Consider the following 57,671-nt stretch of genomic DNA (forward strand, 5'->3'; position numbering starts at 1 on the left):
CCGGGCCGCGCCGCCGGGGCGCGCCGTCGGGCCACGCCGTCGGGGCGCGCTGTCAGGCCGCGCCGTCGCGTGCGTGCAGGGCCGCCGCGACGACCGTGCGGGACTGGTGCTCGACCTGGTGCTCCAGGGGCACCCAGCGGGCCCGGAAGCGGTCGGCGAAGGCGTCGCTCCAGGTCTCCACGAGCTGCTCGAGGTGCGGGGCCGCGTGGTCGTCGCTCTCCTGCAGCACCCGCCACAGCATCGCCGCCGCCCGCAGCGGCAGCCGACGGGCGAAGGCGTCGACGCTGCCGACGTACGCCATCGTCGTGTCGGCCGGGGGAGTGTGGGTCCAGTCCGCGGCGAGTCCCGGCACCAGCTCCAGCGCCCACTTGGCGGCCCGCAGCAGCGGCCCGTCCACGCCCTCCAGTCGTGGCAGCGCGTCGGCGAGGACGCGCTCCACCTCCGTCGCGTCGCGCAGCAGCCGCCGCGCGAGCCGCCGGATCGCCGCGGCCGGCGCCGGGTGCGGTGCGGGGTCGTCCACCATGTCGCTCGCCCACATCGGCACCTCCACCACGGCCGTCAGGCCGCCGTACCGGTGCGCGTGGTACCAGGTGCTGTGTCGTGCGTCGTCCGGCATGCTCGGGTAGGCCGCCTCCGCCCCCGCGGCCGGCATCACGTGCACGCCGGGCCCGGACGCGGGCCAGCCCGCGGCGTCGGAGGCGCCCGTCTCCACCGGGATGTGCAACTGCGCCGCCGACTTGGCGAACGGCTCGGCCAGACCCGGGATGTCCTTCGTCAGCTGCACCCAGCTGCCGCCCAGGTCGGTGCCGTGCAGGGTGACCTGGAGGTAGGGCCGCAACTCGTCGATGACCCGGGTCAGCGCGCGCGTCTCGGGCGGCAGCCGGTCCGGCGGCAGCACGGCCGGCGACCACTCCGGCTGCTCGGGACCGGCGGGCCGGAAGAAACCGAGGTGGTACTCCAGCAGGCTGCGCGGCGCCGGGGTCACGTGCAGGCTCGCGCCGTCGGGGTCCGCGCAGAGCAGGAAGTGCCAGGATGTGCCGTCCCGCAACTCCCGCTCGTACAGCACCCGTTCGGCGAGCGCGAGCAGCGTGCACCCCCCGGTCGGCTCGTTCGCGTGGGCGCCGGCGACGACCAGCACGGCCCGCCTGGCATGCCCCACGGACAGCAGATGCAGGGGCCGGCCCGCCCGCGAGACCCCCACCTGCCGCAGCCGGCACACACCGCGTTGCTGCATGGCCAACGCCCTTGCAGAAGTGGTCAGTTCGGTCACCGTGGGGTAGCGCAGCTCCGGCAGGAGACTCACCCCCGTATTCGTCCGCCCGGCCTTCGCCCCCGCAGTACCCCACGGCCGCTGGGAACTGTCAAGAACGCCCGTGGGAGGCTCCGGGGGGCGCTCGGACGCGCGCGCCGCCCGCGCCGGAGGGCTCCCGCTCCGTCGTACGGCGTGGCGCGCGGACGCAGGGGTCCCTCGCGCAGCGGGCGCCCGCCCGGTCCCCTCCGGCGCCGAAGCTCACCTCCCTCTTCTCGCACGCCGACGCGGGCTCACTCCACCCGTTCCAGCAGCGCCACAGGCAGTCGGCCGAACAGTTCCGCCACGCGCGCGTGCCCGGTGAACTCCCGCGCGGCGCCGTCCTGCTCGGCCAACGCGTCGACCCACCGGCCCGGGGGCAGCGCCAACCGCTCCTCGCGCCAGCCGCCCGCCTGCGCCAGCCGCAGCGACAGCCGCGTCACGGCCGTGACGACCCGGCCGGAGCGCGCGAACGCCAGACAGTGGTCCGCGGCCGGCCCTTCGGCGGTCAGCGGCTCGTACGAGGCCGACTCCCCGAAGACCTCCGGCCGCCGCCGGCGCAACCGCAGCGCGGCCGCGGTCACCGCGCCCTTGACGCCCGGATCCTCGGGCGGGAACGTCACCGGACGGCGGTTGTCCGGGTCCACCAGCGCCCAGTACTCGCTCTCCGTGCCCTGGTAGACGTCCGGCACGCCCGGCATCGTCAGCTGCACCAGGGCCGTGCCCAGCACGTTCGCCCGGATGTGCGGCTCCAGCGCGTCGCGCAGCGCGGCCACCCGCTCGCCCGGAGCCCCGCACGGCCCCGCGGCCACGAACGCCGCCAGCGCCTCCTCGTACGACGGCTCCTGCTCCGTCCAGGTCGTGTGGAGCCCCGCCTCGCGCGCGTGCTTGAGCAGCGCCTCCTGGACGCGCTCCGGGGCCGCCGGCCCGAGCCCGAAGACCGTCTGCCAGGCCGCCCACGCCACCTGACGGTCGGGAACGTCCTCCGGTGCGCCCGCGACCTGCTCCAGGAGGTCCGCCCAGCGCTGCGGGCACTCGGTGAGCACGGCGAGCGCGGCCCGCACGTCGGCGCTGCGCTTGGTGTCGTGCGTCGACACGACCGTCCCCGTGGCCGGCCAGTCGCGCTGCACGCGCGCGCAGTACCCGTGGAAGCCGGTCGGCGACACCCCCGGGTCGCCCGGGTCGCCGCCCACCTCGTTGGCCGCCAGCAGCGGCACATAGCGGTAGAACGCCGTGTCCTCCACCGACTTGGCGCGCAGCGCGGACGACGTCTGGGCGAACCGGGCCCGCAGCTCCGCCCCCTTCGGCCCCTCCCCGCCCAGCACCAGAGCACGCACCGCGTCGACCGCGTCCGCCTCCTGCGGCACGGCGAACGCGCGGCGGGCCTGCGCCGCCGCCTCCTCGGTCACGACCGCCGCCGGGTCGCCCGAGGTGTAGGGCCGGTAGACCTCCATCCGCACCAGCAGCTCCGTCAGCGCCGTGCGCAGCGCCCAGGGCACCCGGTCGCGCAGCGCCGGATCGTCCGGGTCGGCGCACGCCCGGGACGCCGTGCGGGTCAGCCGGTCCGTCTCGGCCGCCAGCTCGTGGCCGATCACCGAGTACGCCGCGCGCCGCACGGTGGCCGCCCAGTCGCCCCCGCCGTCCGCCTGCGGGGCGGCGAAGCGCCGGTAGTGCTCCAGGAGCTCCCGGGCCCCCTCGGGGTCCGTGAAGAGGCCGTCGACGCGGCGCAGGGCGTCGTAGCCGGTGGTGCCGGCCACGGGCCAGGAGTCGGGCAGCCGCTCCCCGTCGGCCAGGATCTTCTCGACGACCGTCCAACGGCCGCCGGCGGCCGTGTGCAGCCGCTCCAGATAGGCGTCGGGGTCGGCGAGGCCGTCGGGGTGGTCGACGCGCAGCCCGTCGATCACCCCCTCGTGCACCAGACGCAGAATCGTGCCGTGGGTGGCCTCGAACACCTCGGGGTCCTCCACCCGCACGCCGATGAGCTCCGAGACGCTGAAGAAGCGCCGGTAGTTCAGCTCGGTGCGGGCCAGCCGCCACCACGCCGGGCGGTACCACTGCGCGTCCAGCAGTTGCGGCAACGGCAGCTTCTCGGTGCCCTCGCGGAGCGGGAACACATGGTCGTGGTAGCGCAGGACGTCGCCGTCGACGCGCAGGTGCTCCAGCTCCGCGCCGACCGGCCCGCCGAGCACCGGGACCAGCATGCGGCCGCCCTGCGCCTCCCAGTCGACGTCGAACCAGCGCGCGTACGGCGACTCCGGGCCCTCGCGCAGCACCTCCCACAGGGCGCGGTTGTGACGCGGAGCCATCGCCATGTGGTTCGGGACGATGTCCACGACCAGTCCGAGGCCGTGCTCGCGTGCGGTGCGCGCCAGCGCCCGCAGGCCGTCCTCCCCGCCCAGCTCCTCGCGCACGCGCGTGGGGTCCACGACGTCGTAGCCGTGCAGGGAGCCGGGCACCGCCTCCAGGACCGGGGACAGGTGCAGGTGCGAGACCCCCAGCGAGGCCAGGTACGGCACGGCCGCCGCCGCGGCCCCGAACGGGAACGCGGGCTGCAGCTGCAGCCGGTAGGTGGCCGTGGGCGTCACGGGAGGGAGGGCGTCATGTGGCTCAGGGGTCATGACCACCTACGTACCCGCCTTGTCGCGTTTCGTGTCACACCCCCGCCGTGCGGGTCGGCCCCGTCGCCCGCCCGCGCGCGGTGCTGTCCGCGCCGGAGGGGAGGCCCCGGCCCCCGTGACGGGCCGGGACCTCCCCCCTGAGGACGAGGCCGGCGATGCCTAGGTCGGCCGCTGCAGCACCGTCATGCTGCGGTCCACCAGCGTCAGCCGGGCGCCGGCCTGCAGCTTCGGGCCCGCGTCCGGCGCGAGGGCCTGCGGGTTCGCCGTGTCGACGACCACCTGCCACTGCCGTCCCAGGTCGAGCGGGACCACGAACTCCAGAGGGCGGGCGGAGGCGTTGAACATCAGCAGGAAGGAGTCGTCGGTGATCCGTTCGCCGCGCGCGCCCGGTTCGGAGATCGCGTTGCCGTTGAGGAACACCGACAGCGCGGACGCCTGCGCCCGGTCCCAGTCCCGGGACGCCATCTCCTTGCCCTCGGGCGTGAACCAGGCGATGTCCGACAGCTCGCCGTGGGCTCCCTCCACCGGACGGCCGTGGAAGAAGCGGCGCCGCCGGAAGACGGGATGCTCCTTGCGCAGCCCCACCAGCGCGCGGGTGAAGTCCAGCAGCTCGGCGCCCGGCCCCTCCGCGTCGGGCCACTCGACCCAGGCGAGCTCGCTGTCCTGGCAGTAGGCGTTGTTGTTGCCCTGCTGGGTGCGTCCGAACTCGTCCCCGTGGCTGATCATGGGCACGCCCTGGGACAGCATCAGCGTGGCGATGAAGTTGCGCATCTGCCGGGCCCGCAGCCCCAGCACCTCGGGGTCGTCGGTCTCGCCCTCGACGCCGCAGTTCCAGGACCGGTTGTGGCTCTCGCCGTCCCGGTTGTCCTCCCCGTTGGCCTCGTTGTGCTTGTCGTCGTAGGAGACCAGGTCGCGCAGGGTGAAGCCGTCGTGGCAGGTGACGAAGTTGATGGAGGCCAGCGGCCGCCGCCCGTCGTCCTGGTAGAGGTCGGAGGAACCGGTCAGCCGGGAGGCGAACTCGCCGACCGCGCGCGCCTCCCCCCGCCACACGTCCCGCACCGTGTCGCGGTACTTGCCGTTCCACTCGGTCCACAGGGGAGGGAAGTTCCCCACCTGGTAGCCGCCCTCGCCCACGTCCCAGGGCTCCGCGATCAGCTTCACCTGGGACACCACCGGATCCTGCTGGACCAGGTCGAAGAACGACGACAGCCGGTCCACCTCGTGGAACTGGCGGGCCAGGGTCGCCGCGAGATCGAAGCGGAACCCGTCGACATGCATCTCCAGGACCCAGTACCGCAGCGAGTCCATGATCATCTGCAGTACGTGCGGGGACCGCATGAGCAGCGAGTTCCCGGTCCCCGTGGTGTCCATGTAGTAGCGCGGGTCGTCCGTCAGCCGGTAGTACGACGGGTTGTCGATCCCCTTGAAGGACAGCGTGGGGCCCAGGTGGTTGCCCTCGGCGGTGTGGTTGTAGACCACGTCGAGGATCACCTCGATGCCCGCCTCGTGCAGCGCCCGCACCGCCGACTTGAACTCCAGGACCTGCTGGCCCCGGTCGCCCCAGGAGGCGTACGCGTTGTGCGGGGCGAAGAAGCCGATCGTGTTGTAGCCCCAGTAGTTGTTCAGGCCCATGTCGACCAGCCGGTGGTCGTTGACGAACTGGTGGACCGGCATCATCTCCAGGGCCGTCACCCCCAGCTCCGTCAGGTGTTCGATGACCGCCGGGTGGGCGAGGGCCGCATAGGTTCCCCGCAGCTCCTCGGGGAGCCCCGGATGGCGCATCGTCAGGCCCTTGACGTGCGCCTCGTAGATCACCGTGTGGTGGTACTCCGTGCGCGGCCTGCGGTCGTCGCCCCAGTCGAAGTAGGGGTTGACCACGACCGACGTCATCGTGTGGGGCGCGGAGTCGAGATCGTTGCGCCGTTCGGGGTCGTCGAAGTGGTAGCCGTACACCTCCTCGCCCCAGCGGATCGACCCGCTGATCGCCTTCGCGTACGGGTCGAGCAGCAGCTTCGCCGAGTTGCAGCGCAGCCCGCGACCGGGGTCGTACGGGCCGTGCACACGAAAGCCGTAGCGCTGCCCCGGCATGATGCCGGGCACGTACGCGTGCCGGACGAACGCGTCGCTCTCGCGCAGTTCCACCGCCGTCTCCGAGCCGTCGTCGTGCAACAGACACAGCTCTACTCGGTCCGCCGCCTCCGTGAAGACCGCGAAGTTCGTGCCGGCGCCGTCGTACGTGGCACCGAGTGGATACGCCTCTCCAGGCCAGACCTGCATGGACACGACTCTTTCAGGTGTCGAGCCCCGGTGGGGGCGCCTCGGCTTCGAGTCTCCAGGAAAGTGATGGAACCACCTGTGACTTACGCCCCTCTTACCAAATGACCGGTGCATACGCCGACATATGGCGTGTGCCGAGCCAGTGGGGCAGACGTACTCCCGCGCATCAGGGGGAGTAGGGGGAGATTGTGCGCACTACGGTGCGCCGCCACCTGGGCAAGGTGGTGGCGGGGACGGCCATTGCGGTGGCCGCGACAGCCGTGATGGTGGGGATCACCCTGCCGGGCACGGCGGGGGCGGACGACACGGGAGGCGGCAGGGGAGGGCCGGGCGCCGGACGGAGCGTCGGGCAGGCGGCCGGACAGCGGGCCGACGCGGCGGGGGCCGTGGCGCCCGGCGTCGTCGAAGGGGCGCCCGCCGAGGGCGACAGGGGTCACGGCCGCGACCCGCTGACGGACGACGAGACCGCGCGCGTGGAGCGGATCGCGCTCAGCCGGCAGCAGTTCAACGCCGCCCAGGACGTGGACGGCGACCGCGGCCCCCAGCGTCTCGGCGTGGACCTCGCCGAGCCCCGGGCCGACGAGGTGGACGAACCGGACGCCCCGCGGCGTGCGGAGGTGTCGTTCTACGACTACCGCAACGACACCCTGCTCACCAGGACCGTCAACCTCGACACCGGCAAGGTCGAGGCCACCGGCGTCCAGCACGGCGTCCAGCCGCCGCTCGGCCCCGCCGAGCAGACCGAGGCCGCCGAGCTGCTCATCGCCGACCCGCTCGGCGCGGGCCTCAAGGCGGACTACAAGGACGCCACCGGCAAGGAGCTCACCTCCCCGGACCAGCTGCAGCTCGCCAGCATGGTCTACCGGGCGGTGCCGGGCGCCGAACCCGCCGTCCTCGACACGTGCGGGGTGCACCGCTGCGCGCGCCTGCTGACGAAGGTCAAGAACGGTCCATGGATCGACACCCGGTCCCTGGTCGTCGACCTCAGCACCCGCAAGGTGGCCCGGCTCGCCGGCTGAACCGACCCGCAGTCCCACCTCCCAGATCCGTTTTCCGACGTGTCTCCCGCGCGGGGAGGCAAAGGAGTCGTGTCCTCATGCGCGTTCCCGATCCGATCGGCGGCCTCCGGCCGCGGGGCGTCAGCCGTGTCCGCAAGGGAGCCGTCGTCGGCCTCTCGGTGGCCGCCCTCGCCGCCGGCGCGGCAGCCGGCGCCGGTCCGGCCGCCGCCCGGCCGAAGGCGGCCCCCGCGGCGGCAGCCGACTGCAGCGCCGCCTACCGCATCGAGCAGAAGCTCTCCACCGGCACCACCTGGCGCATGTGCTGGCGCTTCGAGGCCAAGTCCGGCCTGGTCCTGGAGAAGATCTCCTACCAGCCGCCCGGCGAGACCAAGCCGATCAGAGTCCTCAACAGCGCCAAGGTCGCCCAGATCCACGTGCCGTACGACGACGGCAAGAACGAGTACAACGACATCACCGACTACAACTTCGGCTCCGGCCTGGTGAACATGACCCCCGCCGAGTGTCCCGGCGGCACCATCAAGACGGTCAAGGTTCCCGAGTCGTTCTCCGACAACCCCAACGTCAAGGGCCTGTGCACCACCACGCGCGCGCGGGGCCACGCCTACCGCATGGAGGCCGACACGGGCAACAAGGTCTTCCAGGCCCAGGGCAAGGACCTGCTCGTGTACACCGTCAACAAGGTCGGCTGGTACGAGTACATCACCGAGTGGCGCTTCTCCGACGACGGCGCGATCAACATGAACGTCGGCGCCACCGGCAGCCTCTCGCCCGTCGACTACGACGCCGGCGACGGCCGCGGCTGGCCCCTGGGGAAGGGCGCCAAGGCCTACGCCACCAGCCACAGCCACAACGTCTTCTGGCGGCTCGACTTCGGCCTGGACGGCAACTCGGCCGCCAAGGTGGAGCAGTACGACTCGGTGGTCAGCCCGCCCGCCGGCGGACAGCAGGGCCCGACCGCCAGGACCACGCGCACCGTCGTCGCCAAGGAACTCGCGGGCGACGCCAAGAACATGCGCTGGTGGCGCGTGGTCAGCGCCACCGGCAAGAACAAGGACGGCCACGCCCGCTCCTACGAGTTCGTCCCCGGCGCCACCACCAAGTACTCCGGACGCGCCTTCACCCGGCACGACGTCTACTTCACCCAGTACAACCAGTGCGAGCAGTACGCCAGCAACAACGTGCGCAACTGCGGCTCCCCGCTGCACGGTTACTCCGTCGACAAGTGGGTGGACGGACAGACCCTCACCCATCCCGTGGCCTGGGTGAACGTCGGCTTCCACCACATCGCCCGCGACGAGGACCAGCAGCCCATGCCGGTCCACTGGCAGGGCTTCTCCCTGGTCCCCAGGGACGTCACCGCCATGAACCCGCTCACACCGGCCGCACTCGCCGGGCAGAACGGTGAGCCCGACAACGGTAGTTGAGAAACGACCTGTCCATCCGGCTGCACCGCCCGCCGCTCCCGGAGTACCCTTCCTTGATCGTTGGCACGGGGAGAGCTCGGGGGAGCGGAAGGCGGTGCGCGGGTGGGCTCGGGAGGGCTGGAGCTGCCCCCTGGTGACGAGGGTCACGAGGGGAGCTCCGCAGAGGTCCCGACCGGGACGGTGTCCCTGGCCCGGCCGATGGAGACGAACGCCATCGGACCGGAGCTGGACTGGGACACCGACGCCTGGCGCGAGGTCCGCACCCGCGCCCAGCGGGCCGGCCGGGCCTACATCTGGCTGAACCTCGTCGAACAGCGCCTGCGCGCCGTGGTGGCCGCCGTGCTGCGGCCCATCTACGAACCCGTCCACGGCGACGAGTGGGTGGTCGCCGCCGCCGGCCCCGCCGGACAGGAATGGGTCCAGCGCGCGGTCGCCGTGCGCGAGGTCAGCCGCCGCAAGGGCTACCTGCTCGACCCGGCCGACGACAACGTCATCTCCTTCCTCACCCTGCCCCAGCTGCGCGAGCTGATGGTGCAGCACTGGCCCTGCTTCGAGCCGTACTTCGACGACCGCCGGGACGTCGAACTCGCCCTGGACGAGCTGGAAGTGACCCGCAACGTCGTCTCCCGTAACCGGGCCCTGTCCGAGGCGGTGCTGAGCCAGGCCGAACGGGCCTCCGCACGGCTGCTGGAGATGCTCGGCACCAGCGGTGACGTGCCCTCCGCGCGCAGACTGCCCGTGGACGCCGTGGAGGACCTGGTCGGCGACCGGTACGCGGACGTGGTCGCCGTCCACACCGACCGGGTGCGGCTGCTGCGCCAGTTCCCCGCCGAGGACATCTTCGACGGCTCCCGCCGCATCGACGCCATCGGCATCGGCCTCAACCTGCTCGTGCAGAACTTCTCCGGCCGCAGGCTGGTCCGCCTCGCCGAGGGCGGCGCCCGCGTCCGGCTGCTCTTCCTCAACCCCGCCTCCAGCGCCGTCAAACGCCGCGAGCGCGAACTCGGCATGAAGCGGGGCGAGCTGAGCCGGGCCGTGGAGATGAACATCCTGCACATGCGCCGGGTCCGCGCCCGGCTGCGCGACCCGGGGGCCTTCCAGATCCAGGTGTACGACGAGACGCCCCGCTTCACCGCCTACCTCGTCGACGGCGACGGCACCGACGGCATCGCCGTGATCCAGTCCTATCTGCGGCGGATGCGCGGCATGGAGGCGCCGGTGCTGGTGCTGCGGGGCGGCAACCGGGTGGTCAAGTCGGGCGAGGTGGGTGAAGGCGGACTTTTCGCCGCCTATCGCGAGGAGTTCGAACTCGCCTGGGCGGATTCGCGGCCGGTGTCCTGAATCGACCCGGCCCGTCCCCGGGGCCGGACGCGGGCCGTGACCGCACCAGCGGAGCGCGATCCTCGGATTGTCAGTGGCGCATGCGAGGGTGGAGACCACTGGGGGAAGCACCACCGAGAAGGGGGGCCATGATGGCCTGGTACCAGGAGCTGCTGATCGGCTTCGACCTGGAGACGACCGGGACGGACCCGCGCGAGGCGCGCATCGTCACGGGAGCCGTGATCGAGGTCAGGGACGGGCAGGTCCTGGGCCACCGTGAGTGGCTCGCGGATCCGGGCGTCGAGATCCCGGCCGACGCGGTCGCGGTGCACGGCATCAGCAACGAGCGCGCCGCCGCCGAGGGCGCCCCCGCCGACCGGGTGGCGGACGCGATCGCGAACGTCCTCACCGCCTACTGGCGCACCGGCGTCCCGGTCGTGGCCTACAACGCCGCCTTCGACCTCACGCTTCTCTCCGCCGAGCTGCGCCGCCACGGCCTGCCCTCCCTGAGCGACCGCCTGGGCGGAATCGACCCGGCCCCGGTCGTCGACCCGTACACGATCGACCGCTCGGTCGACCGCTACCGGCGCGGCAAGCGCAACCTCGAAGCGGTCTGCGCCGAGTACGGCGTCCCCCTGGAGTCGGCCCACGACGCCTCCGCCGACGCCCTGGCCGCGGCCCGCCTGGCCTGCGCCATAGCCGTCCGCCACCCCAAGGTCGCCTCCCTCGGCCCGGCGGAGCTGCACCGCCGCCAGATCGAGTGGTACGCGGAATGGGCGGCGGACTTCCAGAGTTTCCTGCGCCGCAAGGGCGACGCGGACGCGGTGGTGGACAGCGCCTGGCCGATGCGCGAGCCGGCCGCGAAGCCCGCCTGAGGCCGACCTCCGCCCACGCGCCGGGATCGCGAACAGCGCCCGGCGGACGGAGGACTCTCCCCTGGTACGGCTTCGACGCCGGTGCGCCGGGCTGCCGCTCGGAACGCCGGGAACGACCCACCAACGACCCACAAGACCCACAACGACCCACCAACGGCCGCGTACGGCCCGCGAACGGCTCGGCGCCGAACCGCCGACGAACGGCGAACGGCTCCGGCTCAGGTCCCGCGGCGGTTCACCGGCCGCAAGCCTCGCCGCATCGCGCCGGTCCACGAGCAGCTGACGGGTGCTGCCGCCCGGCCCACGAGCCGCTGACCGTCTTCACGGTCGTCAGCCCGCGCGTCGCGAGCTGCCATGCCCCTGGGCGAGCGGCGAAGGGCGAAGGGTGAGGCGTGAAGGGCGTCGGGGCATGGGCCGCCCTGGGCCCCGCTGCCGCCTGCGGCGGGTCGAGTGCGGGTCGAGTGCGCGGCGCGGGTCGCCCGGCGGGTGACGAGCGGCGAGGCCGGCCGTCGGCCGCAGGTTCCGCCGTCATCACCTTCCGGCGGATGCGCGGGGGCTGTCATGCCCGGGACGAGTGGCCGCCGTGGGAGCCGGCTCGTTCTGCCAGGGCCGGGCGGCGGATGCGCCGGAGGCGCTTCGCCCGGGCCGAGCGGTGGTGCGCCACTCCCGCAGTACGCGGATCAGAACGGATACCACCGCACCCCCTCGTCGCCGTCCCGCAGCGACGCCACCCGGCGTCGGAACTCCGCGAGCGCCTTGGGGTTCGTGGGCGCGTGCTGGGCCACCCAGGCGCAGCTCGCGGTCTCGCGGGCGCCCCGCAGGACGTTGCAGCCCGCCCACTCCCGCACGTCCCAGCCGTACGCCTCGGTGAAGGAGTCGTATTCCGGGGCGGGCAGGCCGTACCGGTCGCGGGAGAGCGCCATCACCACCAGGTCGTGCTCGCGCAGATCGGCGGAGACGGTCTCCAGGTCGACCAGGACGGGGCCGTCGGGCCCGATGTGCACATTGCGGGGCAGCGCGTCGCCGTGGATCGGACCCGGCGGCAGCCGCGGGGTGAGCGCGGCTGAGGCCGACGCGAACCCGTCACGACGCTCCCGCAGGTACGCCGCGTCCGCCGGATCGACGGCGTCACCCGCGAGCCGCAGCCAGCGCTCGACCCCGGACAGCAGGTCGCGCGGCGGCAGGCCGAAGGACGGGACGGGCAACGAGTGCACCAGGCGCAGCAGTTCGGCCAGATCCCGCGGCTCGGCCGGCCGGACCGGGTCGGGCAGCCGGTGCCACACGGTCACCGGGAGCCCCTCGGCCATCAGCGGCTCCGGCGCGGCCGCCCGCACCGCCGGGACACCCGCGGCGGCGAGCCAGGCCGCGATGTCCAGCTCGCGCCGCGCTCGGCCGAGGAGTTCGGCGTCGCGCCCCACCTTCACCACCAGATCACCGGCGGCGAACACCGCGTTCTCCCCCAGGGCGAGCAGCCGCGCGTCGGCCGCCGGTCCGGGCAGCACTCCCGCCGCGGCCAGTACGGCGCGCGCCCGTGCCTCGTCCATCGTCCGCCTCCCTCTCGTCTCCGCCCGGCCGCATCCCCTGCCGCGCCCGGCCCACCGGACGGCAGCGGGATCCGGCCATCCGACGGCCAGTGTCGCATTCGCACAGACGGAGCCGCGCGCATGGTGTCTTGACGGCGTACAGCACCTTCACGACCATGGCGGAGCCCGTCGCAGCCGCGGGAAGGGGGACGTTTTCGTGACGTTGGCGACCGAGAAGAGACGGCCGGTGCGCCCGGCGTCCGGCGGCGGAGCGCCGCACGGCGTCGCCGACCACGGCGCATGGTTCCTCGTCCTGCCCGCCCTCGTCCCCATCCTGGTGCTGAGCGTCGGCCCGCTGCTGTACGGCATCCTGCTCGCGTTCACCGACGCGCAGTCGGGCCGCACCGAGCCCACCCGATGGATCGGGGCCCTCAACTTCTCGGACCTGCTGCGGGACACGCTGTTCTGGGAGTCGTTCCGGATCGGACTGCTCTGGGCGGTCGCCGTGACGGCCCTGCAGTTCCTCCTGGCGCTCGGCCTCGCCCTGCTGCTCGACCAGGACCTGCGGCTGCGCTGGGCGGCCCGCGCCCTGGCCATCGTCCCCTGGGCGATGCCCGAGGTGGTCGTCGGCGTCATGTGGCGGCTCGTCTACAACCCGGACGCCGGCATCCTCAACGAGACGCTGCACGACCTGGGCCTGGGCGACGGACGGGACTGGCTCAGCGGTCTCACGACCGCGTTGCCGGCGGTGGTCGTCGTGGGCGTGTGGGCCGGTATGCCGCAGACGACGGTCACCCTGCTCGCCGGCCTGCAGAACACCCCGCCGGAACTGCACGAGGCGGCCGCCGTGGACGGAGCGGGCGCCTGGCGCCGCTTCCGGGCCGTCACCTGGCCCGCGCTCAGACCGGTCGCGCTCGCCATCACGGCGCTCGACTTCATCTGGAACTTCAACAGCTTCGCCCTGGTATACGTGCTGACCAACGGCGGGCCCGGCGGACGCACCCGGCTGCCCATGCTCTTCGCCTACGAAGAGGCCTTCCGCTACGGCCAGTTCGGTTACGCGGCGGCGATGGGCTGCGTGATGGTCGCGGTGGTCTCGGTGTTCCTGGCCCTCTTCCTGGTGGGCCGGATCAGGGGAGGCGACGGAGGATGAGGACCCGCCCCGCGGCCCGCGCCGGCCAGTACACGGCGCTGCTCGCCTACCTCGCCTTTCTCGTCTTCCCGTTCCTGTGGCTGCTCTCCGTCGCGTTCAAGCCGCCGCGCGAACTGGGCAGCCTGCACCCCACCTGGATCCCGAAGGACCCCACCCTCGCCAACTTCCGCCAGGCCTTCGACGAACAGCCGCTGCTGCACGCCGCGTTCAACTCGCTGGCCGCCGCCCTGAGCGCCGCCGCGATCGCCGTCGCGATCGCCACGCCGACGGCGTACGTCATGGCCCGCCGGCGCACCCGGCTCGCGCGGGCCGCGTCCGGGTGGGTGGTGGTCAGCCAGGCGTTCCCGTTCGTGCTGGTGATCATCCCGCTGTTCCTCGTGCTGAAGGAACTGCGGCTGATCGATTCCGTACCGGGACTGGTGATGGTGTACGTGGTGTGGTCCCTGCCGTTCGCGCTGTGGATGCTCGTCGGATACGTCCGGGCCGTCCCCGCCGAACTGGAGGAGGCGGCCGCGATCGACGGCGCGGGCAGGCTGCGGACGCTCGTCTCGGTGACCGCGCCGCTGCTCGCACCCGGCATCGTGGCGACGGCGCTGTTCGCGTTCATCACGGCCTGGAACGAGTTCTTCTTCGCGCTGGTGTTGCTGAAAACGCCTGAGAAACAGACGCTGCCGGTCGTGCTGACCCACTTCATCGGCGCCGAGGGGGCGGCCGACCTCGGACCGCTGGCCGCCGCCGCGTTCCTCGCCACGCTGCCCTCGCTGGTCGTCTTCGCGCTCATCCAGCGGCGGATCACGGGCGGCATGCTCACCGGGGCGGTGAAGAGCTGATGCGCACCAGAGTGCTCACCCTCGTGGTGCTGCTGCTCCTCGCGGGCTGTTCCACCGGCGGCGGGCGCGACGACGGTCCCGTTACTCTGCGTTTCCAGTCCCTGGCCTGGCAGGCGGAGTCCGTCACGGCCAACGAGGAACTGGTGAAACAGTGGAACGCCACCCACGACGACGTCAAGGTCGAATATGTCCAGGGCAGTTGGGACAGTGTGCACGACCAGCTCCTGACCGCCTTCGAGGGCGGTGAGGCGCCCGACGTCATCCACGACGCGTCCGACGACCTCGCGGACTTCGCCTACGGCGGCCGTCTCGCCGACCTCACGAGCTTGCTGCCGGCCCGCCTCAAGTCGGACATCCCCGAACGCAGTTGGGAGACGACGACGTTCGGTGACGGTGTCTACGGCGTGCCCTTCCTGCAGGAACCACGCATCCTCGTCGCCAACGCGACCTGGCTGAAGCGGTCCCGCGTGCGGATCCCGACCCCGGAACACCCCTGGAGCTGGCCCGAGTTCCGTCAGATCACCCGTCGCCTCAGCGGCCACGGGAAGTACGGTGTGGCCTGGCCCCTGAAGGAGCCCGTCTCCGCCACCCTCAACCTGTCCCTGTCGGCCGGCGGACAGCTCTTCCACCGGGACGCGGACGGCGACGTCACCGTCCGCTTCGAAGCCGGCGACGCGGTCGTCCCGCGCACCGTCCACGACCAGATCGGCGCCGATCGCAGCGCGTCGCCCACCACGCTGGGCAGCGGCGGCTCGGACACACTGCCGGGATTCTTCGGTGGCCGCTACGCGATGGTCCCGCTCGGCTTCTCCTACCGCCAGCAGATCGCGCAGCAGGCGCCGAAGGGCTTCCGCTGGCAGGTGCTGCCCGCCCCGGCGGGCGCCGACGGACCGACCCAGGGCGTCAGCCCGCAGACGCTGTCGGTCGCCGAGGACAGCCGTCACAAGAAGGAGGCCGTGGAGTTCATCGACTTCCTGCTCCGGCCGAAGAACACGGTGCGCCTCGCGCTGGGCGACTGGATGCTGCCGACCGGCACGCAGGCGCTCTCCGACCCCGCCCTGCACGGCGCGAAGGACGGCTGGGCGACCGGCACGGCCCTCGCCGCGCACCTGCGTCCGGCGCCCGCCCAGTCGGTGCGGGGCTATCCCGAGTGGAAGGACAAGGTGGCCACCCCCGCCTTCCAGGAGTACTACAGCGGCGCGATCGGCCTCGACGCACTGCGCGAGCGCCTGGAGAAGGACGGCAACCTGGTACTGGCCCGTTACCAGCGCTGAGCGGCACGGCAGGCGATGAGATCCGTGAGCCGTCGGCGCGGACCGAGGCCTCGGCGTCGCTCGTGTCTTCGCGTGTCTTCGGCGGGGACCGAGGCTCAATCATCTTGCACGAGACGTCTCGTCTCGTCTACGGTCGATGTCATGACCACTCGCCCCGCCCATATCGCCATGTTCTCCATCGCCGCGCACGGCCACGTGAACCCGAGTCTGGAAATCATCCGCGAACTCGTCGCACGCGGGCACCGGGTGACGTACGCGATCCCGCCCGTCTTCGCCGAGAAGGTCGCCGCCACCGGCGCCGAGGTCAAGCCATGGCACTCGACCCTGCCCTCACCCGACGACGACCCCGCCGCCTGGGGCAGCACCCTTCTCGACCACGTGGAGCCCTTCCTGGCCGACGCGATCCAGGCACTGCCCCGGCTGATCGAGGCCTACGACGAAGACCGGCCGGACCTGGTGCTGCACGACATCACCTCCTATCCGGCCCGTGTCCTCGCCCACCGGTGGGGTGTCCCCGCGATCTCCCTCTCGCCCAACCTCGTGGCCTGGGAGGGGTACGAGGAGGAGGTCGCCGAACCGATGTGGGCCGAGCCGAGGCAGACAGAGCGGGGAAAGGCCTACTACGCCCGTTTCCACGCCTGGCTGGAGGAGAACGGGATCACCGAGCACCCCGACCGCTTCGCCGGCCGCCCCGCCCGCTCCCTCGTGCTGATCCCCAGAGCGCTCCAGCCCTGCGCCGACCGGGTCGACGAGAGCGTGTACACGTTCGTCGGCGCCTGTCAGGGCGACCGGGCCGCCGAGGGGGAGTGGACCCGGCCCGCCGACGCGGACAAGGTCGTGCTCGTGTCGCTGGGCTCGACGTTCACCGACCGGCCGGACTTCTACCGGGAGTGCGTGCGGGCCTTCGGGGAGCTGCCCGGCTGGCGACTCGTGCTCCAGATCGGCTCACGTGTCGACCCCGCGGCCCTGGGCGTCGTCCCCGGCAACGTCGAAGTGCACACCTGGGTCCCGCAGTTGGCGATCCTCAGGCAGGCGGACCTGTTCGTGACGCACGCCGGAGCGGGCGGCAGCCAGGAGGGCCTGGCCACCGCCACGCCGATGATCGCCGTACCCCAGGCCGTGGACCAGTTCGGCAACGCCGACGTGCTGCAGGGCCTCGGGGTGGCCCGGCACATCCCGACGGAGGAGGCGACGGCCGAAGCCCTCCGGGAGGCCGCCCTGACCCTCGTCGACGACGCCGAGGTGGCCCGTCGACTCAAGGCGATCCAGGCCGAGATGGCGAACGAGGGCGGCACCCGGCGCGCCGCGGACCTCATCGAGGCCGAACTGGAGAACCGACGAAACGGTGAACCGACGAACCGGTGAACCGACGAACCGGCCGGCCGAGGGATCGCCGAACTGACGGATGAACGAACCGGCAGGTGAACCAACGGGCAGATGAACGACCCGGCGAATCGGCGGACTGACGGGCTGTTGGCCCGGCGCGTCGGCGGGTTGGTGGGTCGGTGGGTTGGTGGGTCGGTGGTTTGGCGGGTCGGTGGTTTGGTGGGTTTGCGGGGGTCTCAAGTCGACGGTGTGAGCGACACTGCGTCAACAATGCCGCTCGGGAACGTCATTAAGGGCTCGTCGACTCCTCTGTGGAATCGACGAGCCCTCGGCTCATGGGGCTTCGGCAGGGTCAGACCCTCAGTCGCTCGCCCTCGTCGTCCCGGGCCACCGGAGCAATCGCCTCCGACGCCTCGTCGTGGGTGAGGTCGGGCAGCCACCGCAGCCACTTCGGCAGATACCAGTTGCGCTCACCGAGCAGCGCCATCACGGCCGGCAGCAGCACGCCCCGGATGATCGTCGCGTCGATCAGGACCGCCGCCGCCAGGCCCACGCCCATCTGCTTCATGGACTGCATGGACAGGGTGCCGAAGATCGCGAACACGGCGACCATGATGACGGCGGCACTGGTGACCACCCCCGCCGTGGTGACCACGCCGTGCCGGATGGCCTCGTTCGTCGTACGACCCCGCAGACGCGCCTCACGGATCCGCGAGACCACGAACACGTGGTAGTCCATCGACAGGCCGAACAGGATCACGAAGAGGAACAGCGGCAGCCAGGTGATGATGGCGCCGACGCCCTCCGCCCCCACCAGGGACGCGCCCCAGCCGTGCTGGAAGACGGCCACGAGGATGCCGTAGGCAGCGCCCACCGACAGCAGATTGAGCACGATCGAGGTGATCGCGACCGTCAGTGAACGGAACGACAGCAGCATCAGAAGGAAGGCGAAGAGCACGACGAATGCGAACACGGGAGCGACGGCTCCGGCCAACTGGTCGTTGAAGTCCTTCGAACCCGCCACCTGCCCGGTGATCGGAGCCTGCACGCCGTCGACCTTGCCCAGCGTGGCCGGTCGCACCTCGTCGCGCAGCTTGTCCAGGCTCGCACCCGCCTTGTCCAGGTCCGAGCCGCCGACCAGCGGCACGTACACGTACGCCACGTTCTGCGCGTCGTGCAGCTTGATCTCGACCGGGCCGCGCGAGGCGCCCGAGCTGACGGCCTGCTGCCTGAACTGCTCCAGCGCCGCCTTCACCTCCGGGGCGTTGATGTCGTGAGCCTTGACGATGACCTCGGCCGGCTCGGTACCGCCCGGGAAGGCTTCGTTGACCCGGTTGTAGGTCTGCACGATGGGCAGCGAGTCCCCGAACTCCTGGTCCAGGGTGAGGTTCTGGGTCTTCATGCCGACCGCCGGAGCCGCGATGGCGAGCAGCGCGCCGGCCGCCACGACCAGCGAGACGGCGGGCTTGGCGAGGACGACCTTCAGCACCGCGCTCCAGAAACGGCTGCCCTCGTCGCTCTGCCTGCGGCCCGGCTTCCGACGACGCCGGTCGGGGTGCAGAAACGGAATCCGGCCCTTTTCCACCCGCTCGCCGAGCAGCGACAGCAGCGCCGGGAGCACGGTCACCGAACCGACCATGGCGACCGCGACCACCATCAGGGAGGCCAGGCCCATCGCCTCGAACGTGGCGAGCCCGGTGAAGAGCATCCCCGCCATGGCCACGCACACGGTGACTCCGGAGACGATCACGGCACGGCCGCTGGTGGCGGCGGCGATCCTGAGAGCGGTTTCCGGGTCACGTCCCGCCGCCCGCTCCTCGCGCTCACGGCGCAGGTAGAACAGGCAGTAGTCGACGCCCACGGCCAGACCGACCAGCAGCATCACGGAACTGGCGGTGTCGTCCATCGGCTGGAAGTGGCTGACGATGCTCATCAGACCCGTCGTGGCCATGATCGCGGTGATCGCCAGGGCCACCGGCAGCAGCGCCGCGACCAGCGCGCCGAAGGCGATCAGCAGGATGCCCAGCGCCACCGGCACCGCGGAGAGCTCCGCCTGCTGGAAGTCGTCGCCGAACGCGTCGTCGAACGTCTTCGCCATGCTGGCGCCGCCGATCTCCTCGATCCGCAGTGAGGAGTGCTCCTTCCGAACGCCGTCCACGGCCTTGAGCACCGGCTCGACCCGGTCGCCGGCGGTGTCGGAGTCGCCGCGCATGTCGAACTGGACGAGCGCGCTGCGGCCGTCCTTGGAAATCGTCTTCGTGTCGTACGGCGACTTCACGTCGGTGACCTCGCCGGTCTTGCCGACGGCCCCGACGACCGCCGCGACGGCGGCCCTGAACTCCGCGTCGGTGGCCTTGACGGAGCCGTCCTTCGACTGGACGAGGACCGTCTCACCGGCCGGCTCGTCGATACCGGATTCCTCGACGATCCTGGCCGCCGTCCGGGTCTCGCCCCCGAGCTGATCGCTCTCCTTGACGTCGACCGTGCCCGCGGCCGACCCGATCCCCATGGCCAGGACGACGAACAGCACCCAGACGCCCACCGCGGCCCATCGGTGCCGGGCACTCCAGCCGCCGGCCCGCGCGGCGACGCCCCGCACCCGTATTTCTCCGTTCACCATGACGGGCCTGCCCCCTTGTGATGCGGTGACAGCCCCTGCCGCCACCTTTCGATTCGAAGGTATGCCTCGGATAAAGCCATCTCCTCGTGCTGTCCGGTGAAGTGCCGCGCGCACGAGTCCTCCCGTCGGACCCCGTCGTCTCACCGCTGGGGAGGACAGCGACCCCTTACATCTATCCGGCGGTCTCGGGGGCAGCCGTCAGGGTGAAGTCGACCGCGGGGTGAGGGACGGGCATTACGCAAGTTTGTTGAACAAGTCACAGACCTGTGGAGAAGTGCGCCAGGTGTTGATCCGCGCCCCCTCGATCGGTCAGAGTTTCCTTCCGGTTCCCCACCCCGGCCGCGGCCGTCGTGCCCACCCCCACGGGGCACGACGGCCGCCTATGGTGGGCGGATGACGACGACGTACGCGGCCCTGCTCCGAGGCATCAACGTGGGCGGCAGCAGAAAGGTCCCGATGGCCGACCTGCGCACCCTGCTCGAGGGGCTCGGGCACGGCGATGTGCGTACCTACCTGCAGAGCGGCCAGGCCGTGTTCTCCAGCGCGCACGGCGACGAGGAGATCCTCGCAGCCGATCTCACGGCGGCGATCGAGAAACGGTTCGGCTTCGCCGTCGACGTGATCGTCCGCGACCACGCCTATCTGAAATCGGTTGCTGACGCTTGCCCGTTTCCAGCCGCCGAGCTGACGGCCAAACAGCTCCACGTCACCTACTGCTCCGCACCCCTCGACGAAGAGCGCTACGCCGGCATCGACCGCGCCGCATACCTCCCCGAGGACTTCCGGCTCGGCGACCGCGTCCTGTACCTGTACGCCCCCGACGGACTGGGCCGCTCCAAACTCGCCGAACAACTCGCCAAGCCCCGCCTGAACAAGGGCCTCATCGCCACCACCCGGAACTGGAACACCGTCGTCAAACTGGTGGAGATGACGCAGGTTTGACGATCGCGGGACGGTGAGCCGCCCCCGGTGGTCCGTTGGTCCGGTGGTCCGGTGGTCCGGTGGTCCGGTGGTCCGGTGGTCCGGTGGTCCGGTGGTCCGGTGGTCCGGTGGTCCGGTGGTCCGGTGGTCCGGTGGTCCGGTGGTCCGGTGAGCCGTGTCGGCAGTTCTGTGATCCGTATTCGGAAGTCCGGTGAGCTGTCGGTGGTTCGGTGGTCCGGCGTCTCTTGGCGACGGTGACTACGGGTACGGGCGGGGGCTCCCTGGGTGAGCGGGGCGGAATCGCCGCATCTCACAGCGCGCGCCTGGGGGTTGGTGGCAGTGGCAGTGCAGCGGGTAGTGGGCAGCGGGTCCCGGAGCCGGGCTGACGCAGGCCCCCAGCTCTCATGTGTGTGAGGGGAAAGCGGTTCCACGCCGTTACGGTGACGAGATGTCAAACGCCCCCATGGACGAATACGTGCCCCAGAGTCGGGTGGGCGAGCCGTGCAGCGAACCGCGTCGCCTGCGTGGGCAGGGCTGTGCGAGGCTCGTCCCATGCGCTACATCATCATCGGGGCAGGGGCGATCGGCGGAACGGTCGGCGGGCGGCTCGCGGAGTCCGGACAGGAGGTCGTGCTGGTCGCGCGCGGCGCGCACCGGACGGCGCTCGCTGAGGGCGGACTACGACTCAGGGTGCCGGAGGGTGAGCTGACGCACCGGCTGCCCGTGGTCGCCGGACCGGACGAACTCGGCACACTGCGAGCCGACGACGTCCTCGTCCTCGCCGTCAAGACCCAGGACAGCGAGGCGGCGCTCCAGGCCTGGGGGCCGGCCCCGGTCGCGGGCGGCGGCGCGGCGGCCGAACGACTGCCGCTGGTCTGCGCCCAGAACGGAGTGGAAAGCCCGCGGCTGGCCCTGCGCCGCTTCCGTCACGTCTACGCCGTCTGCGTCTGGCTGCCCTCGACCCACATGGAACCCGGCGTCGTCTCCGCCGCCGGCACCCCGCTCACCGGCATCCTTCACCTCGGCCGCTACCCGCACGGCGCCGACGACACGGCTCGCCGCATCGCCGCCGACCTGGATCAGGCGCACTTCGAGGCGCCGGTCGTTCCGGACGTCGCACGCTGGCAGTACGCCAAGCTGCTGTCCAATCTCGGCAACGCGCTCGAAGCGGTGAGCGGACCGGTCGCCGACCCGTCCGCCGAGGCGCTGTTCGAGCGGATACGGGCGGAAGGCGCGGCCGTGCTCGACGCAGCCGGCATCGCGTACACAGGCGCGGAGGAACAGCGGGCGGCCCGCGGCGACAAGGTCACCCTCGTCCCCCTCGACGGCGCCCCGCGCGGCGGCGGCTCCTCCTGGCAGTCCCTCAGCCGGGGCGCGGGCAGCATCGAGGCCGACTATCTCAACGGCGAAATTGCGCTCCTCGGCCGCCTGCACGGCGTGCCGACCCCGCTGAACGAATTGCTGCAACGGCTTGCGAACGACTTCGCGCGAGAGCGGAAGGCACCGGGATCCCTGCCGCTGCCCGAACTCATCCGCTTGGCGGACGACGCCGCCGGGACGGTTCACGCCGACCGAGGGCGACCGTACGCATAAGCGTGTCGCCGATCGTGGAGGATGACGGCCGGTAATCGGCATCGGTTACGGGTAGCGCGTGGGTGGGCCGGCGGGCGGCGGACGGTAACCGGTTACGAGAGGTAGTGCGCAGTAAGCCGGTAGCAACAGGTTGCTGGGGGTCAGGAGCGCTGGGCGGCGGTAACCGGTTTCGGTCTGTTGCACGTTACTGCCGCTCCGGCCGACGACCAGTACTCGCGCACCCCCTCCGGCGACGAGCTCAGAACCAGGCCCGGCCCGGCCGGCCGTCGCCAGTCATCGGCTCATCGGGCGCTGATGCGAGCACAACGAACTGCAAAGCGCGGCGGCGGGTTACCGTTCGTTGCACGCGCCCCGCGTAGTCTGCCGCCCGCCGTCTTCCGCGGGCCAACCCCGGCGTCGGTACGCAGTCACCACGGTCCAGTGAGTCCGGATGGCGACCAGGTACCGGGTCTTGCGCCGCTCGACGTCTGACCCCGGCTCTCGTCATGCCTCGCCAGCCGCCAGCCGCCAGCCGCCAGCCGCCAGCCGCCAGGCGCATCCGCCCCGCGTCGGCAGCAGTCGCTGTGGCGCGTCCGCGGCGGTCAGGTCAGGCTCCGACGGCCGCCAGCACGGGCGTTCGCGCCGAGTCGTAGCGTCGCAGGAGCACCTGGGCGACCTCCGGTGCCGGGCCGAGCACATCGGCCAGGACGTCCGCCTCGGCCGCGCCCCGAGCGATGCGGTCCGGCAGGAAGCCGGGCGCCAGGACGTACGGTGCGACGGCGATCCGGGAGCACCCCAGCGCCCGCAGTTCGCGGACCGCGTCCTCGGTGCGCGGAAGAGATGCGGAGGCGAACGCAGGCCGCACGGCACACCAACCGGTGCGCCGCCACTCCCGCGCGATTTCTGCGATCACTGCGATCGCCTCCGGGTCCGTGGACCCCGCCGAGGCCAGGACGACCCCGGTCGAGGACTTGTCGGCGGGCGTCAAACCCGCCTCGTACAACCGCCGTTCCAGGGCGGTGAGCAGGAGCGGGGACGGTCCGAGTACGTCGGCCTGTCGAATCCGCAGCTGCGACGGCGCGTCCCGCAGCACCGCCGGGATGTCCGCCTTCGCGTGGAAGGCGCGGGTCAGCAGCAACGGCAGAGCCACCACCTCGCGCACGCCCTCCGCGGCGAGCGACTCCAGCACCCCGTGCACGGACGGGACGTTGAAATCCAAGAAACCGGTTTCTACTCGCAGTCCCGGCCGTAGCGACCGTACGCCCCGCACGAGGGCGTCGACGGTCGCCGCATGCCGCGGATCGCGGCTGCCGTGGGCGATCACCACGAGGACGGGGAGAACCGGTTTCTTCGACATGAGGCTTCAGCTCTTCACCAGCAGACCGCGGCTGCGCAGCACCCATCGCTCCAGCGGGCTGAAGATCAGCAGGTCGATGGCGATGCCGACGAACAGGATGAGCAGGATCGCCTCGAACACCATCGACATGTCACTCGCGTTGCGTCCGTTCTCCAGCAACTGGCCGAGGCCCACGCCGAGATCGGGGAAGGATGCGATGATCTCCGCCGCCATCAGCGAACGCCAGGAGAACGCCCAGCCCTGTTTCAGACCTGCCACGTATCCAGGCAGCGCAGCCGGCAACGTGATGTAAACGGTTCCCCGCAGTCCCGTCGCGCCCATGGTGCGTCCGGCGCGCAGGAACAGCGGGGGGACCTGGTCGACGCCGGACACCAGCCCGTTGGCGATGGACGGCACGGCGCCGAGCAGGATCACTGCGTACATCATCGAGTTGTTCAGACCCAGCCACAGCACGGCCGGCGGCACCCATGCCACCGACGGCAGCGACTGCAGACCCGACAGGATCGGCCCGATCGCGGCCCGTACGAACTTCACCCGCGCCACGAGGAGCCCCAGCGGGGTGCCGATCGCGAGGGCGAAGAGGAAGCCGAGCAGACCGCGCGAGACGCTGGTCCAGATGTAGCCGAGCAGCTCGCCCTGGAGCCAGGCGTCCCGCAGCGTGCCCCAGACGTCCAGCGGAGAGACCAGCTTCGTCGGGTCGTCGACGACCTTGAAGGTGATCTGCCAGACGACCAGCAGCAGCGCGATCGCGATGATCGGCGGCAGGATCTTGTCGACGAACGTCCGCCGGAAGGGGATACGGCCGGTGGGCGTCACCACGTCCAGCGCGTCGAGACCCGCCTCCACACCGGCCAGCGCGGTGGAGGCCGGCTTCGTGGTCGCCGTCGTCTTCGTCTCAGTGCTGGCCATGACGGCGGATCTCCCCACGCAGGACTTCGGTGATCTCGATGGACAGTTCCGCCACGGGGGCGTCCTCGATCCGGCGGGGCTGTGGGATGTCGACCGTCCACTCGCGCGCCACCCGCCCCGGCCGGGAGGACAGCAGGACGACGCGCTGCGCGAGCCGCACCGCCTCGCGGACGTTGTGGGTGACGAAGAGGACGGACAGTCCCGTCTCCTCCCAGATCCGGGTCAGCTCGTCGTGCAGCACATCCCGTGTGATGGCGTCCAGCGCCGCGAACGGCTCGTCCATCAGCAGCAGTTGGCTTTCCTGCGCCAGCGCGCGGGCCATCGCCACGCGCTGTCGCATGCCGCCGGAAAGCTCGTGAACACGCTTACCGTACGCGCCCTTCAAGCGGACCAGTTCAAGCAGTTCCTCGGCCTTGCCGCGCCGGTCGGGCTTCGCCACCCCCCTCAGCTTCAAGGCGAGTTCGATGTTCTTGCCGGCGGTCAGCCACGGGAAGAGGGCGTGTTCCTGGAACATCAGCGCCGCGCGGCCGTCCGTGGTGATGGTTCCGGTGGTGGGCTGGTCGAGCCCCGCCACCAGGTTCAGCAGCGTGGACTTCCCGCAGCCCGAGGCCCCCAGGAGGGTGACGAACTCGCCCGGAGCGACATCGAGGGTGATGTCGTCCAGGACGAGCTGCTGCCCGCCCGGTCCTGCGAAGGACTTCGAGACGTGCTCGAGGCGTGCCGCGTACTCCACCGATTCAGCGGTCTCGGCGGCCTTGGCAAGGGTCGTGGCCATGGTCGTCACCTCCTGGGAACTCATCGGATTCGATCAGCTGGCGCCGAGACCGGCGTCATCGACCGTGGACTCGCCCTCGGCCTTGAGGACCTTGTTCAGGATCGACAGGTCGTAGATGCCCTTGAGGTCGGGCTTCTTCAGCAGGCCCGCCTTGACCGCGTGCTCCGCCTCGGTGTTGAGCGTGGAGGCCAGCGGGTCGTCGATGAACTGGATCGACGTCCACGCCGGGTCCAGGACGTTCGTCGGCAGTGCCTTGCCGGAGTCGGCCTCCAGCTGCTTGTTCGCGGAGATCTTCGCCTTCGCCGGGTTGGCGTTGATCCACTTGTTGGTCTCGACCGAGCCCTTCAGCACGGCCTCGACGACCTTCGGATGCGCCGTGAGGAACTTCTGCGACACGATGATGTTCGTGATCACGAACTTCTTGTCGGGCCACAGTGACGCCTCGTCGAGAAGCACCTTGCCACCCTCGGCGATCAGCTTCGACGCGGTCGGCTCCGGCACCCAGGCGCCGTCGATCGAGCCGGACTTGAAGGCGTCGGGCGTCACCTTGTTGTCGCTGCGGACGACCGTGACGTCGCCCTTGCCGCTCTGCGCGTCGACCTTCCAGCCCTGCTCCGAGATCCAGTTCAGAAACGCGACGTCCTGCGTGTTTCCGAGCTGGGGCGTGGCGATCTTCTTGCCCTTGACGTCCTTGACGGACTTGATCTTGTCCGAATTGACGACGAGCTTCACACCGCCGGACGCCGAGCCGCCGATGATGCGCAGGCTCTTGCCGCCGGACTTGGTGTATCCGTTGATCGCCGGGGAGGGGCCGATCCAGCCGATGTCGATCGAACCGGCGTTGAGCGCCTCGATCTCGGAGGGACCCGCGTTGAAGGTCGCGTACGAGGCCTTGGTCGCGCCCAGCGCCTTCTGGAAGATGCCCTGGTCACGGCCGACCAGCGCGGTCCCGTGAGTGAGGTTGCCGAAGTAGCCGATCTTGACGGTGTCGAGCCCGTCGATCTTCTTCGCTCCGGCGGCGACCTTCTCGTTGGTGTTGGCTTCCTTGGCGTCGGATCCGTAGCCGCACGCGGCAAGGGTGAGCAGGGGAAGGGCGGCTGCGGCCGCGACGACGCGGCGAAGAGAAGCAGAGCGGTTGGCAGGCACGGGAGGGGTTCCTCTCGTTGGCCCGGCGGTCACGATCTTTCAGGTCGTGGCCGGGAAATCGGCAATGGGTCTTCGTCGCTTCCGGGGTGGGGGTCCCCCGGCCGGCGAGCGAAGTCGAGCATCTGGGGCAAGGTGGGGGGACGGGGCGCGCAGGCAGTGCGCGTACGTCAGAGCGCACATCGGCCCACTCCGCCCTGCCCGCTCCCGAGGGCGCCGCTGCCGACACGGCCGCCCTCCTTCGCGAACGTCGAGTAGAAATCGGTTGAGTTCATGTTCAGAAATCCCATCCGTCTTCCTCGGACGGGTCCTTGACCGGTTCCGGCGCGGCGAACGACTCGCCGACCATGCCCGCGGTGAGCGTGGTGCCGTCGGACGGGTCGATCAGGATGAACGAGCCCGTGCGGCGGGAGTCGGCGTAGGAGTCCACCGGGAGGGGCTCCGCGGTACGGATCTTCACCCGGCCGATGTCGTTGGCGACGAGTTGTCCCGGGTGCGGGTGCAGGGACAGATCGTCGAGCGTGAGACGGGACGGGATGTCCTTGACGATCGCCTTGACCGTGCGGGTGCCGTGCTTGATCAGCACGCGGTGCCCGACCGTCAGCGGCTGGTCGGCGACGTGGCACACGGTCGCCTCGACGTCCTGCGTGGTGGCCGGTGCGTCCTTGGTGGGCACGATCAGGTCGCCGCGCGAGACGTCGATGTCGTCCGCGAGGAGCACGGTCACCGACTGGGTCGTCCACGCGGCGTCGACGGGCTCGCCCAGCAGGTCGATGCCGGAGATCGTCGACGTACGGCCGGACGGCAGCACGGTGACCGGCTCGCCCACCCGGAACGTGCCCGCGGCGATCTGACCGGCGTATCCCCGGTAGTCCGGGTGCTCGGCGGTCTGCGGCCGGATCACGTACTGCACGGGAAGGCGGGCGTGGCAGTGCGCCAGATCATGGCTTACCGGAACCGTTTCCAGGTGTTCCAGGAAGGTCGGTCCGCCGTACCAGTCCATGTTCGCCGACGGATCCACCACGTTGTCCCCGGCGAGCGCCGAGATCGGGATGGCGGTGACCTCGGGAACGCCCAGTTCGCTCGCGTACGCCGTGAACTCCTCGGCAATCGCTGCGAAAACGGATTCGCGGTACTCGACCAGGTCCATCTTGTTGACGGCGAGGACCACGTGCGGGACGCGGAGCAGGGCCGCGATGGCCGCGTGCCGACGCGTCTGTTCCACGACGCCGTTGCGGGCGTCGACCAGGACCACCGTGAGCTCGGCCGTGGAGGCGCCCGTCACCATGTTGCGGGTGTACTGCACATGGCCGGGCGTGTCGGCGAGGATGAACCGGCGCCGCGGAGTGGCGAAGTAGCGGTAGGCCACGTCGATGGTGATGCCCTGTTCGCGCTCGGCGCGCAGACCGTCGGTGAGGAGCGCCAGGTCGGGGGCGTCCTGGCCGCGGCCGGCCGAGGCCCGCTCCACGGCCTCGAGCTGGTCGGTGAGGATCGACTTGGAGTCGTGCAGCAGCCGGCCCACCAGGGTGGACTTGCCGTCGTCGACGGAACCGGCGGTGGCGAACCGCAGCAGGGTCGTTTCCGAGAGTGTCTCGGCGGTGATGGTGCTCATGCTTAGAAGTACCCCTCGCGCTTGCGGTCTTCCATCGCGGCTTCGGAGAGCTTGTCGTCGGCGCGCGTCGCGCCGCGCTCGGTCAGCCGGGAAGCGGCGATCTCGGCGATGACGTCGTCCAGCGTCACGGCGTCGGAGTCGACGGCGCCGGTGCACGACATGTCGCCGACGGTCCGGTACCTTACGAGACGCTTTTCGACCGTTTCACCGTTCTTCGGGCCGCCCCACTGACCGGCGGTCAGCCACATGCCACCGCGTTGGAACACGTCACGCTCGTGCGCGAAGTAGATCTGGGGGAGCTCGATGCCCTCGCGGGCGATGTACTGCCAGACGTCCAGCTCGGTCCAGTTGGAGAGCGGGAACACGCGGACGTGCTCGCCGGGCGCGTGCCGGCCGTTGTACAGGTTCCACAGCTCGGGCCGCTGCCGGCGCGGATCCCACTGCGAGAACTCGTCCCGCAGGGAGAACACGCGCTCCTTGGCGCGGGCCTTCTCCTCGTCACGACGTCCGCCGCCGAAGACCGCGTCGAACTTCTCCGACTGGATCTTCTCCGTCAGCGGAAGCGTCTGCAACGGGTTACGCGTCCCGTCCGGACGTTCCTTGAGCGCGCCGCGGTCGATGTAGTCCTGAACGGAGGCCACGTGCAACCGCAGACCGTGCTCGGCCACCACACGGTCGCGGTACTCCAGCACCTCGGGGAAGTTGTGCCCGGTGTCGACGTGCAGCAGCGAGAACGGGACCGTGGCCGGCGCGAACGCCTTGAGCGCGAGATGCAGCATGACGATGGAGTCCTTGCCGCCGGAGAACAGGATCACCGGCCGCTCGAACTCGCCCGCCACCTCGCGGAAGATGTGCACCGCCTCGGACTCCAGCGAGTCCAGGTGGCTCAGGGCGTACGGGCTGACCGTGCCCTCCTCGGTCTGGGCGACGGTCGTCGTCATGCCAGTCCCCTCTCGCTGAGCAGGGCGTACACCGACGCCGCTGACTCCTGCACGGTCTGCTCCTGGGAGTCGATCCGCAGGTCGGGCGTCTCGGGCGCCTCGTACGGGTCGTCGACGCCGGTGAGGCCGCTGAGCTCGCCTGCCGCCTGCTTGGCGTACAGGCCCTTCACGTCACGCACCGAGCACACCTCGACGGGGGTGGCCACATGCACCTCCAGGTAAGCGGTGCCACTCTCCTGGTGACGCTTGCGCACCGCCTCGCGACTGTCGGCGTAGGGGGCGATCACCGGCACAAGCGTTTTCACGCCGTTGCGGGCGAGCAGCTCGGCCAGGAAACCGATGCGCTGCACGTTGACGTGCCGGTCCTCGCGGCTGAAACCGAGGCCCGCGGAGATGAACTCGCGGATCTCGTCGCCGTCGAGCACCTCGACGAGGTGGCCCTCCTCGCGCAGCCGGCCGGCCAGCTCGAACGCGATGGTGGTCTTGCCGGCGCTCGGCAGACCCGTGAGCCAGACGGTGGCTCCGGTCGTCACGTGGTTCTCCCGGTTCGTAGAAGTGGGGGTGGGTTCGGGGGCGTTCGGGGAGTCGGCGCTCATGGCGGTCAGCCGTGCAGCCCGCACTCGGTCTTGGACCGTCCCGCCCAGCGTCCGGCGCGCGCGTCCTCGCCCTCCAGGACCCGACGGGTGCAGGGGGCGCATCCGACCGACGCGTAGCCGTCCATCAGCAGGGGGTTGGTCAGCACGCCGTGCTCGGTGACGTAGGCGTCCACGTCGTCCTGCGTCCAGCGGGCGATCGGCGAGACCTTCACCTTCTGCCGCTTCTCGTCCCAACCGACGACCGGCGTGTTCGCCCGGGTCGGCGATTCGTCGCGCCGCAGGCCGGTGGCCCAGGCCCGGTAGCCCTTGAGCCCCTGCTCCAGCGGCTGCACCTTGCGCAGCTTGCAGCACAGGTCGGGATCGCGGTCGTGCAGCTTGGGCCCGTACTCGGCGTCCTGCTCGGCGACCGTCTGGCGCGGGGTGAGCGTGATGACGTTGACGTCCATCACCGCCTCCACCGCGTCCCGGGTGCCGATGGTCTCGGGGAAGTGGTAACCGGTGTCGAGAAAGACGACGTCCACGCCCTTGAGGACTCGGGACGCCAGGTGCGCCACCACGGCGTCCTCCATCGAGGACGTCACGCAGAACTGCGTGCCGAAGGTGTCCACCGCCCACCGGAGGATCTCCAGGGCGGAGGCCTCCTCCAGCTCGCGGCCCGCCTGCTCGGCCAGCGCCTTCAACTCGTCGGTCGTCCGGCCTTCCTGAGTGGTCGTCATATCTCGTCCCCTCCTGTGTCCGTGCGCTGAACACCCCGAGCGAGCAGCCCGAGGAACTTCAGCTGGAATGCGCGGTTGCATGCCGCGCATTCCCAGGCGCCGTGACCGCCCTCCAGCGCTTCGCTCGGACGAAGGTCCTCGTCGCCGCAGTAAGGGCAGTAGAAAGGGGCCGCCCGCTCGCTCATGAGAGGGCCTCCTCGCTGGCCCGCGAAGCCCAGGCGGCGAATCGCTCGCCCTCTTCGCGCTCGTCCTGGAACCGCTTCAGCACACGTTCCACGTAGTCCGGCAGCTCGTCCGAGGTGACCTTCAGTCCCCGGACCTTGCGGCCGAAGCCGGCCTCCAGCCCGAGTGCGCCGCCCAGGTGCACCTGGTAGCCCTCCACCTGCCGGCCCTGGTCGTCCAGCACCAGCTGGCCCTTGAGGCCGATGTCCGCGACCTGGATGCGGGCGCAGGCGTTCGGGCAGCCGTTGATGTTGATGGTGAGCGGCTCGTCGAACTCCGGGAGGCGGCGCTCCAGTTCGTCGATCAACTGGGAACCGCGCTGCTTGGTCTCGACGATGGCGAGCTTGCAGTACTCGATGCCGGTGCAGGCCATGGTGCCGCGCCGGAAGGTGGAGGGCCGGGCGGTGAGGTCCAGCGCCTCCAACGCCTCGACCAGCGACTCGACCTGCGTTTCCTCGACGTCGAGGACGATCATCTTCTGCTCGACGGTGGTGCGCACCCGGCCCGAGCCGTGTGCCTCGGCGAGCTCGGCGATCTTCGTCAGGGTGGCGCCGTCCACGCGGCCGACGCGCGGTGCGAAACCGACGTAGAAACGGCCGTCCTTCTGGCGGTGCACGCCGACATGGTCGCGCCACCGCTCGACCGGCTGTTCCGGGGCGGGGCCGTCGACCAGCTTGCGCTGGAGGTACTCGTCCTCCAGCACCTGCCGGAACTTCTCCGGGCCCCAGTCGGCCACCAGGAACTTCAGCCGGGCGCGGTTGCGCAGTCGCCGGTAACCGTAGTCGCGGAAGATCGAAACGACGCCCTCGTGGACGTCGGGCACCTCGTCCACCGGGACCCAGGCACCGAGCCGTACGCCGATCTTCGGGTTCGTGGACAGGCCGCCGCCCACCCACACGTCGAAGCCGGGGCCGTGTTCGGGATGGTGCACGCCGACGAACGCGACGTCGTTGATCTCGTGCGCCACGTCCAACAGCGGTGAGCCGGAAATCGCGGTCTTGAACTTGCGGGGCAGGTTCGAGAACGCCGGGTTGCCGATGATGCGGCGATGGATCTCCTCGACGGCCGGCGTGCCGTCGACGATCTCGTCCTCGGCGATACCGGCGACGGGCGAGCCGAGGATGGTGCGGGGCGTGTCACCGCACGCCTCGGTGGTGGACAGGCCGACCGCCTCCAGGCGGTTCCAGATCTCCGGCACGTCCTCGATGCGGATCCAGTGGTACTGGACGTTCTGCCGGTCGGTGATGTCGGCCGTGCCACGCGCGAACTCCTGCGAGATCTCGCCGATCACGCGCAGCTGCTCGGTGGTCAGCCGCCCGCCGTCGATGCGCACACGCAGCATGAAGAACCTGTCGTCCAGCTCCTCCGGCTCCAGGATCGCGGTCTTGCCGCCGTCGATCCCGGGCTTGCGCTGGGTGTACAGGCCCCACCAGCGCATCCGGCCGCGCAGGTCATTGGGGTCGATCGAGTCGAAGCCCCGCTTGGAGTAGATCGTCTCAATGCGTGTCCGCACGTTGAGACCGTCGTCGTCCTTCTTGAACTGTTCGTTTCCGTTGAGCGGGGTGAAGTGACCCGCGGCCCACTGGCCCTCGCCGCGGTGACGGCTCACCTTGCGGCGGGGAGTCGCGGCGGCAGGGTTCTGCGGGGTGGCGGCCATGGATGATACGTCCTTCGGGACAGGCGGGAAGCGGCTCTGACCTGCGCGTACGGGCGCATGGAAAAACCGTGCGCATCATTGCGCAGGCGGAAGGCTCTTGCGAAGACGTCGGCAGTGCTGCGGCTCGTCAGCTCGCCGGACAGATGGCGCTGGACATGCGGCCGAGGTCGACGTGCCGCCGACTCACCAAGGCAATTCCAGTTCCGGACATGACGAAAGCGTGTCACGGCGATCTGGACACAGTCCAGCTTCGTCCGCGATGCGGACACCCTGGTCTCACTCTGCAGGACGAGGTGTCCTCGATCACACGGGCTGCGCGTCGTCTTGTCCGCGCAGGTCAGAACAGATATGAGCGGCCGGTCAGGCGGGAAACGCCCCTGGCCACGGGCCCGGCGCGGACACCTCGGCCTGCAATTCGACCTTGGTGTCGAACAGCTTGAAACCGCGCCGCTGATAGTTGTCCATCGCGTGCTCGCCGTCCAGACTGCAGGTGTGCAGCCACACCCGCTTGGTCTGCGGCAGCCCAGGCCAGCGCTCCGCGAGGTCCCAGGCCCGAGCGGCTCCGAACGACAGCAGACGACCGCCGATCCCCCGCCCGCGGAAGGCGGGGAGCAAGCCGAAGTAGACGATCTCTACGATGCCGTCGTCCTGCGGCTCCAACTCGGCGTACCCCGCCGGTGTGCCCCGGTCATAGGCGACCCAGGTCTCCACACCTGGGCGCATCAGGTACTCCTGCCACTGTGCATACGTCCAGTGCAGCCGGTCGATCCAGCGGATGTCCCCGCCGACGGACGCGTACAGAAAACGGCTGAACTCTGGGGAGGGGAACTCGGAGCGGACGATCCGGACGTCGCCCTCGGGCGCCGTGGCCGGGAGCAGGTCGGTCAGGTCCGTCTGCTCCAGGGACCAGGTCGTCACGGGGATGTTGGCCATGCCCGTCAGGGAACCATCTACTCCGTCGTTCTGTCGATCGAGGCCAGCGGCAGTGCGAAGAGCGCCCGGCCCGACTGGGTCCAGACCTCGCCGGTCGCCTCCCAATAGGAAAGGGAATCTGTCTGCGGGCTCCAGCAGCTGTGCGTTTCTGCGGCACCGCACACGGCGGCGCCGGAACCCTCGGTTCTGCCGTGCGCCCCGTCGGCGCCCGTGCTCTGCCGCCACAGCGTTCCGTGCCGGTCGCGCGGACCGGCGGCACGGGTCACATACCACTGCTCCCTGTAGGACAGCACTCCCCGTACGCCGGTCAGCTTCGTCTCGTACGCCTGCGAGGCGTGGACCCGCCCGGCGTCGTCCGCCCGGAGCAGCCCCGCGTGACCTGGGGCAGTACTGAAGGGGTAGCGCCACAGGCGGGCTCCCCGGTCGCCGCCGTCGAGGGTCCATTCACCGGCCACCAGGCTGTCCGGCGCCGTGCTGCGGTCCAGGGAAACCGTTGCTGGGCGCGGTGCGTCCGAGCCGCCGTTCAGTTGGTAGGAGCCGACGGCCGGCAGAACGAAGCGGTAACCGTGTGCCGACCAGCCGCCCGGCACCCGGCCGATCGCGTCCCCGGCGACCGTGGCGCGCTGGACGCGGTTCATGTCGTAGACGTAGAGCGCGGCCCGATCCCCGTCGTCGGCGGTGACCAGCAGCTTGTCCTGGTACCAGACCATCCCGGAGACATGGGAGACCAGCCCTCGGTAGTCACGCCCGCCGTCGACCGGGACCGCGAGCAGCGCCCAGGTGTAAGTGGGGTGGTTCAGGTCGCCCGCGTTCACGAAGCCGACCCGGGCCAGTCCGTGGTCGGCCGTTGTCCCGCCGGAGCGCGACCAGCCCGAGAGGATCACCCGGTTAGCGCCCCAGACGCCGTCGTCGTCCGCGTCTCCCGACGTGGTGACCCCGCCCGGCTGCCACCCCTGGGTGTCGTCCGTGTTCCAGCAGTACGCACGCGTGGCCGCGGGGGTGACCGGCAGTGTCCTGCGCTCGGCGGGCGAGCAGTCGATCGCGTCCCGCAGGGTGCGGTCGGCGTCGTCCAGCACGGCGCTGACGCCGACCGGGGTGCCCATTCCGGCGGCCAGCCGGTCGAGGGCGGCGCGCGGAACCAGAGTCTCCTTCAACTGCAGTTTTCCGGTCTCGGACGACGTAGCAATCGGTTTCAGACGTCCCGGGCCGTCATGGGTGACCGTGGCCTGGGAGGCACTGATCATGGTGGCGGCAGCGGTCAGCGCGAGGGCCGTTCCGGACAGAAACGCCCGCAGTGCCCTGCCTCGCCTACGCCGACGGTGTCGGCCGCGATGTCTCATTCGTCCTCCCGAGGCGGGCCAACTGCGCCTGGTGATCCACACGTTGACCGAGGAGCAGGTGGGGTGACCCGTAGGGGATGCTACGGCAGTCGGCCACCGCAGAGGACGAAGACTGCGCAAATATGCGGAAGACGCCACCGGACGAGCGCCGGTACGTCATCGTTGCTGCGGCGACGACATCCGGTTCCTCACCACTGCGGGCGCGGTCGAATGGGGCAACAGGTCCGGTGGATCGGTCGGTAGCTGCATCTCGACCTCGACACCCTCGCAGAAACGATACGGCCGGTGTTCCAGTAAGCCTCCCAAATACCGTCGCACCCGGGACATCTCCGCGCGCACCGTCACCGTCCTGGCCGGGTCGCCGAACATGTCCTCGGCCAGTTCCGCCGCGCTGCGGCCACCGTGGTGGGCAGCCAGCAGATACAGCAACTCGGCGTGACGGGGACTCAGTTCGTGGGACCACGAGCCCGCGTTCCCCGACACCGTCACCGACCAGCGCCGGGACCGGGTCAGGTCCAGCACGATCCGCGTCGCGTCGCGCGGCATCGGCTCGGCGGCCTCGTCCACCGACCGCACCAACCACCCGCCGGCCAGTGGCTCGATCGAGCACACCCCGAACGCCGGCAGCCATCGACGGCCCGGCGAAGGCGACTTGGGCAGCGCGACCCGGCTCGCGTACGGCATCCCCGTCACCGCCGCCGTCCAGCCGTCCGCGTCCACCGCCGCGGCCCGGCCGCCCAGACGGGCCAGCACCGGCGCCGCCACCGCACGCAACCGCTCCAATGCACCCAGATGCTTCTCGCGCAGCCCGGCCTCGGCGAGTTTCGCCACGGAATCGACCCAGGCGAGGGTGGCCGGGTGCATCGTCTCCAGTGGCCCGCTGACGTCGACCACGCCCAGCAGCCTGCCGTTGCGCGGGTCGGTGATCGGAGCGCCCGCGCAGGTCCAGGCCGCGTGCGAGCGTACGAAGTGCTCGGCGGCGAAGACCTGCACGGGCCGGCGTACCACCGCCGGCGTCCCCACGCCGTTGGTGCCGACCACGGCCTCGCCCCAGTCCGCCCCCAGTTCAAAACCGAGCCCGTCGGCCTTGCGCAGCACCGGACTGCAGCCCTCCCGCCACAGCACCCGACCTTCAGCGTCGGCGACGACCATGATGTGGTGGGCCACGTCCGCGACCGACAGCAGCCCTTCGCGCAGCACCGGAAGCACCTCTCGTAACGGCGACTCCTCGCGCCGTCGCCGCACCTCGTCGGAACTGAGCAGGCCGGATCTGAAACCGTGTTCCGGATCGACGCCGCTGCGCAGCATGCGCTCCCACGACTGCTCGATCACCGGGCGCGGCGCCACCCGCGCTCGCTGCCCGGCCAGCCGGGCGTCGCGTACCTCGTTGAGCACCCGCGCCGCCCGTGCGGCGTCGACGGCCGCGAGCTGCGGCACGTTCATCGGTGGCATCACCACTGGGCCTCCCGGGGGCGTACAGGCCGACGACCGGATGTCAAGTTGTTGCGCCGACTGTTTCCGGTCTTGCTGAAGGCCACCATCTTGCCGTCCACGCGTGCCGGAGGGGCATAGTCCGGTCACAACCGCTGGACACGTTGCAACCCCCTGCAACCCTGGTGAATGTCCACAGACTGTTTGAAACTTGAGTCACGCCGTCCCGAACGGCGATTCTGGCCTCGCAGGGCCAATGCAGCGGGGGTGGTGCCGTGTCGGCGCGGCACCACCCCCGCTTCCTGATTCCTCGGTTTCCCGCGACTTTCTATGAGTCTTCGCAGGTCGGGGCTGTCACGACCGAGGCGCGGCCCGTTCGACGATCGACGCCAGGTCCAGACTGTGCGGCAGGGTTCCGAAAGCCGCGCCCCCGTCCCCGCCCAGCCGCGAGGCACAGAACGCGTCGGCGACCTCCGGCGGCCCGAATCGTACGAGCAGCGCACCCTGGAGCACCAGTGCGAACCGCTCCGCCAACCGCCGGGCCCGCCCCTCGGCCCCGTCCAGATCGGCCAAGTCCGTCAGCAGGCCCTTGATCGCGCCGTCCAACCGGTGATCGGCTCCGCGCGCGTGGCCCACCTCCTGCAGATAGGCGTTCAGCGCCTGCGGCTCACGTTGCAGGGCCCGCAACACATCCAGGGCCTGGACGTTGCCCGCCCCCTCCCATACCGAGTTCAGCGGCGACTCGCGTACGAGTCGGGGCATTCCCGACTCTTCGACGTAACCGTTTCCCCCCAGGCACTCCGACGCCTCGACCGTCACCGGAGCGCAGCGCTTGGTCACCCAGTACTTGGCCGCCGGTACCGCGATCCGCAACAGCGCACGCTCCTGCTCGCCGCCGTCGTCGTAGGCCGCGGCCAGTCGCAACGCAAGCGCGGTCGCCGCCTCCGACTCCAGCGCGAGGTCGGCCAGAACGTTGCGCATCAACGCCTTGTCGACCAGCTTTCCGCCGAACGCCTCACGGTAGGTGCAGTGATGGATCGCCTGCGCCACCGCCTGCCGCATCAACCCCGCAGACCCCAGCACGCAGTCCACCCGGGTCGCCGCCACCATGTCGATGATGGTGCGCACCCCGCGACCCTCCTCACCGACGCGGCGCGCCCACGTCCCGTCGAACTCGACCTCGCTGGAGGCGTTGGACCGGTTCCCCAGTTTGTCCTTGAGTCGCTGGAGACGGAAAACGTTACGGGTACCGTCTTCGAGAACTCGCGGAATCAGGAAACACGTGAGCCCTCCCGCGCCCGCCGAAGAGGTCGCCTGGGCCAGCACCAGGAACCCGTCCGACATCGGAGCCGAACAGAACCATTTGTGCCCGGTCAGCTCGTACGTCCCGTCCTCGGCGAGCGGAGTGGCGGCCGTCGTGTTCGCCCGGACGTCGCTGCCGCCCTGTTTCTCCGTCATCCCCATCCCGAACAGCGCGCCGGCCTTCAGACGGGCGGGACGCAGTTCACGGTCGTAGATCGTGGACGTCAGCCGTGGCTCCCACTCGGCGGCGAGCTCCGGGTCGGCGCGCAACGCAGGCACCGCGGCGTGGGTCATCGACAGCGGACAGCAATTGCCCGCGTCCACCTGCGTCCACACCAGGAACCCGGCCGCTCGCCGCACATGCCCTCCCGGCCTCGCCCAGGCGGCCGTCAAATGGGCCCCTACGCCTTTGCCGAGCAATCGGTGCCATGCCGGATGGAAGTCGACCTCGTCGATGCGATGGCCGTGACGGTCGTGGGTGCGCAGTCTCGGCGGGTGCTCGTCGGCCTGCACCGCCCACTCCTGGGCCTGCGCGGATCCGGCCGCCCGTCCGAGCGCCGACAACTCTCCGCGCGCCTCATCGATCAGCCCCGGATCCAGGTGCCGTTCCACGGCCTCCACCAGAGCCTGGTCGGTGCCGTAGACGTCGTACCCGGTCAGGGGTGGGGGCTGGTTGGTCACGGTGTGCGTGCTGCCTGCCATAGCCCGAACCTACCCCCGGGTACGGCGGTCATGGCCGTTCGAAGCCCGCGCCGCCTTCCCCGACCCGGTGAAGCTGCCCGCCGGAGGTGAGGGCGACCCCGAACGGCGGATACCTTTAGGGCGTGCAGCCAGCAAGTCACTCACCCGAGCAACCCGGGAGCCCCACCGGGCGTCTCCACCGGGCGCGTGCCCTTTACCGGAACGTCTCCAAGCGGCGGACCGCCTGGCTGCTGTTGAAGGACACCGTCAATTCCTGCGTCGAGTACCGCATCCTCGGACTCGCTGCTGAAGCCGCTTTCTTCACGTTGCTGTCCGTGCCTCCACTGCTGCTCAGCCTGATCGGCCTGCTCGGCTACGTCGACGACTGGACCGGCACGGACACCATCACCAGCCTGGAGACCAACCTCATCGAGGCCTCCCGCACGGTGCTGTCCGACAAAGGCGTACGAGAGATCGCCCAGCCGATCCTCGACGACGTGCTGAAGGGCGGCCGTCCAGATGTCATCTCCATCGGTTTCCTGTTCGCCCTGTGGTCCGGATCGCGCGCCGTAAACGTTTTCATCGACACCATCACCGTGATGTACGGCCTCGACGGCGTGCGCGGCATTGTCAAGACGCGACTGGTGGCGTTTCTGCTCTTCGTCGCAGCCCTGCTGATCGGCTCGGTCGCGCTGCCGCTGATGGTCGCGGGACCGGACGCTGTGGTGCGGATCGTGCCGTGGTCGGCGACCGTCGTACAGGTGCTCTACTGGCCGGTGGTGATCGTCCTGTCGGTGGCCTTCCTGACCACGCTCTACCACGTCTCCGTACCCGTGCGCTCACCGTGGATCGAGGACGTTCCCGGCGCCCTCGTCGCCCTCGCCATGTGGGTGCTGGGCAGTTTCCTGCTGCGGATCTATCTGACGAGCACGATCGAGGGCGCCACCATCTACGGCTCCCTCGCCGCCGCCGTCGCCGTCCTGCTCTGGATCGGCGTGTCCGCCTTCGCCGTGCTGGTGGGGGCTGCCGTCAACGCGGCGATCGACCGGGTCTGGCCGGCCGCCGCGACGGCCGCCGCCCGTGCCGCCAACGAACGGCTGCGCCAGGAGGAGGCCGCGGAGTACGTCGCCCGCATGGCCGCGGCCCGTGCGCACCAGGATGACGACCCGGACGATCCCGACATGCCGTCCGAGTTCCCTGAGAGGTGGTCCCGCTTCCTTCCGCCGGAAGACGTGACGGGACGGTTCCGCGCGCACGTGAAGAGCTCCCCGAAAACGAACGGCACGGACGACGGAGATGATGAGGACGAGCCTCCGCAGAAGTGATCTTTCGGTGATGCGGCGGGCCCGACCGAGAGCGCGGGGTACGGCGAGACCGGGAAGGACGAAGCCGAGAAATGACACGGCAAATGCGCAGCACGACGCGGTAAGGCACAGCGAAGATCAGTAGAGGCTGGCAGACACGTGTTGCGCTTGTCCGCGGCGTAGGCTGGCGTGCGTGTACGAGGAGCGGGCCTCCCGGCTGAGCGGGGCGGTGGTGTGGACGAACAGACCGTCGACGCAACCCGTCGTTCGTCCCGTGCTGCCTGATGGCTGCATGGACCTGCTGTGGAGCGAGGGCAAGCTGCTGGTCGCAGGACCGGACACCCGGGCCTACGTTCCTGAAGGCCCCTCCGCCTTCTGGTCAGGCATTCGTTTCTTCCCCGGCACCGCGCCAGCCCTCCTCGGCGTACCGGCCCACGAACTGCGCAACCGACGGGTGCAGTTGGCCGACCTGTGGCCGGCGCGTGAGGTGCGCCGCTTGAGCGACCGAATCGCTGCCGTACCGCACCCTGCGTCCGCCCTGGAGGCGCTGGCACTGGAGCGTGCCGAGCCACCCGGGGCCGCATTGCGCAGGCTGGTCTCCGCCCTTGCCGCAGGCCGTCCCGTGGCCGCGACAGCCGACGAACTCGGTTTCGGTGCACGCCAGTTGTATCGACATTCCCTGGTCGCGTTCGGCTACGGCCCCAAGACGCTGGCCCGGATCCTGCGCCTGCAACGGGCGCTCGCTCTTGCTCGCTCCGGCGTTCCGTCCGCGGAGACGGCGGCGAGGTCCGGTTACGCGGACCAAGCCCACCTGTCGCGGGACGTACGGGAGTTCACCGGTCAGACGCTCGGATCACTGCTGCGCTAGCAGTACGACTCAGCCGGTTGGTCCAGGCCGGACTGCCGCAGGGCGGACCAGTTCGCCCCTGCAGCCGCGTGCAGCGGGCGCGGGACCTTTTGGCGCGCGGTCCGGCTACTCGGGCAGCGGCGCGAACAGATCGACGCCGTTGCCGTCGGGATCGAGCACAACGGCGTACCGCTGGCCCCAGAAGGCGTCCCACGGCTTCAGCTCCCCGTTGTGGCCGGCGCCCACCAGTTCTTCGTACAACGTGTCGACCTCGCCGGGTGTGTCGCAGCGCATCGCGAGAGAGCTGCGGCCGCCTCCGGACGGTGGCTGCCAACGAGGATGGAACGAGCGGACGGTGTCCTCGGTGTCGAGCAGCAGCCGCAGCCCACCCGGAAGCTGGGCCTCGGTGTGTGGTTCCCGCTCGGCGCCTTCGGGGAAGACGAACCCGAGTCGGCGGTAGAAGGCGACGGAGGCGGCCATGTCGGAGACGACCAGGCCGATGGCATCGAAACGTGGGCTCATGCGGCCACCGTAAGCAAGTCAGGTGTAACCGGTCTTGAAAGAAACGGACACGTCAGCCACTGAAGCCACTGACGTGGTTTTGACCCCACGCAGAGTGAGCCCACCCCGGGCCTGCCCTCGGCTTGCTGCTGATTCCCCGTTACGACAAACTCGCCGTCGCTTCGAAGCGACCGTGCTGGTCGCACCGAGTACGACTGGGCGTACTACGGTGAGCCCTTCGGCGCGGGGTTCGCCCGCCACCCGGAGTACCAGTCGGGCAAGGCGATGATCGAGGATCGGGAGCGTCCCCCGCCCCTTTCGCTCGCGGTCGTCTGGTGCTTCGCCGACGAGTGGCACGACTTTTGAGGCAACCCGCTGACACCGGTACGGGTCCTGGCCGTCGGCGATGAGTGGGATGGGGAGTGGGCACCCGCTGGTGTGGTGTCGCGACCAGGGGCAGGACGCTTTTTCTACACGGCACTCGGCCACGATGTCGACGCCTACCAGGGCCCAGAATTCCTCGCCCATCTGCGAGGCGGGCTTGCTCGGGCGACCGGGCGCCGAGTAAGGACAAGTAACGTTTCTTCGGTGAACCGCTTGCGCCATCAGGGTGAGTGAGAGCCGCGTAGTGGACTGTGTCCGCGCGCGCGTCGAGATCCTCTTGTTTCGGAAACCTGTTCCGAAACGCCCTTCCGGAAAGTTCCGGAAAGAATATCCAAGAGGAGCCCTACGGTGACTTACGGGACCAAGCTGCGGGAGCGGATCGCCGGCCCCGGGACGACTCCGCTGATCGGCGTGTACGACATGTACTCGGCGTCGATCGCGGCACAGCACTACGACGGGATGTTCGTTTCCGGATTCGGCTTCGCGGCCTCTTACTACGGGCTGCCGGACATCGGTTTCATCGCCTGGCCGGACATGATGGCGTTCGTACAGCGGTTGCGGGGCGCGTTCCCAAGGCACCACCTACTCGTTGACATCGACGACGGATACGTCGACCCGGAGGTCGCCTGTCACGTGGTGGAGGGCCTGGAGCGAATCGGCGCGTCCGGCGTCATCCTGGAGGACCAGAAACGTCCGCGCCGGTGTGGGCATGCAGACGGCAAGCAGGTACTGCCATTGCAGGAGTATCTTGCCAAGCTGGAAATGGTGCTGGCGACCCGTGGGGACCTGGTCGTGGTCGCCCGCACCGATGCCACGGACGAGAAGGACATCCTCCACCGCGCTGAGACACTCGCCGCTACGGACGCGGACGTCGTCCTGGTGGACGGCGTCCGCAGCGTGGAGTGGATTCGGCGGATCCGCGCCGTGGTCGGTGACAAGCCGTTGCTGTTCAACCAGATCGCCGGCGGCAAATCTCCCCGCTTGTCTCTGAGTGAGCTGTCCGATCTCAGCGTGGACGTGGCGATCTACAGCACCCCGTGTCTTTTCGCGGCTCATGAGGCGATGCACTCGGCCCTCGCAGAACTCAAGCGGACGGATGGGCGGCTACCCACCCCGGACGGCAATAGCGGGGTGGGCGTGGCCACTGCGACCCGCCTCCTGGAGGGCAACATCGCGCACCGCCGTCCCGCCACGGGAAACGCAGCCTCCACGCAAGAAACGGCAAACGTGCAACGAGTGCAGCAAACGGTTGGAGAACCGGAAACGGAAGAATTGGAGAAAGCAGTGACTGCAAGCCTGTGACGGGTAAGCGTTTACGAAGCTGGGTGGCGGCAGTGGCTGTGCGGGTTCGGTCCACGGCGCAGGGTGCAGGACGGTGACGCCGGACGCCGGGTATGAGTGTGAACGGGGGGACAGCCGAAGCGGGACGGACGTGAATCGTCAGGCCCGCGGCGGCGCGGTACTCGCCCGCTGCACAAGCCGAGTCGACAACTCTGTCCGGGTGCCCTCCGGTCGCTCTCCGTCCATCATCCGCACCAGCATGCGCATCGCCGTCGCCGCCATCTCCGCGAGCGGCTGACGGACCGTGGTCAGAGCCGGGGCGGTCCAGCGGGATTCCGGCAGGTCGTCGAAACCGACCACGCTGACGTCGTTCGGAATGCGCAACCCCCGTTCCACCAGGGCACGGTAGACACCCAGGGCCATGCGATCGGAGCAGACGAACACGGCTGTCGGCGGCGCGGACAGGTCCAGTAGCTCAAGCATGCGACGGTATGCGACGGACTCGTCGAAGCTGCCGTCACGGAGGTACTCAGGGCGTTGCGCGACGCCGGCCGAGGCCAATGCCGAGCGATAGCCGGCGACCCGAGCGCTGCTGCACATCTTCCGTCTCGGTCCGGTGATCACCGCGATGCGTTCGTGGCCGAGTGTCAGTAGATGTTCGGTCGCCGTGACCCCGCCCTGCCAGTTCGCTGCACCCACCGACATGACCCCGGGGGGAGGCTCCAGAACAGGATCGATCATCACGAACGGGATGCGATGCTGCTCCAGCCAGGCATATTGAGAGCCCGTCAACTCCGCCAGGTTGAAGAGGACTCCCGCCGACCCACGCACGGTCAGCTTGTCCAGCCAGCCCCGTTGCGGTCGTCCGCCGCGGTTGCGGGACAGAGCGGCAGAGACGACCAGGTCCAGACCGGCGTCGTGCGCCGCCTCCTCGACGCCGCGGAGGATAGCGCCCGACCGTGGACTGTCCAGGGCGTGCACCACGAGGTCCACCAGGCGGGGCGGTTTTGACGCGTCGAAGCGAGGTCTGCGTACGTATCCAAGCCGGTTCAGTGCCTCCGTGACTCGGCGCCGAGTCTCAGGAGCGACATCCTCACGCCCGTTGACCACCTTGGACGCGGTGGGAACGGACACTCCCGCCTCTCGGGCCACGACCGCCAGGGTCGGACCGGCCGTCATGCTCGCACTCGCCGTGCGCACCATTGGGAACCACCTCTCCGGCCCGCCCGAGGGTCAGCGAAAGTTCGATCAGCGCCATTTGAGAGCCATGCAGAAACAGACGACTCACAGAAAGCGCTTGCTATCCTAGGTGTGCCTCGGCATGGCGGGAAGATGCTGGATGAAACGGGATCATGGCCCTCCCGTAAGGCTCATGCCTGCGGGGACCCGTGGGCGGCCCTTCGGAAAGCGACGCGTGTAACGGAAGTGGCAGTAATCGGTTGCTGTACCGGCTGTCGAACTCTTGGCGAGATCGAAAGTGGTGCAGAAACGATTGCATCGACACGGCATGCGGTTCCACCGTCGAGCGGCGGGGGCGGTGTAGAGGCCAAGAAGGGTGTGCGCAGGCCAGTAGGTTTGCGTTGAGGTCCGAAAGGCCGCGCTCGCAGGCTCCGGTCGGGACCTGCACCCTTGGCGAAGCGGGAAGAAAACGCCTATGAACTGCTCCTGGGGCAGGTCTGGACAGACGCCGTGACTCACCGGCGCCGCTTCGGGGGGCGCACCGAGTCCCGCACGACGACATGGGTTCCCAGCACCAGGTGCTCGGCGTCAGAACATCGTCGCCCTGCTGCGGCCGCGGCGCCCCTCCGTCGGTCCGCCACCGCGCGGAGAGCCACTCGGCCCATCTCCTCGTAAGGCACGTGCACCGTGGTGAGTTGAGGGGTGAGCTGAGATGCCAGCGGGATGTCGTCATAGCCGGTGATCGACACGTCTTCGGGCACCCGCAGTCCCGCCGCACGCAGCGCCTGCATGGCGCCCGCGGCGACGATGTCGGTACCGGCGAGTACCGCAGTGAAATCCGACGTCTCATGCAGAGCCGCTTCCACTGCCGCGTACCCGTACGCGTCGTCATAGGGGCCGTGCCGCACCAGCCCCCGGTCGAACGGCACCCTGTACGCCGCGAACGCTCGACGCACGCCGCCCAACCTCCCCTGGGCAGTGCTTAGTTCAGCGGGACCAGGCAGGACCAGGATGCGTCGATGCCCGGCCGACAGCAGATGGCTGGCCATGGCATAGGCGCCGGACTCGTTGTCGTAATCGACGGTCGTGGCAGGGACGTCGCCCTGCAATGCGGGCCTGCCGACCAGGACCAGATGCGAGCCGGCAGTGTCGAGGGAACGGGCGAAGCGGGCCATGCGCAGTTGGTAGGCGTCGTGGTCGTAGGCGCCGCCCAGCAACACGACGGCGGCGACTCCCTGTTGCCGCATCAGGTTGACCATGGCCAGCTCACGTTCCGGATCGTCGCCGGTGGTTCCGACCAGCGACAGCCAGCCGCGCAGTGTGGCCGCGCCCTCGACGCCCTTCGCGATGTGGGCGAACGCCGAGGCGGTGACGTTGTTGATCAGTATCGCCACCGTCGGTGTGCCCGCCCCGGCCAAAGACCGTGCGTGCGCGTTCGTCACGTAGTCCAGGTCTCGCACGACCTGCATCACACGGCCGCGCACTGTTTCGGAAACGGGGTAGTTGCTGCCCGACAAAACGCGGGAAACGCTTGCGACAGACACACCGGCGCGCTCCGCCACGTCCCTTATGGTCACCCGGCCGACTGCGTCACCGGTCGCCTTGCGCTGACTCACGTTGCGGCTCCTTACCGTTGTGCCACCTCGGGCGCATCGGGGCCACGGCCTTGGTCGACGGCGTGGCCTGATCACCGGACGGGCGGGCTTGGCCCCCGTCGGCTCGGGAACCGTATCCCGTCGCCATGCCAGGTGAATCGGCCTGTGGATAACCCAGGTAACAGCTGAAATCAGCTCGACGAAGGTCCCTGCCGACCGCGACGTCAGGCCATCCTGGCCAGGTCGGCGTGGCGTACCTCATGGGCGAGAGGCAGCCCGTCGGCCAGCCGTTCCAATTCCTCCACGACGATACGACCGAGTCGTTCCAGCTCGTTGCCGAGGGATCCGGCGATGTGAGGGGTCAGAAAGACGTTCGGCAACCGGTAGAGAGGGGAGTCGGCCGGCAGCGGTTCCGGGTCGGTGACGTCGAGCACTGCGTGCAGTCGGCCGGAGACCAACTCGTCGGTGAGGGCGGCGTGGTCCACCAGCGCACCCCGCGAGGTGTTGATGAGTACGCCGCCGTCCCGTATCAGGGCGAGGCGGGCGTGGTCGAGCATGCGATGTGTTTCGGGGATGTCCGGCGCATGCAGACTGACGATATCGCTGCGCAGAAGGAGATCGTCCAAGGAGACCGACTGCGCGCCGAGTTCGGCGGCCTCGGCCGCGTCCACGTACGGATCGTGCAGCAGGACGTCGAAGTCGTAGGGGCGTAGCAGTTCCAACAGGCGTCGGCCCACACGCGACGCGCCGATGACGCCTACCCTGCGGCCGAGATTGCCCGTGGCCGCGGTCTCGACGGGTGTCGGCTGGGCGTGGGTGCGACGAAACCGCTCACGGTGAGCGAAGACGTCTTTTCCGGCCAGCAGAATCATCGCGAGGGTGTACTCGGCCACCGGGACGGCGTTGCCGATGACCGCACTGGAGACGGTCACCCCCCGCTCCCACATTGCCTCGCCGACCAGTGAGCGAACCGAGCCCGCGGCGTGGAGCACCGTGCGCAGCGAGGGCGTCGAGGCAGCGGCGCCCTCTTCCAGGCGGGGACAGCCCCAGCCGGTGATCAGGACCTCGGCGCCGGCAAGTGCCGTTGCGGCCGCGGGATCGGAGAAATCGCGTACGACAAGTCCGGCGTCGATCTCGGCTGTGCGGTGCAACCGGGCCATCAAGGACTTCGGGAACAGCAGGGGGAGGTGCACCGGATCCATGGCGAACACGGCCCTCGGCAAGGAGGCGCTGGGCATGACTCTCCTGGGGTGCGTAGAAACTGGTAGGAAGCGCTTTCTGTAACCGCCTTCTACCGTAGATCTGGTCTCCAGGAACGGTCAATCGGTCGAACCGAACGGTCGAACCGAACGGTCGAAGCGGAGACTGCGACCGGCTCTATTTCGGCACACTGGCGTACGCCGAACGGCCCTCTCACAAGCTCCTGCACCGGAATACCGGGCGCTGCTGTGGTGCTCTGGTGTTACCGGTGCGCGAGCGCGGCGAAGGGCTGGTGGGCAGGTGGCAGCAGACCAGACGGATCTTTCGGGTGACGCCCGGGGGCAGTCCGACTCTCACCCCGTGGTCAGGACTCCCTACGGGGCAGTCCGCGGGAGACACGAGCACGGCATCGCCGTCTTCCGGGGGATCCCCTACGCGGCACCCCCCTTCGGGCCGCTCCGGTTCAGGCCGCCTGTCCCGCCCGAACCCTGGGACGGGGTGCGCGATGCGGGTGCCTTCGGCCCGACGCCGCCCAAACCGTCGTACTCAGAGGCCTTCGCGCAGTACCTGTCCGACCCTGTCGTTCCGGGTGACGACTGCCTCAACCTCAACGTGTGGACCCCCGAACCCGTGTCGAGCGCCCGGCTCCCCGTCCTCGTATGGCTGCATGGCGGTGCGCTGACCAGGGGTTCTTCAGCGGTCCCCGTCTACGACGGATCAAAGTTCGCGCGTGCTGGAATCGTTTTCGTATCGATCAACTACAGGCTCGGCGTGGAGGGCTACGGACTTTTCCCGGACGCCCCGGCCAACCCGGGGCTGCGCGACCAACTCGCCGCCCTGGAATGGGTCAACCGAGCGATCGAACCCTTCGGCGGAGATCCCGGCAGCGTCACCTTGGCGGGCCAGTCCGCAGGTGCCATCAGCGTGGGCGCACTGATCGCCGCCCCCCGGGCACAAGGGCTCTTTCGGCGGGCCGTCCTGCAGAGCGGCCCCCCAGAGGCCTTCGAGCGGGACAAGGTTCGGCGCATGGTCCGCCGAATGGCGAACCGCTTGAAGATCCCCGCCACCGCCGAAGCCTTCGCAGGCGTCGACCGCGACGTGCTGCTGAGCACCCAGGCCGAGGTCGGCAGGCTGAGCAGTCCCGTGCTGGGCGGCCCCGCCTTCGGCATCGTGGTCGACGGCGATCTCGTCCCGCAAGATCCCCTGCAGGCCCTCGTCGACGGAGCCGTGGCCGACGGCGTCGACCTGCTCATGGGCTGGACACGGGACGAGCACCGGCTCTGGCTGGTGCCGGGGGGTCTGCTGGAGCACATCGACCGGATGGGTCCGGTCGCTCTCGCCGGAGCTATGGCCCGCTGCCACTGCGGCCATGAGGTGCCGCGCGGCTACCGCGCTCTGCACGCCAAGGCCGGCACCGCCGATCTCGTCGGCCAGATGGTCACCGACAAATTGCTGCGGCTGCCGCTGCGGCAACTGGCCGATGCCCGTCCCGGGTCGTCGTACGTGTACGAGTTCGCCTGGCCCTCGCTGCGCCCTGGACTCGGTGCCTGCCACGCTCTGGAACTCGGTTTCGTATTCGATACCGGTGAGACGCCCGAGTCCGCGAAGCTCGCCGGTGACGGAGCGCCGCAGGCGCTCGCCGACACGATGCACCAGGCGTGGACACGGTTCGTGACGACAGGCAGCCCGGGCTGGGAGGCCTGGGGCACAGCGCATCCGGTGCGCGTCTTCGGAGGGGGGCGGGATGCGCTCGGCGGAGTTCCTCACGAGGTCGACGGAGGCAAGACGACGGTACTCGACTGTGTCGGTACCCCGGACGACCGTCGGCGCACGGAGCTGGACAGCATGGTGCCCGCTGCCGCCGACATGGCCTACACCGCATACGGCCTGCGTGACCGCGAGTTGGCGCTGTGGACGACGGAGGACGCAAGAACAGTCGTCCCCGACGCACCCGTCGACGGGACCGCGGCGCGGGACACGTTGCCAGGCAGGGCCGCACGCCGCGCAGAGTTGAGATCGGCGGTGCGGCGACTGCGCCGAGCCGGAGGGGTGCGCGGGCGCTGAACATCGGGTCACCCCCGCGCGCAGGGGGGGGAACGGTACGTAACGTGTCAGTTATGGGTTACCTCGGCATTCCGTTCGCGCGCGACCTGCTCCAACGCTGACCACGATGCCCCCTGGGGGGCGATGGGATGACGAGGCATGCTGTCGGACCGACGCCAGGCGCACCTCCTGGATACCGCGAGATACCGCGACCAGCGATGAGGGGTCTGTTCAGCCGTATCCACCGGGTACCGGAAACGTGTACCCGTGAGCGCAGCTTCGCAGACAGCCGCTGCGGCGCGGTCGAGGCGCCATCCTCCAGCGGAATACGACAGCGACCGCTTTCACGGCGACGGACGTCAGCGGAAGCCGACTGAACAAGGCCTACCCACGGGACAGGGTCCGCGCGATCGAGGCGACAGCCTCGGGACCGACGCGGCAGCAACCGCCGATGAGGCGGGCCCCCGACTCGTGCCAGCCCAGTACCTGTTCGGGAAGGAAGGAGGAACGGCCGTTCCAGGCGCGGGTCTCCGCGTCCCACGCTTCGCCGCTGTTCGGGTAGACGACGACGGGTTTGCCCGTCACCCGCGCCGCGGTTGCCACGGCGGCATCGACGTCCTCGGGCGCGCAGCAGTTCACGCCGACCGCGATCACCTCATCCGCGCCGCCGGCCAGAGCGAACGCTTCTTCCAGCGGCTGCCCGGCGCGGGTACGGGCCCCGGTGATCGAGTACGAGAGCCAGACCGGCACACCTAGTCCCCGTACAGCTCGCAGCAGTGCCTCGGCCTCGTCGGTATCGGGAACCGTTTCCAGCGCCAGCACGTCAGGCGCGGCGGCGGCCAGCACCTCCAACCGGGGACGGTGGAATCGCTCCAGTTCCTGGACGCTCAGGCCGTACCGGCCTCGGTATTCGGAACCGTCTGCGAGCATCGCTCCGTACGGCCCCACCGACGCGGCAACCCACAGCGGGTGCACGGCCCCTCTGCTTTGTGCTCGTCGGGCTGCATCTCGAGCCAGCTCCACGCTCAGCGTAAGCAGCCGTGCCGCATCTTGGCGGCCGATACCTCGCTTCGCGAATCCCTCGAACGTGGCCTGGTAGCTGGAAGTGATCGCCACGTTCGCACCGGCCTCGAAGTATGCGAGATGGGCCTCGACGATCGCTTCGGGGCGTTCGGCGAGCAGCCGCGCCGACCACAGCTCGTCGCTCAGGTCATGCCCGGCGGACTCCAGCTGGTTCGACATGCCACCGTCGAGGACGACGGCTCCGGTGGTGAGAGCCGAGCTGAGAGAGGTCTCCGCGAGCGGGAAAGGGATGTCGCTGGTCATGGCACGACGCTAGTCGAAGGGACGACGTACAGCCCGATGAGTCCAGTGGGTGAGCAGGAGGAACACATCGTGGGATGAATGCTCTCTGGCTGTTGCTCCTGCTCCTGCTCCTGCTCCTGACTGCGACTGGGCTACAGCTGTGCGGACTGGTGTTCGTTGGCAGTCGTTCAGCTGTAACCGATTACTCCCGTTCTTTCTGGCCATGATCGCGAAGGCGTGCGGTCCCTGTTCGGGCCCTTCGAGGGGGTCCCGAGGATCTGTTGCAGTTGGCGCTGTCACGCACCGCACGTGCCGCACCCCGGGAGTGATGAGCCCCGCACATCGTCTCGGCCGGTGCGGTGCGGTGCGGTGCGGTTACGTGGGGCCTCGCTGGTATGCGCTCCTGCCGGCTTGAGTTCGGGATTCATCCCTTGGGCGCCGAGTGTCGGCCGCCCCGATTGCGCGGTCCGCTCCGTGACCGCCTGGTCTTGGGGACCAGCAGAGCACCGAGCAAGCCGGCTGTCAGCACGTACGGCCACCACCCGAACGCGCCGGACCCAACCGCGTCGGCGCCGCGCGTCTCGGCGGTGATGGCTCGAGAGGAAGGCCTCGTGCCGGCGCTCGCCGAAGGTGTTCCGGCCGCGGCGGTCAGCACGACGTCATTGCCGTCCCCTCCCTTGTAACTGATCCGGTACACGGTGTCGTCGAGTTTCACCTCGGCACCCTCACGCAGGCCGTCGAAAGTACCGCTGACGGGTGTGCTCCCGGTGTGATTCAGGACAGTGATGGTGCGAAGCGGACTGCTGCCGGTCGTTTCGGAAGCTCTGCTGGAAGGGGTATCGGCCTTTTGCGAGGTGGAAGATCTATCGAAAGCGGTGCCAGAATCCTTTGCAGCGGTGGCCGTCCCTGCGCCGGACAGGTCGAGTCCGCCGGCCAGAGTCACCTTGCCTGCCACCGTCAAGGGTGCTTTGCCCAGGACCAGTTGGCCTTCGTCGTGCTGTGTGTAGGCTCCAGTGATCGTCAGGCCGCCCGTGACGACGCCCTCGTTCGTCATGGTGCCGCGCACGGTTCCCTTGCCGTTGAGCGTGCTCGTCACCCGCAGCGGCGAGTCGCCCGCGTCCAGCTGCGCTGCTGCGGACGTCAGCCGGATCGTCCTGCTGTTGGCCAGCGTCGCCCCGTTCTCGAGCGCGAGGGTTCCCCGTTCGACTGTGGTCGTTCCGGTGTACGTCACCGCCGACCCGGTGAGGGTCGTCGTCGCGGCCCCGGACTGCACGAGAGAGCCGCTGCCTCCGAGACGGGACAGTGAAACCGCCTTCTTGGCGTTGCGCACTACCAGTGTGCCGTCGTTCACGATCCGGCGCCGGTCGGTTCCGGTGAGTAGAGAGCCGTCCCCCTGCGCCGACCCGAGTCGCAGGACGGCTCCCTTCTGCACAGTCGTCGAACCGTCGTAGTACTGCTCGGCCGCGAAGGTGACGTCGTTCCCCTTCGTCCCGGCGATGACGACGTCGCCGGCGCCGGGTGCTGCCAGCGTGTCGTGGTACTTGCCGCCGCCGATCGGCGCCCCCAGGGTGACCGGGCCGTCGTAGTCGAACGTCAGCAACGACCGCCGTCCGCTGGCCTCGTGCAAGTTGATGTAAACGGTGTCCTTCGTTCCCGGCATGAAGATCTTGTGCGTGGTGCCGTCCCCCCACTGCAGATTGGCGCCCTCGATGTTCGTGCCGCGCTTGTTCAGCTGGTGCGGGATCGCGCGCCAGTTGAGGCCCGGGTCGCTGAGCGTGGGCGCAGTGTCGCCACCCTGGTCGCTGTAGCTGTACTGGCCCGTGAGGACGACCTTGCTGCCCGGCCGCGTGTGCACGTTGACGTCGCTGCCGTACTGCCGTTGGTAGAAATCCTGGCGCAGGGTGATCGTCTGGTATAGGGGGGTGTCGATGATCCAGGAGCCCTGGTTGAGGATCGCTCGGGCGTTGGGCAGTGACACGGGGTACTCGGGACGGCCGACCGCCATGCCCGTGCCGTTGTCGATGACGCCGGCGAAGGGGTGCGTGCCGGCCAGGTCCAGAGTGCCCCACATGTTGCGAGGTTGGGTGACCAGGCCGGAGCCGCTGATGGTGCCGATGTTGAAAGTGCGGGTCAGTGACAGGCGGAGCGTTCCGTCGACGCGGATGTTGAGCTGGTTGAGCCGGTAGCCGGGAGTGTCGTACGGGAAGTGCCCTATCAGCCCTGTACCTCCGCCGGTGCCGTACTGCAGCGTTGCTCCACGCTCCACGGTGATCGCCGGCGGATCGGGCGTCTTGACCGTCGTGTACGGGTGGTTGCCCCCCTGCGTGCGCACCGCCTGTCGCCGGCGTGCGGTGGGCAGGGTGAAATCGCTGTCCTTGCTCAGAACGAGCGTCCCCCCGCCGCGGACGGTGAGTGTTCCCTGACCGCGGAACACACCGCTGTACGTCGTCGTCCCGGCAGGCACGGTCACCGCCGAGTCGCCGGTGAGCGTCACGTCCCGGTTTGCGAGCACGTCGGCGGTGATGTCCCGGACGCCGACGGCCATGGCCGGGGGACCGATGGCGAGGAGGGCCGCGACGGCCGCGAGGGCGCCGGTGGCCGCGGTTGAGGTGTGAAGAGGGCTGCGCACGTTACGGAGACGCGCCAGGTCGAGACGGATAACAGAAAAGTTGCTTCTCCCGTCTGCTGGCCGACTCTCAAGACCCAGAAAATCCCCGTCCGAGCGGAAAGTCCTCGAAAGGGCTTTCCATCAAGTCCCGTCAGACCCGTTGACCTGCTCGTAACACGCCCTTACCTTTTCGGCGTTCGCCATTTCACATGTCGTTCGCAGTCCCGAACGCGCCCCTCTCGAGAGGCAACCCTTGTAGGCCGACCCGCCCTCCCTCCGCAGTGCTGATCCGTAGATCGACCGTCAAAGCGACGGCGTCTACGACGCGACAACGATCCGCCCCCGACATGACCCGAGCGCCCCGCGTCGCTTCCGGACGTGCCAGGACCCCCACCGCACCCGAATCCGCATCTGGTCGGCCCCCTACGCAGAGCCGGAGCGAAGGACGCATCCGACTGTGCGCCGGCACTCCGTCGTGTCGACGACTGCCGTACAACCGCTGTGTCGCACCAGCGCCCACCGAGAACGAGCCGGTGATCGCGCCCGGGTCCTGGAGGTCGCCGACTCGGGAGCGACACACGGGACTTGGTCCGGGAAGGCCACGGGCGCCCGTTCCAAGTGGCCGTTCCCCGTACTCATCGTCTGCGAGTCCGGTGGCGTGCACGGACCTTGACCTTCTTCGTTGACTGACCAGGACGGTGGGTGAGACCGGTGAGGCCGAGGACGGTGAGACCGGCGGCCTGCTCCACCACGCCCGCCAGGCAGCGAAGTCGACGGCTCTCCCTGAGTGGTATCGACCTCTACGCCCCGACCCCCACATCACGAACCCAGCGCTCGGCCGCCGCCGGCGGGCATCCGACTTCGGCGCTCCGGTCGCTGACACCCCTGAAGGAGAGTGCGTGAGATGCGACGTGCCTACGCGACCCTGCTCGTCCTCTGTCTGGCGCTGATCGGCGCCTTCACCACTGCGGGACCCGTCCAGGCGGTGCCCATGACGATCGTCAACGGCACACAGTTCACTGACACTTCGGGCAGTCCGGTACACGCCCATGGTGGTGGTGTTCTCAAAGTCGGCTCCTACTACTACTGGTTCGGCGAGAACCGCAACGCCGACAACACCTTCCGGTATGTGGACGCTTACCGTTCCACCGACCTGAAGAACTGGGAGTTCCGCAACCACGTCCTCACGCAGTCGAGCGCCTCCGAACTGGCCACCGCCAACATCGAGCGACCCAAGGTCATGTACAACGCCGCCACCGGCAAGTACGTCATGTGGATGCACAAGGAGAACGGTGTCGACTACAGCGAGGCCCGGGCTGCCATCGCCGTGTCGGACACCGTCGACGGGAACTACGCCTGGCAGGGCAGCTTCCGTCCGCTGGACCAGCACATGTCCCGGGACATCACGGTCTTCGTGGACACCGACGGCACCGGGTACATGGTCTCGGCCGCACGCGAGAATTACGACCTGCAGATCTACCGACTGACGGCCGACTACACCGGTATCGCAAGTCTTGTCGCCGATCCCTGGCACGGAGGTCATCGGGAGGCGCCTGCACTGTTCAAGCGGAACGGCGTCTACTTCATGCTCACCTCGGCGTCTACCGGCTGGAACCCCAATCAGCAGCAGTACGCGACGGCGACGTCCCTCGCCGGCCCGTGGACGGCCATGACCGACGTCGGAGACTCGACGGCGTACGGATCGCAGGCCGCTTACGTCCTTCCCGTTCAGGGGACTTCGGGCACGTCCTACCTCTACTTGGGCGACCGCTGGGGCAACTCTTTCGGCGGCACCGTGAACGACTCCCGTTACGTCTGGCTGCCGCTCGCCTTCCCCGCGTCCACCTCTCTGTCGATGTCGTGGACTCCCGAGGTCACCGTCGACACGGCCGCCGGAACGGTCACCGGCACGAGCGCCACGTACAACACGCTCGTCGCCCGGCACAGCGGCAAGTGTGCGGACGTCACGAGCCAGTCCCTGTGGGCAGGAGCCCAGATCAAGCAGTACGACTGCAACGGCGGAAACAACCAGAAGTACTGGTTCAAGTCCGTCGGAAGCGGTTACTACCAGTTGATCGTCAGGAACAGTTCTCTGTGCGTGCAGGAGAACACGAGCACCGTCACCCAGGAGGACTGCGATGCGGCACGCACCGACCAGAACTGGTCGCTGACGACGTCTGGGAGCTACGTGAACGTCAAGTCGAGGGCCAGTGGCAAGTGTCTGGACGTCAACGGCGCATCCACCGCCAACTCGGCCGCCATCATCACGTACGCGTGTAACGGAGGCACCAACCAGCAGTGGACGCTCGGCTGATCAAAGTCCGTTAGATAAGCAGGTCGATGGCGTCGATCGAGGTGCCCGCGCTGAGGTAGGAGGTCGATCCCGAACCACTCACCACGTTGATCTTCAGCACGTTGTACTGGCTGGTGTCCGTGCGCCAGGCACTCGCCGGAACGCTGTAGGTGAACGTGTGGTTGTTCCCCCGGTAGGACCCGTTCGTCAGGGACCGAGTGTTCGGCTGAGTGGGTGGGGAGGGGATGGCCGAGGTCCAGGTGTCGTTGACGACGACCTGTGGACGGCCGTTCGCGTAGGCCGTCGTCACGCCGATGCGCAGGGTGTGCGCGGCGGCGGCCTGGGCAGCGGTCAGCTTGAAGTAGACGAGCAGACCGCTGTTGACGTCCTTCCAGATGTAGCAGGGAAACGCCGCAGCCTCGTTGCCGCTGCCGATCACCACGTTGCCGGTCCAGGCGGAGGCCCGTACGTCCGAGGGGTGCGCGTACGTCATGAGGCCGGCGTTCTTGAAGCCGCTCGGCGTACCGGTCCAGTCGTTGATGCGCCAGATCACGCTCGCGTTGCTCGGGTCGTTCGAAGAGGGGATGGCGATCGAGTTCACGGTGGTCGTCCCGCCTGCGGACACGGTCACCTGCGTGCTGTACACGGCGAGCTCGCTCTTGTGGACGGTGAGGGTGTACATCCCCGGCAGCACCCCGGCGATCGAGAAGTAGCCGTCGGACGACCGTGCCGGACCCCAGTACTGCGCTGCCGCGTTGGCGAGGCCGACCGTATAGGGGTAGGCCGTGTTGCGGCCGGTGATGCCGACCCCCGCGACCCGGCCGCGCCCGCCGGCTCCGACGTAGCCGGAGATGCCGAGCGAGTCGGCCCAGGAGGTGGTCAGGTTTCCGGAGAAGAGCGAGGAGGAAGGTGCGCCGCCGTCCGTGAAAGCGATCACGTATGGGCCCTGGAGGCCGAAGCGTTGCTCCTCGGTCTGGTTCTGGCCGTAGTAAAGGATTTCGTACAGGCCTCCGCCGTCGGCGCTCTGGTGGCGCAGGAGGGAGCGGTAGAAAGGCCCACCAGAAGCTTTTTCGTGGTTGCTGCGTACGATCCACAGACCGACACCGCCGGTGGTCCAGCCGATGTAGTCGTAGTCGATGACCCGCAGCTTGGAGTAGTGCTTGGAGCGGGTCTGACCGTCCGACTTTGCGAAGACGTCGGAGGCCTCGACCGTGCGGGTCGTGTACGTGTACGAGTCGGGCTCGTCGTTGAGGAACCGGCCCGCCTTGACGCGCACGATGTAACGGGTTGCGGAAACGGACGCATCGGCCTTGTTGGTCCACAGGTAGATGTTGTTCTCGCCGCTGCGGGCAGCGTAGTAGTGCCGGAGAGTCCCGTGCGTGACGGAGATCAGGATCGTCGAGCCGGACCGTGCGATCGTCACGGTGGAGCTGCCGAGGCCCGACTCGATGTGCGAGTTCATGCCGCCGTAGCCCTGGTATTCGGTGCCCCGGTAGATCAGCGAGGTCAGATCGCCGGTGGCCTTGCTGACCTTGAAGACCAGGGCGGCGCCGGTGTCGACGACGTAGTTCGAGCCGTCGTCGGTGTAGCCGAACGCCGCCGCGGCGGCAGGGACGGCGAGCGGCCCGGCGAGCGCGGCCGAGCTGGCGGCGGCGCCGAGGACGAAGGTGCGGCGTCGGACCGGCCTGCGGCTGTCGGATCCGGACATGAGGGTGCCTCCTTCGAGAGGTGTGGGGGTGCGGGTGCCTGAGAGAGTGACAGTTGAATCGATTTCGCGAAAGGGCTTTCACCCGTGCGAGATAGGCAAGCTTGCGAAATCGGTCCCGGGTCTAGAAAGCGCTTGCGGGAGGCGGTACCGTCCAGCCGCCAGCCCTGTTCCCGTGACGGAGGAGCCGCAAGTGAGACGTTTCACCGTGGCCGTAATTGCGGCGCTGACCCTGACGGCCGGTCTGACGGCCGCACCCGCATCCGCCCACGGCGGTCGCGCGTCCCTGGGCATCGACCACTGCACTGCCACCGCATGCCACTTCGACGTCCCTCCCGGCTCCTACGACGTGAAGGTCGTCCTGGGTGGCGACGGCGCTTCGAGTACCAGCGTCACCGCGGAGACACGGCGCGCCCTGCTGCCCGAGACCGCCGCCCCCGCCGGCGCGCGCATCGCCCGGAGCTTCACGGTCGACGTCCGCACCCCCGAGGGTGAACCGACCGGCGCGGACGGCACCCCCGGACTGGACCTGGCGCTGGGCGGCTCCGCGCCGGCGCTGGCCGACATCGCAGTCACTCCCGCCCGGCACGTCCGGCAGATCCTCCTCATCGGCGACTCCACCGTCTGCGACCAAACCGCCGAGCCGTACACCGGCTGGGGTCAGCAGCTTCCGCAGTACCTGCGCAGGGGGATCTCGATCGCCAACTACGCCGATTCCGGCGAGAGTACGGTCACGTATCTGGGGAACCCACAGCTGTGGGCCACGGTTCAGCCGCTGATCCGCCCCGGCGACCTCGTCCTGATCCAGCTCGCCCACAACGACAAGACGACCGACGAGACAACGTACCGCGCGAACCTCGAGACACTGGTGGCAGGGGTGAGGGAGAAGGGCGGTCGGCCGGTCCTGGTGACCCCCATCGTCCGACGTTGGTTCAATGCAGACGGGACGCTGAACAACGCAACGGCTCTGCTGATCAACGGACTTGGTGTCGACCACCCGGCGGTGATCCGCTCGGTCGCCGCCACGCACGGCGTCCCGCTGATCGACCTGACGGCCAAGACCAAGGCGTTGGTGGAGACCCTGGGCGTCGAGGGCTCCAAGGCGCTCTACCTCTACAACGAGAAACGCGACAACACGCACACCTCCCTGCACGGCGCGACGGTCTACGCGGGCCTGGTCCGCGACGAACTCGTCGCCCGGCATCTGGTGCCGAAGGGCGCCGTGCGGGTGGGATGAACGCCTGGGGGCGCCTCGACCGGAACCGGGACGCCCCCAGGTCCTGACATCCCAGGCCCCCGACCAGGTCGCAGAAGAAAGAAACGACAGATGCACCTTCCCCCGCCCGATGCCGCCCGCAGCCCCCGCACCGGATACACCCGCGCCCACTGGCAGGCAGCCGCCGACGCCCTGCTCACCGCGGTGGAGCCCTATGCCACCGACGATCGTGCTCTCTACCACTTTCCCGGCTCCCGGGAGAGCTGGTCCGGTCGCCTGTCCGACGGACTGGAGGGGTATGCCCGCACGCTTCTGCTGGCCGCCTTCCGGCGCGACGAGACAGCGCTGGAACGCTACGCAACCGGTCTCGAAGCAGGCGTCTCCGGCATCTGGCCCCGCATCGAGGACCGGAGCCAGCCCCTAGTCGAGGCCGCATCGATCGCCCTCGCACTACGCCTGACCCGTCCACTGCTCTGGGACCGTCTCGACGACGGCGTGCGGCAGCGCGCGGCAGCCTGGCTCGGGGATGCGCTGACCGCCGAACCGTGGCCTTGC

General features: G+C 69.6%; 44 protein-coding genes and 1 pseudogene (1 of these 45 running past the window's edge). 18 read left to right on the forward strand and 27 right to left on the reverse strand.

Annotated features, from left to right (window positions below):
* Window positions 1–52: 52 nt before the first annotated feature.
* The 3 genes from BG482_RS17680 to glgX form a co-directional block, all read right to left on the reverse strand.
* Complete coding sequence (locus BG482_RS17680) at window positions 53–1,303, reverse strand: M14 family zinc carboxypeptidase (protein ID WP_069770016.1); 1,251 nt, start codon at window positions 1,301–1,303, stop codon at window positions 53–55.
* A gap of 239 nt (window positions 1,304–1,542) precedes the next feature.
* Window positions 1,543–3,906, reverse strand: a complete 2,364-nt coding sequence (treY, locus tag BG482_RS17685; protein ID WP_069770017.1) for a malto-oligosyltrehalose synthase — start codon at window positions 3,904–3,906, stop codon at window positions 1,543–1,545.
* Window positions 3,907–4,065: 159 nt separating this feature from the next.
* A complete protein-coding gene (glgX, locus tag BG482_RS17690; protein ID WP_069770018.1) occupies window positions 4,066–6,183 on the reverse strand; it encodes a glycogen debranching protein GlgX in 2,118 nt (705 codons plus the stop codon).
* A 188-nt stretch (window positions 6,184–6,371) separates the two neighbouring features.
* Between glgX and BG482_RS17695 the strand changes: the two genes are divergently transcribed.
* The 4 genes from BG482_RS17695 (at window position 6,372) to BG482_RS17710 (ending at window position 10,821) form a co-directional block, all read left to right on the forward strand.
* A complete protein-coding gene (locus BG482_RS17695) occupies window positions 6,372–7,202 on the forward strand; it encodes a Tat pathway signal sequence domain protein (protein WP_069770019.1) in 831 nt (276 codons plus the stop codon).
* Between the two features lie 77 nt (window positions 7,203–7,279).
* The gene (locus tag BG482_RS17700) at window positions 7,280–8,626 is read left to right on the forward strand and encodes a copper amine oxidase (RefSeq protein ID WP_069770020.1); all 1,347 of its coding nucleotides are present in this window, start codon (window positions 7,280–7,282) and stop codon (window positions 8,624–8,626) included.
* A gap of 102 nt (window positions 8,627–8,728) precedes the next feature.
* Window positions 8,729–9,967, forward strand: a complete 1,239-nt coding sequence (locus BG482_RS17705; protein WP_069770021.1) for an SAV2148 family HEPN domain-containing protein — start codon at window positions 8,729–8,731, stop codon at window positions 9,965–9,967.
* Window positions 9,968–10,098: 131 nt separating this feature from the next.
* A complete protein-coding gene (locus tag BG482_RS17710) occupies window positions 10,099–10,821 on the forward strand; it encodes a 3'-5' exonuclease (RefSeq protein ID WP_069770113.1) in 723 nt (240 codons plus the stop codon).
* Between the two features lie 680 nt (window positions 10,822–11,501).
* Here the strand turns inward: BG482_RS17710 and BG482_RS17715 are convergent.
* The gene (locus BG482_RS17715) at window positions 11,502–12,365 is read right to left on the reverse strand and encodes a phosphotransferase enzyme family protein (RefSeq protein WP_069770022.1); all 864 of its coding nucleotides are present in this window, start codon (window positions 12,363–12,365) and stop codon (window positions 11,502–11,504) included.
* A 196-nt stretch (window positions 12,366–12,561) separates the two neighbouring features.
* On the opposite strand from BG482_RS17715, the gene BG482_RS17720 reads away from it, so the two are divergent.
* From BG482_RS17720 to mgt, 4 genes and pseudogenes are all read left to right on the forward strand, one after another.
* Window positions 12,562–13,497 carry a carbohydrate ABC transporter permease gene (locus BG482_RS17720; protein ID WP_069770023.1) on the forward strand — a complete coding sequence of 312 codons (936 nt, stop codon included), beginning with the start codon at window positions 12,562–12,564 and terminating at the stop codon, window positions 13,495–13,497.
* Window positions 13,494–14,327 (forward strand): carbohydrate ABC transporter permease, encoded by an 834-nt coding sequence (locus BG482_RS17725; protein ID WP_069770024.1) that lies wholly within the window; start codon window positions 13,494–13,496, stop codon window positions 14,325–14,327. Before BG482_RS17720 ends, BG482_RS17725 begins: the two co-directional genes overlap by 4 nt.
* Entirely contained in the window at window positions 14,327–15,601 is a 1,275-nt protein-coding gene (locus BG482_RS17730; RefSeq protein WP_069770025.1) for an ABC transporter substrate-binding protein, read from the forward strand. Before BG482_RS17725 ends, BG482_RS17730 begins: the two co-directional genes overlap by 1 nt.
* Window positions 15,602–15,699: 98 nt before the next feature.
* Window positions 15,700–16,966, forward strand: a pseudogene (gene mgt / locus BG482_RS17735) (macrolide-inactivating glycosyltransferase).
* Between the two features lie 313 nt (window positions 16,967–17,279).
* Here the strand turns inward: mgt and BG482_RS17740 are convergent.
* A complete protein-coding gene (locus BG482_RS17740) occupies window positions 17,280–19,547 on the reverse strand; it encodes an MMPL family transporter (protein ID WP_069770027.1) in 2,268 nt (755 codons plus the stop codon).
* Window positions 19,548–19,940: 393 nt separating this feature from the next.
* Between BG482_RS17740 and BG482_RS17745 the strand changes: the two genes are divergently transcribed.
* Window positions 19,941–20,489 carry a DUF1697 domain-containing protein gene (locus tag BG482_RS17745; RefSeq protein ID WP_069770028.1) on the forward strand — a complete coding sequence of 183 codons (549 nt, stop codon included), beginning with the start codon at window positions 19,941–19,943 and terminating at the stop codon, window positions 20,487–20,489.
* A gap of 531 nt (window positions 20,490–21,020) precedes the next feature.
* Window positions 21,021–22,061 carry a ketopantoate reductase family protein gene (locus tag BG482_RS17750; RefSeq protein WP_069770029.1) on the forward strand — a complete coding sequence of 347 codons (1,041 nt, stop codon included), beginning with the start codon at window positions 21,021–21,023 and terminating at the stop codon, window positions 22,059–22,061.
* Window positions 22,062–22,647: 586 nt separating this feature from the next.
* Here BG482_RS17750 and BG482_RS17755 read toward each other — a convergent pair.
* The 15 genes from BG482_RS17755 to BG482_RS17820 form a co-directional block, all read right to left on the reverse strand.
* The gene (locus tag BG482_RS17755; RefSeq protein WP_069770030.1) at window positions 22,648–23,397 is read right to left on the reverse strand and encodes a sirohydrochlorin chelatase; all 750 of its coding nucleotides are present in this window, start codon (window positions 23,395–23,397) and stop codon (window positions 22,648–22,650) included.
* Between the two features lie 6 nt (window positions 23,398–23,403).
* Complete coding sequence (locus tag BG482_RS17760; RefSeq protein WP_069770031.1) at window positions 23,404–24,306, reverse strand: ABC transporter permease; 903 nt, start codon at window positions 24,304–24,306, stop codon at window positions 23,404–23,406.
* Entirely contained in the window at window positions 24,293–25,105 is an 813-nt protein-coding gene (locus BG482_RS17765; protein WP_176741404.1) for an ABC transporter ATP-binding protein, read from the reverse strand. Before BG482_RS17765 ends, BG482_RS17760 begins: the two co-directional genes overlap by 14 nt.
* Before the next feature lie 9 nt (window positions 25,106–25,114).
* Complete coding sequence (locus tag BG482_RS17770) at window positions 25,115–26,227, reverse strand: aliphatic sulfonate ABC transporter substrate-binding protein (RefSeq protein ID WP_069770033.1); 1,113 nt, start codon at window positions 26,225–26,227, stop codon at window positions 25,115–25,117.
* Between the two features lie 274 nt (window positions 26,228–26,501).
* The gene (locus BG482_RS17775) at window positions 26,502–27,836 is read right to left on the reverse strand and encodes a sulfate adenylyltransferase subunit 1 (protein ID WP_069770034.1); all 1,335 of its coding nucleotides are present in this window, start codon (window positions 27,834–27,836) and stop codon (window positions 26,502–26,504) included.
* A gap of 2 nt (window positions 27,837–27,838) precedes the next feature.
* Complete coding sequence (gene cysD, locus BG482_RS17780; protein WP_069770035.1) at window positions 27,839–28,777, reverse strand: sulfate adenylyltransferase subunit CysD; 939 nt, start codon at window positions 28,775–28,777, stop codon at window positions 27,839–27,841.
* On the reverse strand, window positions 28,774–29,310 hold the full coding sequence (cysC, locus tag BG482_RS17785) for an adenylyl-sulfate kinase (protein WP_069770036.1): 537 nt from the start codon (window positions 29,308–29,310) through the stop codon (window positions 28,774–28,776). Before cysC ends, cysD begins: the two co-directional genes overlap by 4 nt.
* A 68-nt stretch (window positions 29,311–29,378) precedes the next feature.
* On the reverse strand, window positions 29,379–30,089 hold the full coding sequence (locus tag BG482_RS17790) for a phosphoadenylyl-sulfate reductase (RefSeq protein ID WP_069770037.1): 711 nt from the start codon (window positions 30,087–30,089) through the stop codon (window positions 29,379–29,381).
* On the reverse strand, window positions 30,086–30,274 hold the full coding sequence (locus BG482_RS45230; RefSeq protein ID WP_069770038.1) for a hypothetical protein: 189 nt from the start codon (window positions 30,272–30,274) through the stop codon (window positions 30,086–30,088). Before BG482_RS45230 ends, BG482_RS17790 begins: the two co-directional genes overlap by 4 nt.
* A complete protein-coding gene (locus BG482_RS17800) occupies window positions 30,271–31,968 on the reverse strand; it encodes a nitrite/sulfite reductase (RefSeq protein WP_069770039.1) in 1,698 nt (565 codons plus the stop codon). Before BG482_RS17800 ends, BG482_RS45230 begins: the two co-directional genes overlap by 4 nt.
* Window positions 31,969–32,095: 127 nt before the next feature.
* The gene (locus BG482_RS46180) at window positions 32,096–32,179 is read right to left on the reverse strand and encodes a putative leader peptide (RefSeq protein WP_309486338.1); all 84 of its coding nucleotides are present in this window, start codon (window positions 32,177–32,179) and stop codon (window positions 32,096–32,098) included.
* Window positions 32,180–32,328: 149 nt separating this feature from the next.
* A complete protein-coding gene (locus BG482_RS17805; protein ID WP_069770040.1) occupies window positions 32,329–32,901 on the reverse strand; it encodes a GNAT family N-acetyltransferase in 573 nt (190 codons plus the stop codon).
* A 17-nt stretch (window positions 32,902–32,918) separates the two neighbouring features.
* Window positions 32,919–34,241 (reverse strand): hypothetical protein, encoded by a 1,323-nt coding sequence (locus tag BG482_RS17810; protein WP_069770041.1) that lies wholly within the window; start codon window positions 34,239–34,241, stop codon window positions 32,919–32,921.
* A 156-nt stretch (window positions 34,242–34,397) separates the two neighbouring features.
* Complete coding sequence (locus BG482_RS17815; protein WP_176741405.1) at window positions 34,398–35,684, reverse strand: helix-turn-helix domain-containing protein; 1,287 nt, start codon at window positions 35,682–35,684, stop codon at window positions 34,398–34,400.
* A gap of 342 nt (window positions 35,685–36,026) precedes the next feature.
* Window positions 36,027–37,676 carry an acyl-CoA dehydrogenase family protein gene (locus BG482_RS17820; RefSeq protein WP_069770043.1) on the reverse strand — a complete coding sequence of 550 codons (1,650 nt, stop codon included), beginning with the start codon at window positions 37,674–37,676 and terminating at the stop codon, window positions 36,027–36,029.
* Between the two features lie 122 nt (window positions 37,677–37,798).
* On the opposite strand from BG482_RS17820, the gene BG482_RS17825 reads away from it, so the two are divergent.
* Together BG482_RS17825 and BG482_RS17830 are read left to right on the forward strand one after the other, a co-directional pair.
* Window positions 37,799–38,980 carry a YihY/virulence factor BrkB family protein gene (locus tag BG482_RS17825; RefSeq protein ID WP_079141876.1) on the forward strand — a complete coding sequence of 394 codons (1,182 nt, stop codon included), beginning with the start codon at window positions 37,799–37,801 and terminating at the stop codon, window positions 38,978–38,980.
* A gap of 172 nt (window positions 38,981–39,152) precedes the next feature.
* Window positions 39,153–39,827 (forward strand): helix-turn-helix domain-containing protein, encoded by a 675-nt coding sequence (locus BG482_RS17830; RefSeq protein WP_079141877.1) that lies wholly within the window; start codon window positions 39,153–39,155, stop codon window positions 39,825–39,827.
* Between the two features lie 105 nt (window positions 39,828–39,932).
* Here BG482_RS17830 and BG482_RS17835 read toward each other — a convergent pair whose 3' ends face one another.
* Entirely contained in the window at window positions 39,933–40,328 is a 396-nt protein-coding gene (locus BG482_RS17835) for a VOC family protein (protein ID WP_069770045.1), read from the reverse strand.
* Between the two features lie 372 nt (window positions 40,329–40,700).
* On the opposite strand from BG482_RS17835, the gene BG482_RS46185 reads away from it, so the two are divergent.
* Window positions 40,701–40,925, forward strand: coding sequence for a ThuA domain-containing protein (locus BG482_RS46185; RefSeq protein WP_370745818.1), 225 nt, complete (start codon window positions 40,701–40,703; stop codon window positions 40,923–40,925).
* Window positions 40,926–41,039: 114 nt separating this feature from the next.
* Entirely contained in the window at window positions 41,040–41,993 is a 954-nt protein-coding gene (locus tag BG482_RS17840; RefSeq protein ID WP_079141879.1) for an oxaloacetate decarboxylase, read from the forward strand.
* Window positions 41,994–42,131: 138 nt separating this feature from the next.
* On the opposite strand, the gene BG482_RS17845 is transcribed toward BG482_RS17840, so the two are convergent.
* The 3 genes from BG482_RS17845 to BG482_RS17855 form a co-directional block, all read right to left on the reverse strand.
* Complete coding sequence (locus BG482_RS17845; protein WP_069770046.1) at window positions 42,132–43,175, reverse strand: LacI family DNA-binding transcriptional regulator; 1,044 nt, start codon at window positions 43,173–43,175, stop codon at window positions 42,132–42,134.
* A gap of 491 nt (window positions 43,176–43,666) precedes the next feature.
* Entirely contained in the window at window positions 43,667–44,767 is a 1,101-nt protein-coding gene (locus tag BG482_RS17850) for a LacI family DNA-binding transcriptional regulator (RefSeq protein ID WP_069770047.1), read from the reverse strand.
* Window positions 44,768–44,970: 203 nt separating this feature from the next.
* Window positions 44,971–45,984 carry a hydroxyacid dehydrogenase gene (locus BG482_RS17855; RefSeq protein WP_176741406.1) on the reverse strand — a complete coding sequence of 338 codons (1,014 nt, stop codon included), beginning with the start codon at window positions 45,982–45,984 and terminating at the stop codon, window positions 44,971–44,973.
* Window positions 45,985–46,306: 322 nt separating this feature from the next.
* Here BG482_RS17855 and BG482_RS17860 point away from each other — a divergent pair, with 322 nt between their 5' ends.
* Complete coding sequence (locus BG482_RS17860; RefSeq protein WP_069770049.1) at window positions 46,307–48,010, forward strand: carboxylesterase/lipase family protein; 1,704 nt, start codon at window positions 46,307–46,309, stop codon at window positions 48,008–48,010.
* Between the two features lie 363 nt (window positions 48,011–48,373).
* On the opposite strand, the gene mmuM is transcribed toward BG482_RS17860, so the two are convergent.
* Together mmuM and BG482_RS17870 are read right to left on the reverse strand one after the other, a co-directional pair.
* Complete coding sequence (gene mmuM, locus BG482_RS17865) at window positions 48,374–49,315, reverse strand: homocysteine S-methyltransferase (RefSeq protein WP_069770050.1); 942 nt, start codon at window positions 49,313–49,315, stop codon at window positions 48,374–48,376.
* Window positions 49,316–49,718: 403 nt separating this feature from the next.
* Complete coding sequence (locus BG482_RS17870; protein ID WP_069770051.1) at window positions 49,719–51,923, reverse strand: autotransporter; 2,205 nt, start codon at window positions 51,921–51,923, stop codon at window positions 49,719–49,721.
* Between the two features lie 883 nt (window positions 51,924–52,806).
* On the opposite strand from BG482_RS17870, the gene BG482_RS17875 reads away from it, so the two are divergent.
* Window positions 52,807–54,216 carry an RICIN domain-containing protein gene (locus BG482_RS17875; RefSeq protein WP_069770052.1) on the forward strand — a complete coding sequence of 470 codons (1,410 nt, stop codon included), beginning with the start codon at window positions 52,807–52,809 and terminating at the stop codon, window positions 54,214–54,216.
* A 10-nt stretch (window positions 54,217–54,226) separates the two neighbouring features.
* Here the strand turns inward: BG482_RS17875 and BG482_RS17880 are convergent, their stop codons facing one another.
* A complete protein-coding gene (locus tag BG482_RS17880) occupies window positions 54,227–55,903 on the reverse strand; it encodes a rhamnogalacturonan lyase B N-terminal domain-containing protein (RefSeq protein ID WP_069770053.1) in 1,677 nt (558 codons plus the stop codon).
* A 190-nt stretch (window positions 55,904–56,093) separates the two neighbouring features.
* Here BG482_RS17880 and BG482_RS17885 point away from each other — a divergent pair, with 190 nt between their 5' ends.
* The gene (locus BG482_RS17885) at window positions 56,094–57,137 is read left to right on the forward strand and encodes a rhamnogalacturonan acetylesterase (protein ID WP_069770054.1); all 1,044 of its coding nucleotides are present in this window, start codon (window positions 56,094–56,096) and stop codon (window positions 57,135–57,137) included.
* Between the two features lie 90 nt (window positions 57,138–57,227).
* Window positions 57,228–57,671 carry the start of a DUF2264 domain-containing protein gene (locus BG482_RS17890; RefSeq protein ID WP_069770055.1) on the forward strand. It continues 1,311 nt past the right edge of the window, so 444 of the gene's 1,755 nt are visible here — the first part of the coding sequence; its start codon is at window positions 57,228–57,230; its stop codon lies beyond the right edge, outside the window.

This window comes from Streptomyces sp. LUP30 (genome assembly GCF_001746365.1).
Lineage (GTDB): Bacteria > Actinomycetota > Actinomycetes > Streptomycetales > Streptomycetaceae > Streptomyces.

What these genes read in the sequence shown, in the direction of transcription:
- mmuM (WP_069770050.1), bottom strand. Translation starts at nt 49,315, where the DNA reads ATGACCAGCGACATCCCTTTCCCGCTCGCGGAGACCTCTCTCAGCTCG.
- BG482_RS17880 (WP_069770053.1), bottom strand. Translation starts at nt 55,903, where the DNA reads ATGTCCGGATCCGACAGCCGCAGGCCGGTCCGACGCCGCACCTTCGTC.
- BG482_RS17755 (WP_069770030.1), bottom strand. Translation starts at nt 23,397, where the DNA reads ATGTCGAAGAAACCGGTTCTCCCCGTCCTCGTGGTGATCGCCCACGGC.
- BG482_RS17855 (WP_176741406.1), bottom strand. Translation starts at nt 45,984, where the DNA reads ATGCCCAGCGCCTCCTTGCCGAGGGCCGTGTTCGCCATGGATCCGGTG.
- BG482_RS17750 (WP_069770029.1), top strand. Translation starts at nt 21,021, where the DNA reads ATGCGCTACATCATCATCGGGGCAGGGGCGATCGGCGGAACGGTCGGC.
- BG482_RS17700 (WP_069770020.1), top strand. Translation starts at nt 7,280, where the DNA reads ATGCGCGTTCCCGATCCGATCGGCGGCCTCCGGCCGCGGGGCGTCAGC.
- BG482_RS17835 (WP_069770045.1), bottom strand. Translation starts at nt 40,328, where the DNA reads ATGAGCCCACGTTTCGATGCCATCGGCCTGGTCGTCTCCGACATGGCC.
- BG482_RS45230 (WP_069770038.1), bottom strand. Translation starts at nt 30,274, where the DNA reads ATGAGCGAGCGGGCGGCCCCTTTCTACTGCCCTTACTGCGGCGACGAG.
- BG482_RS17815 (WP_176741405.1), bottom strand. Translation starts at nt 35,684, where the DNA reads ATGAACGTGCCGCAGCTCGCGGCCGTCGACGCCGCACGGGCGGCGCGG.
- BG482_RS17775 (WP_069770034.1), bottom strand. Translation starts at nt 27,836, where the DNA reads ATGAGCACCATCACCGCCGAGACACTCTCGGAAACGACCCTGCTGCGG.
- BG482_RS17845 (WP_069770046.1), bottom strand. Translation starts at nt 43,175, where the DNA reads ATGGTGCGCACGGCGAGTGCGAGCATGACGGCCGGTCCGACCCTGGCG.
- treY (WP_069770017.1), bottom strand. Translation starts at nt 3,906, where the DNA reads ATGACCCCTGAGCCACATGACGCCCTCCCTCCCGTGACGCCCACGGCC.
- glgX (WP_069770018.1), bottom strand. Translation starts at nt 6,183, where the DNA reads ATGCAGGTCTGGCCTGGAGAGGCGTATCCACTCGGTGCCACGTACGAC.
- cysD (WP_069770035.1), bottom strand. Translation starts at nt 28,777, where the DNA reads ATGACGACGACCGTCGCCCAGACCGAGGAGGGCACGGTCAGCCCGTAC.
- BG482_RS17810 (WP_069770041.1), bottom strand. Translation starts at nt 34,241, where the DNA reads ATGAGACATCGCGGCCGACACCGTCGGCGTAGGCGAGGCAGGGCACTG.
- BG482_RS17740 (WP_069770027.1), bottom strand. Translation starts at nt 19,547, where the DNA reads ATGGTGAACGGAGAAATACGGGTGCGGGGCGTCGCCGCGCGGGCCGGC.
- BG482_RS17820 (WP_069770043.1), bottom strand. Translation starts at nt 37,676, where the DNA reads ATGGCAGGCAGCACGCACACCGTGACCAACCAGCCCCCACCCCTGACC.
- BG482_RS17800 (WP_069770039.1), bottom strand. Translation starts at nt 31,968, where the DNA reads ATGGCCGCCACCCCGCAGAACCCTGCCGCCGCGACTCCCCGCCGCAAG.
- BG482_RS17765 (WP_176741404.1), bottom strand. Translation starts at nt 25,105, where the DNA reads ATGAGTTCCCAGGAGGTGACGACCATGGCCACGACCCTTGCCAAGGCC.
- BG482_RS17715 (WP_069770022.1), bottom strand. Translation starts at nt 12,365, where the DNA reads ATGGACGAGGCACGGGCGCGCGCCGTACTGGCCGCGGCGGGAGTGCTG.
- BG482_RS17730 (WP_069770025.1), top strand. Translation starts at nt 14,327, where the DNA reads ATGCGCACCAGAGTGCTCACCCTCGTGGTGCTGCTGCTCCTCGCGGGC.
- BG482_RS46180 (WP_309486338.1), bottom strand. Translation starts at nt 32,179, where the DNA reads ATGTCCGGAACTGGAATTGCCTTGGTGAGTCGGCGGCACGTCGACCTC.
- BG482_RS17805 (WP_069770040.1), bottom strand. Translation starts at nt 32,901, where the DNA reads ATGGCCAACATCCCCGTGACGACCTGGTCCCTGGAGCAGACGGACCTG.
- BG482_RS17710 (WP_069770113.1), top strand. Translation starts at nt 10,099, where the DNA reads ATGGCCTGGTACCAGGAGCTGCTGATCGGCTTCGACCTGGAGACGACC.
- BG482_RS17875 (WP_069770052.1), top strand. Translation starts at nt 52,807, where the DNA reads ATGCGACGTGCCTACGCGACCCTGCTCGTCCTCTGTCTGGCGCTGATC.
- BG482_RS17760 (WP_069770031.1), bottom strand. Translation starts at nt 24,306, where the DNA reads ATGGCCAGCACTGAGACGAAGACGACGGCGACCACGAAGCCGGCCTCC.
- BG482_RS17725 (WP_069770024.1), top strand. Translation starts at nt 13,494, where the DNA reads ATGAGGACCCGCCCCGCGGCCCGCGCCGGCCAGTACACGGCGCTGCTC.
- BG482_RS17790 (WP_069770037.1), bottom strand. Translation starts at nt 30,089, where the DNA reads ATGACGACCACTCAGGAAGGCCGGACGACCGACGAGTTGAAGGCGCTG.
- BG482_RS17745 (WP_069770028.1), top strand. Translation starts at nt 19,941, where the DNA reads ATGACGACGACGTACGCGGCCCTGCTCCGAGGCATCAACGTGGGCGGC.